Origin of the sequence: Occultella kanbiaonis, assembly GCF_009708215.1 — a bacterium.
In the GTDB taxonomy this organism is placed as follows: Bacteria; Actinomycetota; Actinomycetes; order Actinomycetales; family Beutenbergiaceae; genus Occultella; species Occultella kanbiaonis.
Genome location: NZ_CP046175.1, coordinates 3,366,791 through 3,424,461 on the forward strand (window position 1 = coordinate 3,366,791; position 57,671 = coordinate 3,424,461).

General features: G+C 71.0%; 43 protein-coding genes and 4 pseudogenes (1 of these 47 cut by a window edge). 15 read left to right on the forward strand and 32 right to left on the reverse strand.

Going from position 1 to position 57,671, the window contains the following annotated elements; genetic code table 11:
• Positions 1-137: 137 nt before the first annotated feature.
• The 5 genes from GKS42_RS15550 to GKS42_RS15570 are packed head-to-tail and all read left to right on the forward strand — an operon-like array spanning position 138 to position 3,867.
• Positions 138-1,133: a metal ABC transporter substrate-binding protein gene (locus tag GKS42_RS15550; protein ID WP_154794653.1), complete on the forward strand. Its 996-nt coding sequence runs from the start codon at positions 138-140 to the stop codon at positions 1,131-1,133.
• A complete protein-coding gene (locus GKS42_RS15555; protein WP_154794654.1) occupies positions 1,130-1,915 on the forward strand; it encodes a metal ABC transporter ATP-binding protein in 786 nt (261 codons plus the stop codon). The genes GKS42_RS15550 and GKS42_RS15555 overlap by 4 nt, the downstream gene beginning before the upstream one ends.
• Positions 1,912-2,838 (forward strand): metal ABC transporter permease, encoded by a 927-nt coding sequence (locus GKS42_RS15560; protein WP_154794655.1) that lies wholly within the window; start codon positions 1,912-1,914, stop codon positions 2,836-2,838. The genes GKS42_RS15555 and GKS42_RS15560 overlap by 4 nt, the downstream gene beginning before the upstream one ends.
• A 2-nt stretch (positions 2,839-2,840) precedes the next feature.
• A complete protein-coding gene (locus GKS42_RS15565; RefSeq protein ID WP_154794656.1) occupies positions 2,841-3,251 on the forward strand; it encodes a Fur family transcriptional regulator in 411 nt (136 codons plus the stop codon).
• Positions 3,244-3,867 (forward strand): DedA family protein, encoded by a 624-nt coding sequence (locus GKS42_RS15570; RefSeq protein ID WP_154794657.1) that lies wholly within the window; start codon positions 3,244-3,246, stop codon positions 3,865-3,867. Before GKS42_RS15565 ends, GKS42_RS15570 begins: the two co-directional genes overlap by 8 nt.
• A 104-nt stretch (positions 3,868-3,971) precedes the next feature.
• Here GKS42_RS15570 and GKS42_RS15575 read toward each other — a convergent pair whose 3' ends face one another.
• The 3 genes and pseudogenes from GKS42_RS15575 to GKS42_RS15585 form a co-directional block, all read right to left on the reverse strand.
• The gene (locus GKS42_RS15575) at positions 3,972-4,829 is read right to left on the reverse strand and encodes an isoprenyl transferase (RefSeq protein WP_154794658.1); all 858 of its coding nucleotides are present in this window, start codon (positions 4,827-4,829) and stop codon (positions 3,972-3,974) included.
• Positions 4,778-5,509, reverse strand: coding sequence for a DNA repair protein RecO (gene recO, locus GKS42_RS15580; protein WP_223402963.1), 732 nt, complete (start codon positions 5,507-5,509; stop codon positions 4,778-4,780). The genes GKS42_RS15575 and recO overlap by 52 nt, the downstream gene beginning before the upstream one ends.
• A 168-nt stretch (positions 5,510-5,677) precedes the next feature.
• Positions 5,678-5,821: pseudogene (locus GKS42_RS15585) on the reverse strand (integrase core domain-containing protein); the annotation flags it as partial.
• A gap of 106 nt (positions 5,822-5,927) precedes the next feature.
• Between GKS42_RS15585 and GKS42_RS26030 the strand changes: the two are divergent.
• Positions 5,928-6,257 carry a hypothetical protein gene (locus tag GKS42_RS26030; protein ID WP_168217677.1) on the forward strand — a complete coding sequence of 110 codons (330 nt, stop codon included), beginning with the start codon at positions 5,928-5,930 and terminating at the stop codon, positions 6,255-6,257.
• 96 nt (positions 6,258-6,353) lie between these two features.
• Here the strand turns inward: GKS42_RS26030 and GKS42_RS15595 are convergent, their stop codons facing one another.
• Positions 6,354-7,193: an NAD-dependent epimerase/dehydratase family protein gene (locus tag GKS42_RS15595; protein WP_154794661.1), complete on the reverse strand. Its 840-nt coding sequence runs from the start codon at positions 7,191-7,193 to the stop codon at positions 6,354-6,356.
• Positions 7,194-7,344: 151 nt separating this feature from the next.
• Here GKS42_RS15595 and sigJ point away from each other — a divergent pair, with 151 nt between their 5' ends.
• Positions 7,345-8,280, forward strand: a complete 936-nt coding sequence (gene sigJ / locus GKS42_RS15600) for an RNA polymerase sigma factor SigJ (protein ID WP_223402957.1) — start codon at positions 7,345-7,347, stop codon at positions 8,278-8,280.
• A 311-nt stretch (positions 8,281-8,591) separates the two neighbouring features.
• Here sigJ and GKS42_RS15605 read toward each other — a convergent pair whose 3' ends face one another.
• A complete protein-coding gene (locus GKS42_RS15605; protein WP_154794662.1) occupies positions 8,592-9,998 on the reverse strand; it encodes an NAD(P)/FAD-dependent oxidoreductase in 1,407 nt (468 codons plus the stop codon).
• A 971-nt stretch (positions 9,999-10,969) separates the two neighbouring features.
• Here GKS42_RS15605 and GKS42_RS15610 point away from each other — a divergent pair.
• The 3 genes and pseudogenes from GKS42_RS15610 to GKS42_RS26565 form a co-directional block, all read left to right on the forward strand.
• Positions 10,970-11,188 carry a hypothetical protein gene (locus GKS42_RS15610; RefSeq protein WP_154794663.1) on the forward strand — a complete coding sequence of 73 codons (219 nt, stop codon included), beginning with the start codon at positions 10,970-10,972 and terminating at the stop codon, positions 11,186-11,188.
• A gap of 220 nt (positions 11,189-11,408) precedes the next feature.
• Positions 11,409-12,302, forward strand: a pseudogene (locus GKS42_RS27020) (DUF2515 family protein); the annotation flags it as partial.
• A gap of 200 nt (positions 12,303-12,502) precedes the next feature.
• A pseudogene (locus GKS42_RS26565) lies at positions 12,503-12,705 on the forward strand (transposase); the annotation flags it as partial.
• A gap of 89 nt (positions 12,706-12,794) precedes the next feature.
• On the opposite strand, the pseudogene GKS42_RS26940 reads toward GKS42_RS26565, so the two are convergent.
• The 17 genes and pseudogenes from GKS42_RS26940 to GKS42_RS15700 all read right to left on the reverse strand — a co-directional run.
• Positions 12,795-12,845, reverse strand: a pseudogene (locus GKS42_RS26940) (hypothetical protein); the annotation flags it as partial.
• Between the two features lie 537 nt (positions 12,846-13,382).
• A complete protein-coding gene (gene leuA / locus GKS42_RS15625) occupies positions 13,383-15,122 on the reverse strand; it encodes a 2-isopropylmalate synthase (RefSeq protein ID WP_232847688.1) in 1,740 nt (579 codons plus the stop codon).
• 159 nt (positions 15,123-15,281) lie between these two features.
• Positions 15,282-17,003, reverse strand: a complete 1,722-nt coding sequence (locus GKS42_RS15630) for an FHA domain-containing protein (RefSeq protein WP_154794665.1) — start codon at positions 17,001-17,003, stop codon at positions 15,282-15,284.
• Positions 16,949-18,265, reverse strand: a complete 1,317-nt coding sequence (locus tag GKS42_RS15635) for a nickel-dependent putative hexonate epimerase (protein ID WP_154794666.1) — start codon at positions 18,263-18,265, stop codon at positions 16,949-16,951. The genes GKS42_RS15630 and GKS42_RS15635 overlap by 55 nt, the downstream gene beginning before the upstream one ends.
• A 47-nt stretch (positions 18,266-18,312) precedes the next feature.
• Positions 18,313-20,580: a transglutaminase TgpA family protein gene (locus GKS42_RS15640; RefSeq protein WP_154794667.1), complete on the reverse strand. Its 2,268-nt coding sequence runs from the start codon at positions 20,578-20,580 to the stop codon at positions 18,313-18,315.
• Positions 20,577-21,833, reverse strand: a complete 1,257-nt coding sequence (locus GKS42_RS15645; protein WP_154794668.1) for a DUF58 domain-containing protein — start codon at positions 21,831-21,833, stop codon at positions 20,577-20,579. The genes GKS42_RS15640 and GKS42_RS15645 overlap by 4 nt, the downstream gene beginning before the upstream one ends.
• 1 nt (position 21,834) lies before the next feature.
• Complete coding sequence (locus GKS42_RS15650) at positions 21,835-22,833, reverse strand: AAA family ATPase (RefSeq protein ID WP_154794669.1); 999 nt, start codon at positions 22,831-22,833, stop codon at positions 21,835-21,837.
• Between the two features lie 50 nt (positions 22,834-22,883).
• Positions 22,884-28,976: an Ig-like domain-containing protein gene (locus GKS42_RS15655; RefSeq protein WP_154794670.1), complete on the reverse strand. Its 6,093-nt coding sequence runs from the start codon at positions 28,974-28,976 to the stop codon at positions 22,884-22,886.
• A gap of 170 nt (positions 28,977-29,146) precedes the next feature.
• Complete coding sequence (locus GKS42_RS15660; RefSeq protein WP_231955696.1) at positions 29,147-29,911, reverse strand: FHA domain-containing protein; 765 nt, start codon at positions 29,909-29,911, stop codon at positions 29,147-29,149.
• Between the two features lie 31 nt (positions 29,912-29,942).
• The gene (locus GKS42_RS15665) at positions 29,943-31,583 is read right to left on the reverse strand and encodes a serine/threonine-protein kinase (RefSeq protein ID WP_154794671.1); all 1,641 of its coding nucleotides are present in this window, start codon (positions 31,581-31,583) and stop codon (positions 29,943-29,945) included.
• The gene (locus tag GKS42_RS15670; RefSeq protein WP_154794672.1) at positions 31,584-33,995 is read right to left on the reverse strand and encodes an FHA domain-containing protein; all 2,412 of its coding nucleotides are present in this window, start codon (positions 33,993-33,995) and stop codon (positions 31,584-31,586) included. It abuts the gene before it with no gap.
• Positions 33,992-34,855, reverse strand: a complete 864-nt coding sequence (locus tag GKS42_RS15675) for a PP2C family protein-serine/threonine phosphatase (protein ID WP_232847689.1) — start codon at positions 34,853-34,855, stop codon at positions 33,992-33,994. The genes GKS42_RS15670 and GKS42_RS15675 overlap by 4 nt, the downstream gene beginning before the upstream one ends.
• Positions 34,856-34,991: 136 nt before the next feature.
• The gene (locus tag GKS42_RS15680; RefSeq protein WP_232847690.1) at positions 34,992-36,479 is read right to left on the reverse strand and encodes an alpha/beta hydrolase family protein; all 1,488 of its coding nucleotides are present in this window, start codon (positions 36,477-36,479) and stop codon (positions 34,992-34,994) included.
• 73 nt (positions 36,480-36,552) lie between these two features.
• On the reverse strand, positions 36,553-37,464 hold the full coding sequence (gene era, locus GKS42_RS15685; protein ID WP_154794674.1) for a GTPase Era: 912 nt from the start codon (positions 37,462-37,464) through the stop codon (positions 36,553-36,555).
• On the reverse strand, positions 37,461-38,807 hold the full coding sequence (locus GKS42_RS15690) for a hemolysin family protein (protein WP_154794675.1): 1,347 nt from the start codon (positions 38,805-38,807) through the stop codon (positions 37,461-37,463). The genes era and GKS42_RS15690 overlap by 4 nt, the downstream gene beginning before the upstream one ends.
• Entirely contained in the window at positions 38,804-39,256 is a 453-nt protein-coding gene (ybeY, locus tag GKS42_RS15695) for an rRNA maturation RNase YbeY (RefSeq protein WP_154794676.1), read from the reverse strand. The genes GKS42_RS15690 and ybeY overlap by 4 nt, the downstream gene beginning before the upstream one ends.
• Entirely contained in the window at positions 39,253-40,314 is a 1,062-nt protein-coding gene (locus GKS42_RS15700; RefSeq protein WP_154794677.1) for a PhoH family protein, read from the reverse strand. The genes ybeY and GKS42_RS15700 overlap by 4 nt, the downstream gene beginning before the upstream one ends.
• Positions 40,315-40,507: 193 nt before the next feature.
• Here GKS42_RS15700 and GKS42_RS15705 point away from each other — a divergent pair, with 193 nt between their 5' ends.
• The gene (locus GKS42_RS15705) at positions 40,508-41,317 is read left to right on the forward strand and encodes a GNAT family N-acetyltransferase (RefSeq protein ID WP_154794678.1); all 810 of its coding nucleotides are present in this window, start codon (positions 40,508-40,510) and stop codon (positions 41,315-41,317) included.
• 61 nt (positions 41,318-41,378) lie between these two features.
• Positions 41,379-42,932: a phytoene desaturase family protein gene (locus GKS42_RS15710; RefSeq protein WP_154794679.1), complete on the forward strand. Its 1,554-nt coding sequence runs from the start codon at positions 41,379-41,381 to the stop codon at positions 42,930-42,932.
• A gap of 1 nt (position 42,933) precedes the next feature.
• On the opposite strand, the gene GKS42_RS15715 is transcribed toward GKS42_RS15710, so the two are convergent.
• Positions 42,934-44,214, reverse strand: a complete 1,281-nt coding sequence (locus GKS42_RS15715; protein WP_154794680.1) for a hypothetical protein — start codon at positions 44,212-44,214, stop codon at positions 42,934-42,936.
• 195 nt (positions 44,215-44,409) lie between these two features.
• On the opposite strand from GKS42_RS15715, the gene GKS42_RS15720 reads away from it, so the two are divergent.
• Complete coding sequence (locus GKS42_RS15720; RefSeq protein WP_154794681.1) at positions 44,410-44,847, forward strand: DUF2809 domain-containing protein; 438 nt, start codon at positions 44,410-44,412, stop codon at positions 44,845-44,847.
• A gap of 158 nt (positions 44,848-45,005) precedes the next feature.
• On the opposite strand, the gene GKS42_RS15725 is transcribed toward GKS42_RS15720, so the two are convergent.
• Genes GKS42_RS15725 through hrcA form a run of 3 tightly spaced genes read right to left on the reverse strand, consistent with a single transcriptional unit; the run spans position 45,006 to position 48,003 of the window.
• Positions 45,006-45,776, reverse strand: a complete 771-nt coding sequence (locus GKS42_RS15725) for a 16S rRNA (uracil(1498)-N(3))-methyltransferase (protein WP_232847691.1) — start codon at positions 45,774-45,776, stop codon at positions 45,006-45,008.
• 13 nt (positions 45,777-45,789) lie between these two features.
• On the reverse strand, positions 45,790-46,914 hold the full coding sequence (dnaJ, locus tag GKS42_RS15730; protein ID WP_154794683.1) for a molecular chaperone DnaJ: 1,125 nt from the start codon (positions 46,912-46,914) through the stop codon (positions 45,790-45,792).
• A gap of 60 nt (positions 46,915-46,974) precedes the next feature.
• Positions 46,975-48,003 carry a heat-inducible transcriptional repressor HrcA gene (gene hrcA / locus GKS42_RS15735; protein WP_154794684.1) on the reverse strand — a complete coding sequence of 343 codons (1,029 nt, stop codon included), beginning with the start codon at positions 48,001-48,003 and terminating at the stop codon, positions 46,975-46,977.
• A 145-nt stretch (positions 48,004-48,148) separates the two neighbouring features.
• Between hrcA and GKS42_RS15740 the strand changes: the two genes are divergently transcribed.
• Positions 48,149-49,012 carry a DUF3097 domain-containing protein gene (locus GKS42_RS15740; protein ID WP_154794685.1) on the forward strand — a complete coding sequence of 288 codons (864 nt, stop codon included), beginning with the start codon at positions 48,149-48,151 and terminating at the stop codon, positions 49,010-49,012.
• Positions 49,013-49,244: 232 nt separating this feature from the next.
• Here GKS42_RS15740 and GKS42_RS15745 read toward each other — a convergent pair whose 3' ends face one another.
• The 3 genes from GKS42_RS15745 to lepA form a co-directional block, all read right to left on the reverse strand.
• On the reverse strand, positions 49,245-50,306 hold the full coding sequence (locus tag GKS42_RS15745) for a hypothetical protein (RefSeq protein WP_154794686.1): 1,062 nt from the start codon (positions 50,304-50,306) through the stop codon (positions 49,245-49,247).
• A 117-nt stretch (positions 50,307-50,423) separates the two neighbouring features.
• Positions 50,424-51,608, reverse strand: a complete 1,185-nt coding sequence (gene hemW, locus GKS42_RS15750) for a radical SAM family heme chaperone HemW (RefSeq protein ID WP_154794687.1) — start codon at positions 51,606-51,608, stop codon at positions 50,424-50,426.
• Positions 51,605-53,461 (reverse strand): translation elongation factor 4, encoded by a 1,857-nt coding sequence (gene lepA / locus GKS42_RS15755; protein ID WP_290368022.1) that lies wholly within the window; start codon positions 53,459-53,461, stop codon positions 51,605-51,607. Before lepA ends, hemW begins: the two co-directional genes overlap by 4 nt.
• A gap of 124 nt (positions 53,462-53,585) precedes the next feature.
• On the opposite strand from lepA, the gene GKS42_RS15760 reads away from it, so the two are divergent.
• Positions 53,586-54,251 (forward strand): hypothetical protein, encoded by a 666-nt coding sequence (locus tag GKS42_RS15760; protein WP_154794689.1) that lies wholly within the window; start codon positions 53,586-53,588, stop codon positions 54,249-54,251.
• A gap of 86 nt (positions 54,252-54,337) precedes the next feature.
• On the opposite strand, the gene GKS42_RS15765 is transcribed toward GKS42_RS15760, so the two are convergent.
• The 3 genes in view from GKS42_RS15765 to GKS42_RS15775 are tightly spaced (each overlapping or abutting the next) and all read right to left on the reverse strand, a layout consistent with a single transcriptional unit that may run on beyond the window.
• Positions 54,338-55,180: a transglutaminase family protein gene (locus GKS42_RS15765; protein ID WP_154794690.1), complete on the reverse strand. Its 843-nt coding sequence runs from the start codon at positions 55,178-55,180 to the stop codon at positions 54,338-54,340.
• Positions 55,177-56,109, reverse strand: coding sequence for an alpha-E domain-containing protein (locus tag GKS42_RS15770; protein WP_154794691.1), 933 nt, complete (start codon positions 56,107-56,109; stop codon positions 55,177-55,179). The genes GKS42_RS15765 and GKS42_RS15770 overlap by 4 nt, the downstream gene beginning before the upstream one ends.
• A protein-coding gene (locus GKS42_RS15775) for a circularly permuted type 2 ATP-grasp protein (RefSeq protein WP_154794692.1) crosses the window boundary here: on the reverse strand, positions 56,103-57,671 show its 3' portion. Its footprint extends 60 nt past the window's final position; the window shows 1,569 of its 1,629 coding nt (coding positions 61-1,629); its start codon lies off the right edge, out of view — the gene reads right to left on this strand; the stop codon is at positions 56,103-56,105. The genes GKS42_RS15770 and GKS42_RS15775 overlap by 7 nt, the downstream gene beginning before the upstream one ends.

Here is a 57,671-nt window from a genome sequence, read left to right on the forward strand (position 1 = left end):
GGGACTGCGTGAACTCGCGGGTTGCTGCGTGAGCTCGCGGGGACTGCGTGACCGAGCGAGTGCCGGCGTGAGCCGCGTGCGGCAGATCACGTGGTGCCTCTTTGACACCATCGCACCCGCAAGTGAGAATGGTTCCCATGCACAGACTCCGCCGCGGATACGTCCTGCCTGCTCTGACCGCCGTGACCGCCCTCGCACTGGCCGGGTGTGCCGGTTCGTCGGACGCGAACGAGGGCTCGGCGGGCGGTGGCCTGACGGTGCTGACCACGTTCTACCCGCTGCAGTTCGTGGCGGAGCAGGTCGGTGGCGACCTGGTCGAGGTGTCCAACCTGACACCGGCGGGCGCCGAACCGCATGACCTGGAGCTCTCCCCCGTCGACGTGCTGACCCTCGAGGACGCGGACGTCGTGGTGTACCTGTCCGGCTTCCAACCCGCCGTCGACGATGCGTTGGCCAGCACCTCCGGGCCGCTGATCCTGGACACCGCCGACGCCGCCGACCTCGTGATCCATGGGGGCGCCGAGTCGGAGGCCGCCGGCGATGAGCACGACGAGGCCGACCACGACGAGGCCGAGGACGGTCACGCCGAGGACGACGGTCACGACCACGGCCTCGAGGGTGAGGACCCGCACTTCTGGCTCGACCCGACCCGCGTCGCGGCCGTCGCCGCCGTCGTCGCGGACACCTTCACCGAGGCCGACCCGGACAACGCCGACACCTACTCCGCGAACGCGCGGGCCCTGACCGCCGAACTGACCGGCCTGGACGAGGAGTACACCGCGGCGCTCGGCACCTGCGAGCGCGACGTGATCGTGGTCTCCCACGCCGCGTTCGGCTACCTCACCGACCGGTACGGCCTGACCCAGGTGGGCATCTCCGGCCTGGACCCCGAGAGTGAGCCCGCCCCCGCCCGGCTGACCGAGATCGGCCACATCGTCGAGGAGTCCGGCGTCACCACCATCTTCACCGAGACCCTGGTCAGCCCGAAGGTCGCGGAGGTCCTGGCCGAGGACCTCGGCATCGACGTCGGCGTCCTGGACCCGATCGAGGGCCTGACCGACCCCGAACAGGACTATCTTTCGGTGATGCGGACCAACCTGGACGAACTCACGGGGGCGCTCGGCTGCGCATGAGCGATCTCATCAGTGTGACCGATCTGCGGGTCGACCTGGGCTCGGCGACCATCCTGCGCGGCATCGACCTGACTGTCGGCGAGGGAGAGGTCGTCGCCCTCCTCGGTGCGAACGGGTCCGGCAAGTCCACGCTGATGCGCGCCATGCTCGGCCTGGTCCCGATCTCGGGCGGCGACGCCAGCCTGTTCGGGATCTCCGTGCGCAACCAGCGGCGGCAGGTCCCCTGGCCGCGGATCGGCTACGTGCCGCAACGCGCCTCGGTCGGTTCCGGCATCCCCGCCACCGCCCTCGAGGTGGTCCTGACCGGGCTGCTCCACGACCGCCGCTGGCACGTCCCCCGCGGCGGGCGCACCCGGGCCCTCGACGCCCTGGCGTCGGTGGACCTGGCCGACCGCGCGCACAGCCCGTTGCACCAGCTCTCCGGCGGGCAGCAGCAACGGGTCGCGATCGCCCGCGCGCTCGTGCGAGCGCCGGAGCTACTCCTGCTCGACGAGCCGATGGCGGGCGTGGACCGCCCCACCCAGGCCACGTTCGCCAGGCTGCTGACCACGCTCCAGTCCGAGGGCACCACCGTAGGCATCGTGCTCCACGAGCTCGGCCCGATCCGCCCGCTGATCCAGCGGTGCGTAGTGCTCCGCCACGGCGTCGTCGCCCACGACGGTGGCGCCCCGGCCCCCGCACCCGGCCACGGCGCCGCGGATCATGAGCACGTCCACCTCGACCACGGCCGCCACGAGCCGACCGACGTGCGCGAGGCCGTCACCCCGAGGTCCCTACCATGAGCCTCCTCGACAGCCTGATCTCCGTCGTCTCCAGCCCGATGCTGCAGCGGTCCCTGATCGCCGCCCTGGTGGTCGGTCTCGCCGCACCCGTGATCGGTACGTACCTGGTGCAGCGGCGGCTCTCCCTGCTGGGCGACGGCGTGGGTCACGTCGCGCTCACGGGCGTCGCCATGGGTTGGCTCGTCGGCTCGTGGACCGGCGCCGAACCGAACGACGCCTACGCGGTCCTGGGTGCCGTCATCGCCGCCGTGATCGGCGCCATCCTCATCGAGGTGGTCCGCTCGCGCGGACGCACCAGCGGTGACGTGGCGCTCGCGCTGCTCTTCTACGGCGGCATCGCCGGCGGTGTCGTGATCATCAGCCTCGCCGGGGGCACGAACGCGAACCTGACCGCCTACCTGTTCGGGTCCCTCGCCACCATCACCACCGGCGACCTGGTCATGACGGTCATCATGGCCGCCGTCATCATGGCCGTCGGTATCGGGCTCCGGACCGCCCTGTTCGCGGTCTCCCAGGACGAGGAGTTCGCCCGCTCCACCGGTCTGCCGGTGCAGGTGCTGAACATCCTGATCGCGGTGGTCGCCGCGCTGACCGTGACGGTCTCGATGCGCGTGGTCGGGCTGCTGCTGGTGAGCGCGCTGATGATCGTGCCGGTCGCCATCGCGCAACTGGTCACGTCCTCGTTCCGGCGCACCATGTTCACGGCGATGGGAGTCGGCGCCGCCGTCTGCGTCATCGGCCTCGTCATCACCTTCTTCCACCGCCTCGCGCCGGGCGCCACGATCGTTGTCCTGGCGATCTGCGTCTACGCTGTGATAGCGGCCGTCCGCCCCCTGCTGGGCGCCGGGCGGGGGCGCGCCGCCGATCCTCATCCGGACATGGATGACGACGTCAACGTCAGCAAGGCCGGTGCTCAGGAGTGACGATGCAACGCATGACCCGCCAGCGCGCGGCCGTGAGCGAGGTCCTCGCCGACACCGAGGACTTCCGCAGCGCGCAGCAGCTGCACGACATGCTGCGCGAGGCCGGCCACTCGGTCGGCCTGGCGACCGTCTACCGCACCATGCAGACCCTCGCCGAGAACGGCGACGTGGACGTCCTGCGCAACGCCGAGGGCGAGTCGCTGTTCCGCCGTTGCCGCAAGCAGGTGCACCACCACCACCTGGTCTGCCGGATCTGCGGCCGGACCGTCGAGCTGGACGCCGGCGTCGTGGAGCACTGGGCCGCCGACGTCGGGCAGTCGCACGGCTTCGTCGACGTCGAGCACACCGCCGAACTGTTCGGCACCTGCGCCGAGTGCATGGCTGCGGGGGCGGTGGACACCCGGGATGCCTGACTTCCTGGCTGAGCTGCCGTTCTGGCTCACCATGCTGCTGCTCAGTTGCGGCGCGATGTTGCGTGGGCAGGGCATGTACTGGGCCGGCCGGATCGTCACGGAACAGGCGTTGCGGCGCACCCACCCGACGCAGGGCTGGACCCTCAGGGCGCATGCCTGGCTGCAGGGTGGCGGCGCGGACGCCGGCATCCGCGCGATCCGCCGCTGGGGCCTGTTCGCGGTACCCGTGTGCTACCTGACCGTCGGGTTCCAGTCGATGGTGCAGGCCGGCGCCGGCGTGCTGCGGATCACGTGGTGGAAGTACACGCTGGCGCAGATCCCCGGCGCGATCGCGTGGGGGGCCATCTACGCGACGATCGGCTTCGCGGTCTGGGAGGCGGCGCTCGCCGCCGCCGCGGGTAGCCCGCTCGGGCTCGCCGTGATCGCGGCGCTGGTGGTCGCCGTCGTGGTGGCCGTGGTTCTGCGGCGCCGGCACCGGTCGCAGCGCGGCACCGGTCCGGTGGCGCACGTCGAAGCTCCCGACGGCGGAACCGGCGACGGCGTCATCGATACCTTCGCCGAGGTGGTCGAGTCCGAGACGCAGGCGCCGGCTGCGCCGGCAGGACCCGCTGGGTAGGTCGCGGAGAAGAGCGCCGCGGACCGCGCCTGACGGCCGGCGGCGCGACCGGAACGTCGGTCGGCGGCATCCGTGCGGTGATGCACGCAACCTTCCGCCCGCCGTCAGCCCCTGCGCTCGTCCGATCCGCCCTCTGCACCCGGCTTGTCGACGGCCCCGCCGTAGCGCCGGTCCCGGCGGGCGTAGGTCACCACGGCGTCCCAGAGATCACGGCGGTCACAGTCCGGCCAGGGCTTGTCGATGAACACCATCTCGGCGTAGGCGGACTGCCAGATCAGGAAGTTCGAGGCCCGCTGCTCCCCCGAGGTGCGCAGGAACAGGTCCACGTCCGGCATGTCCGGTTCGTCCAGGTGACGGGCCACGGTGCGCTCGGTGATCCGCTCGGGGTCGAGCCGGCCGGCGGCCACCTCGCGGCCGATGGCCCGCACTGCGTCGGTGATCTCGGCCCGGCCGCCGTAGTTCACGCACATGGTCAGTGTGCAGGTGGAGTTCCCGTCTGTGAGCCGCTCGGCCTCCTCGAGCTCGTTGATGACGGACCGCCACAGCCGCGGCCGGCGGCCCGCCCAGCGCACCCGCACGCCCCAGGAGTTCATCAGGTCCCGGCGCCGGCGCAGCACGTCCCGGTTGAAGCCCATCAGGAAGCGGACCTCGGACGGTGACCGCTTCCAGTTCTCGGTGGAGAACGCGTACGCGCTGATGTGGGTGACGCCCATCTCGATCGCTCCGGCGACGACGTCCAGCAGGACCGCCTCCCCCGCGGCGTGGCCCTCGTTGCGGGTCAGCCCGCGGGCGTTGGCCCACCGGCCGTTGCCGTCCATCACGATGGCCACGTGCTTGGGGACGAGAGCGGCGGGCACCTCCGGCGGACGAGCACCGGTGAGGTGCGCCGGTGGAGCGACGGGCTCGGCCCTCACGCGCGCTCCACGTGCCGCAACGACTTCAGCTGACGCTCCAGGTGCCATTGGGTGTACACCGCGACCAGCCCGGAAGCCTCCTTGCGGTGCCGCTCGTGGCTGACGTCGGCGTGGCCCCAGTCCCCCGCGAGCAGTGCACCGAGCAGCCCCACCGTCTCCGGGGCGGGCGCCGCGGCACCGGGCGGGCGGCAGTTCGTGCAGATGATGCCGCCCAGCGGCGCGGAGAAGGACCGGTGCGGGCCGGCGGCGTCGCAGCGGGCGCACTCGGTGAACGTGGGTGCCCACCCGGCGATCGCGAGGGCGCGCAGCAGGTAGGAGTCGAGCACCAGGCTGGAGGGGTGCACCTTCTCGGCCAGGGAGCGCAACGCCCCGACGAGCAGCAGGTACTGCTGGGTGGCCGGCTCCCGCTCGATCTCGGTGAGCCGTTCCGCGGTCTCGACCATCGCCGTCGCCGTGGTGAACAGGCCGTAGTCCCCGCTGATCGCGCGCCCGTGCGGGGCGAGCGTATCCACCTGCGTCACGACATCCAGGTTGCGCCCGTTGTACAACTGCAGGTCGATCACGCTGAACGGCTCGAGGCGGGCACCGAACTTCGAGGAGGTGCGGCGCACCCCCTTCGCGACGGCGTGGACCTGCCCGTGCGTGCGGGTGAGCAGCGTGAGGATCCGGTCCGCTTCCCCGAGCTTGCGGGTACGCAGCACCACGGCCTCGTCCCGGTAGAGCTTCACCCGAACATTGTCCCTCATCTGACCGACAACGAACGGTCCCGACGCGCAGCCGCGGTCCCCCGCGGCGCCGGACCGGCCCACCGGGCCCGGCCGCACCACCCGCTCTGGTGCGGTGAGAGTGCACTGGTGGCAACCACAAGAGCACTCTCACGGCCGCACCACCCCGCACTAGTTGTACCCGGCCATCAGGGCGCAAGGGCTGGGGGCTCGCTCGTCGTTGTTGGTGAAGGCCTGTCGGTAGGCCCACTCTGTGGTCAGGGTGCGGTTCAGCCGCTCGACTTTGCCGTTCTGCCAGGGCCAGTGGGGCTTGATCCGCCTTGTACGCCAGAACGCATCGTGGGGCGCAGCACCGGTCGCCTCACAAGTCTGGGTACTGCTCGGTCGGAGAGGTACATCCGGACCAGTGGAGGAGGTAGTCGTGATCGAGTTACCGATGACTTGCCCACGGTGCGATGCCGAGATCAGCGTGGACATGGCGTCGGCCGTCGTGCGGATGGATGTCAGACCGCGTGCCGAGGCTGAGTTGCTGTGCTCGTGCCCGTCGTGCGAGCTGCCCATTTCGTGGCGGATCGTCGGAGACATCGTCGTCATGCTGCTGTTCGCCGGGATCGAGCCGCTGTTTCTCAGCGAGCCGTCTTTGCCTGCCGCCGACGTTGCCCCGGCTTTGCCGCCTCTCACCAGCGACGACCTGCTCGACTGGCACCTGGACCTGGCGCCGATCTGGACTGTCATCCCCTGGGAGCGCTGATCTGGCCGTCTGCCGGGCCTTCGCGAACGGCTCAGGGAGACGTCGCGGCGGACCGGGCATCTGTCGCATTCCCATAGGGCGCGGCAGCAGGACGTTTCACTCGTCTCCCAGCGCTGCCGCAGCGAACCCCGACCGCCACGTGGGGTGGCTGGGCTTCCAGCCTGCAGCTCTTGCCTTGGCGTTCGACGCGCCCCGGCCACCCGGGGACCGGTTGGTCCAAATCGGTGACGTCGGTGCGGGCGCACCGATTGCATTCGCGTACACGGGCAACCACTGCGTGCCCGGCGCGGGCTCGTCGTCGGCGATGTTGTAGACGCCCGCGGGCCAGTCGATCGCCTGGACGGTCGCCGAGACGGCGTCATCGACGTGCACGAGGGAGTTGACGGTGCGAGTCGCGGGAAGGAGGCCTTCTGCCACCGCGTCGGCAACCCGACCGCCCTCGGCGTACCAGGTGCCTGGGCCGTACCACCAGCCGTAGCGGAGGATGGTCGCAGTGGCCAGGCGTCCCACGAGCTCCTCCATCGCTGCCACGGCGGACCCCTCCTCGATCGGTTCGTCCTCGCTGGCCAGCCCGTAGCCGTCTTCGTAGGCCCAAGCGATGCTCTGCACCACGATTCGCCCGACGCCGGCTTGCTGGGCGGCCGCCACGAGATTCCTCGTACCCACTCTCCTGATCCGCGCGGTGGCCTCGGTGTCGAAATGGCGGAGGTCGGACAACTGGTGCATGACCAGGTCCGGTGCCGCAGTCCAGATCAGCTCGGTGAGGCGCGCGGCGTCGTAGACGTCGACGACGACGCCCTTCCCACCCGAACGGTTGATCTGATCGACGTTCTCGAGCCGGCGAGTCGTGGCAACGACCTCGTGCCCCGCGGCGATCAGTGCGGGAACAAGTCTCCTGCCGATGACCCCAGTGCCGCCAGCGAGGAAGATGCGCATGGGTCTCCGTTCTCGGCGCCGTCGATGACGACGGCGACCGCAGCGTGTTTCGGTGGGTCACAGGTATGACCTGCCAAGATCTGAGAATGTGAGGGGGCCGCCTCACATATCAGTCCCTCACCCGGTCGAGAAGGTCAGAGGAGGTACACAGGTGGACGACACAGCAGGCGGAGTGGGCCCTGAGGCGCAGACAGCGGACAAGGCGGAGCCGGGGGCCGAGGTCCTCGCCGAGCGACGGCACCTCATCTCGTTGGCGTTCAGGATGCTCGGGACCATGGCCGAAGCAGAGGACGCGGTCCAGGAGACCTACGTCCGCTGGTACCGGTTGAGCCAGGAGGAGCGGGACGTGATCGAGGTCCCTGCGGCATGGCTGACGCGCGTGGCCAGCCGTGTCTGCCTCAACGTCCTCAAGTCTGCGCGGTGGAGGCGAGAGACCTACGTCGGACCGTGGCTGCCGGAGCCCATACCGGCTCACGCAGCCAACGGCTTGCCGGTAGCGGCCACCAACCCGCTCGAGCAGGTCACGCTGGACGACACAGTGAGCACGGCCCTGCTCCTCGTCCTCGAATCCATGACCCCCGCAGAACGAGTCTCGTTCGTGCTGCACGACATCTTCGCGATGCCCTTCAACGAGATCGCAGATATCGTCGGACGGACGCCAGCGGCCTGCCGACAGCTCGCCACCTCCGCCCGACGGCGGGTGCAGAACGGGCGCGGACGTCAGGTGACTCGTGCAGAGCACGACGAGGTCGTGACCGCCTTCGCGGCGGCCGTCCGAAGCGGGGACATCGCCGGCCTGGTCGCCGTGCTGGATCCGGAGGTCACCTGGAGGTCCGACGGAGGCGGTGTCGTCACGGCCGCACGCAAGCCCGTGATCGGAGCACGTCAGGTGGCAACCTTCATCATGAACGTGCTGGCGACCAACCGGTACGGGACGGTTCAGCCGCAGGAGACACCGGACGGACTCGGCTTCGTGATGTGGGACGAAGGACGTGTCATCGGTGTGGTCACCCTCGAAGTCGTGGACGGCCTCATCTCCGAGATCCGCACGGTCATGAACCCGCACAAGCTCACGCTGTGGAACTGAGCCCCCTGCGCTGCGCTGCCCCATCAACCAGCCTCACAGCCCGCGCTCTCGCGCGGCCGTAGGTGATGAGGGATCCGCCCCCACTTCACCGGAGGAGGCACGCGTGACGCGTACACGCGCAGCGAGGGTCCGGGTAGTTCGGGAAAGCCTGCAATGACGGGCATCAGCTCGCCGGAGCAACGAGTGTCGGGTGGCAAGGACACAGGCGCCCCCCTCACCAGGAGGACCACCATCGCCGCATGGAGATGACGCCGAACGTGTGCGACCAGCGGTGGGGAACGACTCGTCGGCGTCACTGCGTTGCCCACCGCTCAAGCAGCATCCGCTAGACCCTCCTCCGACGTGGTGCGAAGCTCGAGACGGCCGCCGCTGACAAACTCATGTCGGGGTCGTTGGACCGAGGCCAGCGACACGACGTCGCGTCCCAGGAAGAGTGCGGTGACCCAGACGGAGGCGACTCGAATCTTGCGTTCCCAGGTAGGGATGGCCAGGACTTGGTAACCGCGATGGATCAGCCACCCGAGAAATCCCTTGATGACCACGGGCCCGGCCTCGAACACTCCGGTCCCAAGTCCCAGCGTCGCGACGGTTCCGAGGCTGCGGTGTCGGTACGGCCGGGTCACCCCGCCGCGCAGCGTCTTCGTGATGTTGCGGGCAAGTCGTTTGCCCTGACGAACAGCGTGCTGTGCGTTGGGCACGGTGTAGGCGTATGGCGGGGACGCGGTGCGTGTCAGGTCCGGCACTGCGGCGTTGTCGCCCGCCGCCCACGCGTCGCCCGTCGTGCACGCGGGGCCCGTCGCCCACGCGTCGACCACCGGGTGGTCGTCCGTGCCGATGCGGAGGTCGGGGCGCACGATGAGCAGGCCGCGCTGATTGATGGGCAGGTCGGTGTGCTTGGAGATTGTCGGGTTGGCGGCAATCCCGGCTGTCCACACGATCAGATCGGACTCGAAGCGCTCGCCCGAGGACAGGATGACCTCGCCTCCTAAAGCCGAGGTGACGGTTGTCCTCAGGTGCACACGGGCACCTCTATGCTCAAATGACCGCACCACCCACGCGCCGGTCTTGGCGGAAACCTCGGGCAGGATGCGCTCGCTCGCCTCCACCAGGTGGAAGTTGAGCTCGTCCGGGGAGATTTCCGGATACCTTTTCAGGGCGGCGCGCGACAGGCTCAACAGTTCCCCGAACCCTTCGACACCGGCGAAGCCACCCCCGATGAACGTGACGGTCAGTGCTCTGGTGCGCGCCGGTCCCTTCGGCATGTCCGCGGCTCGGTCGAGCGCTGTGAGGAACGCATCACGGATCGCGACGGCTTCCTCGACGTGCTTGAGGCCGAAGGCTGACTCCGCGATGCCCGGCACGGGCAGCGTCCGAGTGACGGCCCCAGCCGTGACCACGATGGTGTCGTACGCGAGCTCTACCTCCCGCCCGTCGTTCATCCGCGCGTGCACGGACTTGCTCACATGGTCGATAGACGTGGCGCGTCCGCTCAGCACGGTGGTTCGCCGCAGGTGCCTGCGCAGCGACACGGCCACATGCCGTGCCTCGATCGAACCCGCAACTACCTCCGGCAAGAACGGCTGGTAGGTCATGTACGGACGGGGATCGAGGATGGCCACGGATGCCTCGGACTGCTTGAGGCGCCTCTCGAGGTGCCACGCGGCGTAGAAGCCGGCATAGCCGCCACCGACGATGAGGATGTGTGGAGTACGGAACATGAATGCTTCTCCTGACTGATTTCGATCCCGAACGGGGTCTCACTGCCTAGACACCTCTGCGCGGCCGGATGTGATGTGTGGGCGGGGAGATGTCCACCCCGTCCGCGCGCCTCGGTGCCCGAGAGGCAGTGAGATCAGCCGCATCACGCCGCGTGACCGGTACTGGTCGAAGGAGGGAAGCGCGACCGTCGAGAAAAGGAATCGCATCATGAAGACAGCTAAGCTCCACGGCAGAGAAGACCTCCGAACCGAGGACGTCCCTCGAGCCAAAGCCGGGTCGCGGAGAAGTCAAGTTCCGGAACGCATACGCAGGAGTCTGCGATGCACGGGTGGGGGCTCGGGGTCGGGGTCGCGTTCCCCAGGTGCGACCCGAGAGTGCCTGCGCGACCGGCCAAGGCGGTCGAGGTGCTGCACGACCCCGATCTCGACATCTCGCGAGCAAGCCCAAGGTGTGCGGCGTCGAGCCATCGTGATGTCGAGCCGTTCGCGCCACTCGAACCGGCGTGCCGGCACGGGTCACGGCCTCTCGTCACTTCAGAGCCAGTACGGGCAGCGGCTGTCGCTTTGTTGCTCATGATCGTCCTGACCTTTGCTGCGGTGGTCTACTGGCCCATAGCCGACCACCGGTTCGACCCGCTCCGGCTCGTCCCTTGGATCGTCTCGGTAGCCATCGGGGCCGCCCATCTCCCGAAGCGCGAGGCACCCCGGCGCTAGAGCGCCTTGCTCCGCCGTGCTCGGTCGGCCCGCTTCACGCGTCGAGACACTCACGCGACCACCGCTGCACCTCTGATCACCGTTCGGGCACGTCCGCCAGAGCGACGCGGTCGCCTCACGGTGCTGGTGCGTGGCGACTAGGCGTTCTACTCCCCCACCCTCGTCTCGGCGGTCCTGGGCGCCGGCGCGAACGTCTCGATCACCGCCCGGATGGGCCCAGCCGTCAAGCTGGCCATCACGAGCATCGGCGCCGATGCGTGGACCACGATCAGGAAACGTCGGATGGCCTCGGATTCGTGATGTGGGACGAAGGACGTGTCATCGGTGTGGTCACCCTCGAAGTGGCGGACGGCCTCATCTCGGAGATCCGCACGGTCATGAATCCGCACAAGCTCACGCTGTGGAAACACTCTCACCACGGCCGCGATGCGGCTGACAGCCTCACGATCCATGTCCGACAACGGTCATATGCATGAGGGGGTTCACCCTCACATCATCCAGGAGGCACACATGACGAGTTTGGGTAGAGCGCGGTTCGACGCCGTGCGACCGCCGCAGCATGGTCCGAGGAACCCGGCAATGACCGGGACCAACGCCGCTCAATCGGTGGGGGTACGCCCCTCGTCCCGCCTGCCCCGGCGCGAGCACCGCCAAGGGTCGCTGAGCAGGGCGCGCAGCCTCAACCCGGCGCGGGCCATGCCTGTGCGGGCTCCTAGAGTGTTGGCCGAGGGAGACTTCGGCGGCGAACGGCTTCTTCTTGCACTTGATCAAATCCAGCAGCAGGGCCCTCCTCGCACGATCGCCGGCTGGAAAGCCCTGGCCGAAGAGATCTTGGTGGACGAACGCTGCGCCGTCCACCGCAACCGGGAGATCTCGTCGTCCTATGCCTGGGCCTACATGGCTCTGCCCACGTACTTCAAGTGGGCCGGGATGGCGGCGATCGCGTCGCACCACGTCCGCGTTGCCCTCCTTCCACTCCACATCGAGACCGCTTTCAGGGGTTCCTCTGGTCAAATTCACAGACCGAGGAGGTGGCGGGTGCTCACGGAGGACGCGAACACGATCCGGGCGACGAACAACGACATCTTCGACGATCTGTTCTGGGTCCACCTCGCTTACGTCACCTCAGAAGACGGGATCAAACTGCTCCGCGCCCTCCTGCGAAACGAGCGTCGCTATGCACCCGTGCTGGCCGGATTCGAAGCACTCGACCAGGGCCGCCGGGTACTGGAGGACGCGAACACGTCGCCAGCGGCCCGAGAAAGAGCACGGGATCTTGTCTGGAAAGGCAATCTCCTCCTTCTCGAGCACGAGCAGCGCGTCGTAGTGCAACCCAACTTCGATCGCCTCTCCGACGGGTACGCCCGGGTCGTCTCGATCGGGTCGGCAACGACGTTCGAGACACGTGGACCGTGCCAGGCGATCGAGTCCTTCACATCGTTCTACTTCCACACCCTCGGCCGTACGAACCCGCGTGGCCTCGGCGGACGGGTGTGGCCGCGCATTACCAACTACGACGACCGGTGGCGTTGGCTGGTGTCGAGCGTCGTGCCCCGGTTCCAACGCCTCGATGCAGATCCGCACGTGGTCCGAGCCATCCTGCGACGCATCCTCGACCAGGATCGCAACCACGCTTCTTCCCCGTGTGGCACCCCGATCAGGAGAGACCGAGCGTCCTGGGGGCGCGTGGCGCCGTTGTGCCCCGGAGCGCGGGGACTGACCCCGGTTCATGGACACGCCGAATCCCGCACCCGTAATGGGCAGGGAGTGAGGGAGATGATCCAAGGATCATGGCCAGGAAGAACTACTCCGAGGAGTTCCGGCGTCAGGCCGTCGACTCGTATGAGTCCACGCCGGGACCACGGTCTGCGGCATCGCTGAGGACCTGGGCATCGTGCGAGGCACGCTGCGCCATTGGCTCGAGGCGTACGGGACGGGCAAGAAGACCGCGGCCGACGGGACACTGACCTCCAGCCCACTGCAGGCGCCGCCGCGCTCTGTGCAGCCGGACCTTGAAGGTGCCGGTCGAGCATCCAGCGACCTGGCAGCGTCGGTGACCGACAGCCCATCCCAGCTCACCAGCAGCAGAGCCTCACGCTGCTGACGCGGCAGTGCAGCTAACTCACGCAGCAAGAGATCCCGCTCACCGACGACTGCCCCGGCATTTGCCCGCTCGTCGGTCAGCTCTATGAGTCGGCCGAGCTCTGCCGTGAGAAGGTGATCCCGGTACCGAGACCGATCGCTGTGTCGGATGGTGTTTCGAGCAACGACGAGCAGCCCCGGCAGGCCGTGACCGGGAGCATGTGCGAGCCGCTGCCACGCAACGAGAAACGTCTCAGCAACGATCTCCTGTGCTCGATCTGGTCCGGGTTGGCGCAGCGCGTACGCGTGAACTCGTGCTGCGTGCCGCTCCCACAGCGCCCACCCCGAGCCATGGCGAGAGCGCCGCCCCGTGGCCGGATGGGCCGGGACGGCGCTCTCACGCGGGTTGATCGCGCGCGGTCCTGGGGTCGTGGACCGCCGCGCGCCGAACCCGCACCGGTCACCCGCCTCGGTGCGGCGGGTGCCGGTGGTTGGTGACGCCGGCCTGAAGGTGGAGGTCGGCGCGTGGTCACGATGACCGACGTGAGCCGGTCACCACGCGTGCCCCGCGTGCGCGCTCAGGCGCGCTCAGCGCACGGCGCGGTTGACCGCCGAGATGATCGCCTTGAAAGACGCCGTCGTGATCGAGGGGTCGATGCCGACGCCCCAGATCACCTGTCCGTCGACCTCGCACTCGACGTACGCGGCTGCGGCGGCGTCACCGCCCTCGGAGAGCGCGTGCTCGGCGTAGTCCAGCACGGAGAGCTCCACGGAGCGCTGCGCGAGGGCCGCGACGAACGCGGCGACCGGACCGTTGCCGCGGGCCTGGACGGTGACCTCGTCCTCGCCGTCGCGCAGGGTGGCGGTGAGCACGTCGTCGCTGCCGTCGCCGGCGGAGGAGACCTGAGTCGCGTGCAGCGCGAACCGGCCCCACGCCGTCAGGCCGTTCTCCTCGGTGGCCGGCAGGTACTCGTCGGAGAAGATCTCCCAGAGCCGCTCGGCGCTCATCTCGCCGCCGTAGGCGTCGGTGTGCCGCTGCACGGTCCGGGAGAACTCGATCTGGAGCCGGCGCGGCAGGTCGAGGTTCCGCGAGCTCTGCAGCAGGTACGCGACGCCACCCTTGCCGGACTGGGAGTTCACCCGGATCACGGCCTCGTAGCTGCGGCCGACGTCCTGGGGGTCCACGGGCAGGTACGGCACGGTCCAGACGACGTCCGCGTCGTCCCCGCCGGCCTTCTCGATCACCTGCTCCCGGACCGCGAAGCCCTTCTTGATCGCGTCCTGGTGGGAGCCGGAGAACGCCGTGTAGACGAGGTCGCCGCCGTAGGGGTGGCGCGGGTGGACGTCCATCCGGGTGCAGTACTCGACGGTGCGGCGGATCTCGTCGATGTCGGAGAAGTCGATGAGCGGGTCCACGCCCTGGGAGTACAGGTTCAGGCCGAGGGTGACCAGGTCCACGTTCCCGGTGCGCTCGCCCTGGCCGAACAGGCAGCCCTCGATCCGGTCCGCGCCCGCCATGACGGCCAGTTCGGCGGCGGCCACAGCGGTGCCCCGGTCGTTGTGCGGGTGCACGGACAGGGACACGTTCTCGCGGCGGCTCAGCTGCCGGCTCATCCACTCGATCTGGTCGGCGTACACGTTCGGCGTGGCGCGCTCCACCGTGGCCGGCAGGTTCAGGATGATCTCCCGCCCGTCCTCCGGTCCCCACACGTCCATGACGGCCTCGCACACCTCGAGCGCGTACTCGATCTCGGTGTCGATGAAGATCTCCGGGGAGTACTCGTACCCGAACTCGGTGCCCGGGTCGAGCAGCTTCTCCGCGTAGTCCATGACGTGCTGGGTACCCGCCGTGGCGAGCTCCTTCGTGGCGTCCTTGTCGTTGCGGAACACGATCTCCCGGAACACCGGCGCGGTGGCGTTGTACAGGTGCACGGTGGCATGGTGGGCGCCGATCACGGACTGCACGGTCCGCTCGATCAGCTCCTGCCGGGCCTGGGTCAGGACGGAGATCGTCACGTCCTCGGGGATCGCGTCGTCGTCGATGATCGACCGGACGAAGTCGAAGTCCGTCTGTGAGGCCGACGGGAACCCGACCTCGATCTCCTTGTAGCCCATCCGGACCAGGAGGTCGAACATCTTCCGCTTGCGCTCGGGGTCCATCGGCTCGATGAGTGCCTGGTTGCCGTCCCGCAGGTCGGTGGACAGCCACCGCGGGGCCACCTGGATCCGCTTGCCGGGCCAGGTGCGGTCCGGCAGGTCCACAGCGTTCGTGTCGTGGAACGGGATGTACTTCGCTACGGGCATTCCGTAGGTGGTGCGCTTGCTCATGATGGTCCTTGTCGCTCGTTCGGCTGTGGGGGCCGGGCACCACAACTCCGCGACGAGGATCGGCCTAGAGGGCCTCGCCGCGGCAGGGAAGGAGCAAGCGGACAACTGCGCGCATGTTCGGCAGTGTAACCCACCCGGTGCGCGGGCCGTCCGGACGTCTCAACCCGCCGTCTCATCCAGCAGCACCGAGAGCACCACGTGGCCGAACTGCACCTCGCCGCCGACGGGCACGAGCGTCTCCTCCCACGGCTCCAGATCGGACTCCTCGCCCCCCGGCCCCTTGACGGAGGTCCCGTTCGTGGATGCCCGGTCGGTGACCCAGACCTTGTTGCCCTCGACCCGCACAGCCAGGTGGGTCTTGGAGACGGCGGGATCGTCGACCTCGAGGAGCCCTTCCACCTCCTCGCTCGAGCGTGCCTGCGGTGCGCGGCCGAGCAGCGTGGTCGCGTTCAGCGGCAGGTGCCGCCCGTCGGACAGGAGCACCTGGATCTGCGCGGCGCGCACGGCCCGGGTCGCGTCCTCCCGGACCGGGGCGGGCACGTTGCGGTGCACCAGGCGGGTGTGCTCGACGTCGTCGAAGTCGTCCTCCGTGGTCGGTCCGGCGGGCGGAACGGCCGCTGACGGCGGGGGCACCGGTGCGCCCGGACCGTCGCCGTCCGCAGCGGGTTGCGCGGGCGCCGCCGCGGGCGGGGCCGCGGCCCCGGCGGGCGGCTGCGCCCAGGCTGCGACGCCTGGTTGCTCGGGATGGGTAGCGGGCTGGGCCCACGGCTGCGGGTCGGTCTGACCCGGCTGGGGCACCTGCCCTGGTTGCGGCTGCTGCGCCCACTGCTGATCGGCCGTCCCCTGCTGTGCCGGTGGTGCTGCCCACACGCCCGGCTCAGGTGGTCCGGGCTGCGGCTGCTGCGCCCACGGCTGCGCGTCCGGCTGCCCCGCGTGCGGCTGCTGCGCCCACGGCTGCGCGTCCGGCTGCCCCGCGTGCGGCTGCTGCGCCCACGGCTGCGGATCCGAAGGGCCCTGCTGCGGCGACTGACCCGGCTGCTGCGGCCAGGCGCCGGCCCCGGGCGCGTCTGCCGTGCCCGGCTGACCTGCGGGCTGCCCCGGCTCGGGTTGCCACTGCTGTGGGTCGGCCACGGCAGGCGGGCCCGCCGGGGCGTACCCACCCGGCGCGAACTGGCCGGGCCCGGGCGCGGCCGCAACCGGAGCCGCCGGGGCGCGCTGGCCGAGCACGACCGCGAGCAGGGAGCCGAGCACACCGAGCCCGGCGATCAGCCCGGTCACGATCACGGCGACGGCGCCGACGGTCGGCAGGCTCGTGTCGGGATTGGTCTGCCGCACGATCAGGACGACCGCACCGGCGAGGGCGAGCACGGCACCGACCACCCGCACGGCGAACGCCGGAGTGAACAGGGTGCCGGGCGTGAGGACCCGGTCCTGGGGCCGGATCCTGCCCCACGCGGACATGGCCGCGACCAGCCGCAAGCCGGTGAACAGCACGTACCCGCCGGCGGCCATCGCCGCGACGACGAGCACGAACCCGATGATCCGTTCGGCCAACCCGCCCATGGTGATGGCGTCGTGTCCACGGATCAGGAAGAACCCGCCACCGGCCCCGAGCAGGACGGCCACCGCCGCGGCCACGGTGCGGGGCCAACCGCAGTACACACGCGCGAGCGCACCGAGCGCGTCCCGGCGGATCCGCTGCAGGGTCCAGGTGTCCGGCCAGAGGCTGCGGTCCGCGGGCGCGGCGAGGTACTCGGCCGCCCCAGCGGTCAGGCTGAGGCGAGCGCGCGGGGTTCCGGGTGCGGGTTGCAGGGTCGGCCCGCCGTTCAGGAGTGCTGCTCGTGTTCGGCGCGCTGGGACAGCTTCTCCCGCGTGGCCCACAGGCCCGCCGACGGCGTCGAGATGTAGAAGACCCGCTCGCCGTCCGGCATCGTGTTCCAGCCGTCCTGCATCACCGCCGGGTCGTAGCGGGCCAGCGCCTCGGACAGGTCGAGGTAGCCGTAGCCGACCGACTCGATGTCCTCCCGGGTCAGGTGCCCGGGTGCGTAGGTGATCGTGAACCGGCCCTCGGAGGAGCCGTGCACGAGGTGCGCGGTGCCGTGCGGGATGTCCTGCATGTCCGCCTCGGTCTTGTACAGCTCGAGCACCTCGCTCTTGCTGAGGTAGCCGTACTTGCGGATCAGCGCATCGACCTCGGGCTGTTCCCCGAACCGCTCGACACCGGGCGCGATCACCAGCAGCTCACCGCCGTCGGCCATCGCCATCCGGGTGCGGTACACGGCCTTGTTCGCGACCCAGGTGGCCCGGAACTCGTCCTCCTGCATGACGGCCACGATCTTGTCCACGGGCTCGTCGAACTGAGTGATGTTCTGGCCAAGGCTGGAGCGCGCGGCCGCGTAATAGGTCTCGACGTCGTCGCCGACGAACACGCCTGAGTGTGCGAGCGTGCCGTCCTCGGCGTAGTCCATGACGACCTGCAGGTACACGTCCGGCAGGTCCTGGAGGAAGTTCTCCTCCGCGTAGTTGAAGCACGCCCGCACCGGGGTGAGCAGGTTGCCGAGGTTGTTCTCGATCCCGTACACGGCCGAGGCCATGTGCGAGGCGCCAAGGGTGCGTTTGCCGCCGAGCCCGATGAAGTAGTTCTTGTTGTGGTTCGCGAAGCCGAGCACCTCGTGCGGCACCACGTGCCCGATGTTGATGATCAGGTCCCACTTCTCGGTGACCGTCATCGTGTTCAGGTCGACCGGGATCTCCCAGTCCACGGCACCGCCGGTGCGCTCGGCGACGAACTCCGCGGGTACGGTGCCGACGTTGGTGACGCCGTTCTTCCAGTCGTGGGCGTGGATGCGCTCCTCGGGGATCGACCCGAACATCCAGGTGTTGTCCTGTGGCGTGTGCGGCACGTGCTGGCCGAGCGTGGGGATCACATGGACCTCGGCACCGGCCTCGTCGAGGCGGTGATAGAGGTACTCGGTCATCCAGCCGACGCCCGCGTGCGCGCGGGTGATGTCCGGCGGCAGCAGCAGGACCCGCTGGTAGGAATCGATGCCGAGCCGCGGCTTCGCCTCCGCCAGGAGCTTGTCGCAGAGGGACTCGATCTCGGGACGGGAGATCCACCGCTTCTGAAGTTCGAACCACACCATGGCAGCACCTTAGTCGGACGGGCGGGGCCAGTCCCGACGGAGACCTTTCAGGTTCGACGGCGCAGCGAACGTACCGAGAAACGTGCCCGCAGGCGCTGGCGGCGGTTCACTCCGTGCCGGAGCCGGTCGGTGGCCGTGCCGACGTCCTGCCAGTACGCCACGGCGTCGGAGTCCTCGGCGGTTTCCGGCGCGAACACGCTCGCGTCCGCGCGCCGCGCGAGCGCCACCGTCGCCGCGGCCGGGAAGGCCTCGTCGAAGCTCGCCGCGGCCTCGCGCCGGGTCGACCCGGGCCCGTGCGTGACGCCGAGGTCGACCGCCTGGTCCTCGACCTCGGACCAGCCTCCGGCGATGCGCTGCACGGGTGCGCCGCGCACCCGACGGCGCTTACGCCGTCGGGCCTTGAGAGCGGCGATCACGATGAACGGGCTGAGCAGCACCAGGATCGGAACGCCCACGGCGGCGCCGATGAGCAGCCAGCGCACGAAGGACTGCTCATCCTTCATCTGCTGGTCCTCGACGTCGGCGTCGTCCCGGTCCTGCGGGGGCACGTCCGGCGGCTCCTGCGGGGGCGGCGGCGGCTGGAGCACCTGCGGCTGCGGCCGGTCCACCGGATCCGGGTCCTCGCTCTGCGGGATCTGGTCCTCGTCCGGTGTCGGGAAGAACGGCAGCCAGCCGGCGCCGTCGAACGGCACCTCAACCCAGGCCGCCACGTCGTCACCGGTGATCGCCACGGAACCCGAGTCGGACCCGGTGGGGACCTCGAAGCCCATGACCACCCGAGCCGGGTAGCCGAGCTCGCGGATCATCAGGGCCATCACGGCGGCGTACTGCTCGTCGTCGCCGACCATCTGCTCACCCTCGAACATGCTGAGCAGCCGGGCGGCACCGTGCCCGGGACGGGACGGCACCTCCCCGACGAGCCCGTGCGAGAAGAAGCCCTGCGTGCTCAGCGCACTGGCGATCGCCTCGACCTTGGCGTAGTCGGAGTTCGCGTCCGCGGCCCACTGACCGGCGAGGGACCCGATGATGTCCGGCACGTTGCGCGGCGCGGGCTGGGCGATCCGGGACGCCACGAGCTGGGTGACGTCCTCGGGCTCGGCGCCCGCGGGGGTGGAGAGCAGGTCGTAGGCGTCGCCCTCGGTCAGCCCGGCGGTGACCAGGCCGGTGTCCGTGGCGGAGTTGTAGTAGAAGGAGTCGGTGAGCGCGTCGGTGTCGCCGGCGGTGAAGTCGACGTCCAGGGTGTTGCCCACGTTCGGCAGCCACACGCCCCGGTAGTCGCCGACGGCCACCGAGGTGCTCGCCGCGTTCTCCGGCACGTCGACGGCGATCCGCTCGCCGGTGCGCATGAACGCGCCGGTGCCCGCGCTGTCCCCGCCTGCGACGTTCCAGACGGTGCCGTTGTAGGCGTCCAGGGTGGCCAGCCGGATCCGCTCGGTGCCGCCGGGCAGGCCGTCCACCGTGAACACGGTGTCCTCGGCCTGGTCGTCGACGAAGTTGCGGAACCCGGCCAACGGGCTGGAGTAGTCCTGCGGGTCCGGCGGCGGGTCCACGAAGTCACGCAGCACCACGCGGGGGGTGCTCGGGGCCGCGAACACCGACGCGCTGGTGCCACCGAGGGCAGCCAGGCCGAGCACGATGGAGGCCGCGAGGACCCGGTTCGGCTCGAGGCGGTCCGCCCGCCAGGCGACCCAGGTCAACGAGATCAGCACCCCGGCCACGCCGAGCACCCCGGCCAGCACGGAGAGGCGGGTGCCGAACAGGATCGAGGCGATCAGCACCAGGGCCGGCGGGATCAGCGAGAGGCTGTAGTGCTTGGCGCGCAGCGAGATGGTGACCGAGATCAGGGCCCCGAAGAAGGCGAGCACGTAGGGCAGCAGGAGCAGCCCTCCCCCGGTACCCAGCGGCGGGTCCAGCGTGAGCACGGACTTCCAGACGGTGACCATGCCCAGGCCCATCACCCGCCAGGTGGTGGGCGTCGGCAGGATTCCGGCGATCGCCGTGGTCGGGGCGGCGAGCGCGCCGCACAGGAAGAACACGACCAGGGCCACGGCCAGCACGGTCAGCGTGCTGAGCCGGCGCATCGCACCGAGGACCGCGATGCCACCACCGAGCACCAGTGCGCCGATGACGGTGATGAAGAGGTGGCCGGTCAGGTAGACCTGCTGCAGCGGCGCCAGCGCCATCGCGAGCAGCACCACCGGGACGACGGCGTTGATCACCCGGGCTCGGGTGAACCAGGAAAATGGTCCGGGTGCGCTGCTCGGCTCGGGCTCGGCCACCTGGACCGGGTCCATGTCCATCACGGGGGCGCTCATCGTTCGAGCTTCCGGAAGCCGCGGGGCAGGTCCTCCAGGGCGCCCAGCTCGAGCACGGTGACCGAGCCGAGCCGGTGCACGGACGGCTCGGCGCCGAGGCGGGCCTGGATCGCCAGCGCGCGCACCCCGACGGGCAGCACGGCGCCGGCGGCGCGGATGTCCCGGGCGGACACGCTGGAGCCGCAGATCAGCACGGCGACCGTGGCGCGGAGCACGTCGCGGGTGATGGTCCGGGCCATCTCCACGACGGTTGTCGGCGACTTCACGGTCTCGAGCCGGGTCAGCTCGTCGAGGAACAGCCGCGGCGCGGACGTGCGGAGCACCTCGTGGGAGGTCATCGCGGTGAGCTGCTTCTCGCTGTTGAGGGCCTGCAGGCCGAGGGACCCGACGGCGGAGATCGCCAGCTCGAACTCGTCCGGGTCCGCGTAGTCACGCTCCTGGGCCGAGATCGCGAGGACCAGATGGGAGCGGCGGGTCTCCTCGAACTGGCGCACCATGAGCGTCCCGGTACGGGCCGAGGACCGCCAGTGCACGTAGCGGCGGTCGTCGCCGGGGACGTACTCGCGCAGCGCGTGGAAGGACAGGTCCGCGTTCGTGATCTCCCGGGTCTCACGGCCCTCGAGGTCGTGCAGGAACCCGGCCGCGGAGCCACCCATCCGGATCGTGCGCGGGTGGACGTAGAGCTCCTCCGGCTCGGTCCACAGCACCGAGCGGCGGATCAGCCCGAGCGGGTCGCCGCGTACCGAGGAGACCGGTCCCACGACGATGACGCCACGGCGGGTGGTCGGGATCGCGAACAGCTCGTCGTGCTCACCCCCTGGCGGCAGTCCGGGCAGGGCGAAGCTCGCGCGGGTGGTCCCGACCGGCAGCTCGATGCGCGCCGGCAGCACCGCCGAGGTGGACGTGTTGCGGATGTCGATGCCGCCCATGGCCCGTTCGCCGACCACCACGCGCCCCTCGCGCAGGCGCAGGCTGATCGCGTACGGGTGCCGACCGATCGCGAAGATCGCGGCTCCCACCAGTGCGAAGACGAACCCGGCGCCGAGGACGATCAGCTCGATCCAGTTCAGCGAGAACCCCGCCACCAATGCGACGACGCCGGCGCCGAGCACCACCCATGCGGCCCGGGTGATCCAGGTGAGGACACTCGAGGTCCGCCGGACCTGGGTCACCAGACCGGCCACCACGCGGGTGACTGAGCTGGTGGTGGAGTTGATCGAGCGCGGGGCGCCCTCGGTACCGAATCCGCTCACGTCAGGAGGTCACCGATGCCCGCTGCGCCGGCGGTGCCACCTCGGCGAGGATGCGGGTCAGCGAGGTCCCGGCCTGGGCACCCTCGAACTCGGCCTCGGCGTCCAGAACGAGCCGGTGCGCGAGCACGGGCTCCGCGAGGGTCTTGACGTCGTCCGGGATCACGTAGTGCCGGCCCTGCGAGGCGGCCCAGGTCTTGGCGGCGCGGACCAGGGAGAGCGCCCCACGAACGGACACCCCGAGCGCGATCTCCGGGGCGCGGCGGGTGGCCTCGGCGATCTGCGTGACGTAGGAGAGCACGGCCGGGTCGACGTACACGGACGCGGCGAGGTCGGACATGTCCACCACGGCCGAACCGGTGATCACCGGGCTCAGGGTGGCCGAACGGTCCCGGATCGCGCTCCCGGCCAGGATCGCGATCGTGGCGTCGGAGTCCGGGTAGCCGATCGAGGAGCGCATCAGGAAGCGGTCCAGCTGGGCCTCGGGCAGCCGGTAGGTACCGGCCTGCTCGATCGGGTTCTGGGTGGCCAGGACAATGAACGGGCGGCCCACCTCGTGCGGGATGCCGTCGACCGTGACCCGGCCCTCCTCCATGACCTCCAGGAGCGCGGACTGCGTCTTCGGGGAGGCCCGGTTGATCTCGTCCGCGAGGACCACGGAGGCGAAGATCGGCCCCTTGTGGAACTGGAACTGGTGGGACTCCTGGTCGAAGATCGTCACGCCGGTGACGTCGGAGGGCAGCAGGTCCGGGGTGAACTGGATCCGGCTGTGCGAGGCCTGCACGGTCGCCGCGAGGGCGCGGGCCAGGGACGTCTTGCCGGTGCCCGGGTAGTCCTCCAGCAGCAGGTGCCCACCGCTGAGCAGGCACGTGAACGCCAGGCGCACCACGTGCGGCTTGCCGAGCACCGCCTGGGAGACGTTGCCGACCAGCCGTTCGAAGGTCTCCGCGAACCACCCCGCCTGTTCGGCGGTCAGGGCGGCGCGGGTATCAGTTGCGGTCATGGGTCCTTCTGAGTGATCGGTTGGTCGGAGCGGGGTCGGGCCTGACCCAGCTACCAGTTGCTCGTGCCGTTGTAGTCGTGGCTGTTCCCGTTCAGGGTCCAGTGGATCTGCCCACCACAACCCTGCCCGTAATGCGCACCCGGCACCACGTTGCCGGTGCCGCTCAGTGACCGCCCCGCGTAGTTGCGATCGATGGAGCACCCGGAAGCACCGCTGGAGTAGAACGAGATCGCATAGTTGTCGGAGGGCAGGTTCTGGTAATTGATGCGGATCTCGTAGCAGCTGCCGCCACCTTGTTCACAGGTGATCGGATTGCCATGCACGACGTTGATCGACACCGGCGGCGTCGGGTCCGCACCGGCCCGTTGGGTCTTCTGGGCCGTGTTCGTGCTCCACTGCTGGTGTTCGTTCTGGACCTCAACCTGCAGGATGTGTTCCTGCTCCCAGTTGCCCGTCCTGGTGGCGGAACCGGTGCGGCCGCTCACGGTGGTCCAGGCACCCGACGTTCCCCACCGCCACCGAGTCGCGGTGATCTGTGCGCCGTTATCGGAGGCGGGTGCCGTCCAGGAGAAGTTGACCCGTTGCCCGTTCGCGGACGAGGTGATGTCCACGCCGCTGGCACTCGGCGGCCCGTACGTCGAGAACGATCCCGACGCCGCGCTCCACGGACCGCAGTAGGCGTTGCAGGCGCGCACCCGCACCGTGTACGACGTGCCGTCGGCCGGCACGGTGATGACGCCGCCGCCCGGCAGTGATTGAGCACCGCCACCCGAGAGGCTGTACTCGTACCGGCCGATCGCCTGCCCGTTGTCCGCCGGCACCCCATGGCTCACGGTGGCCCGCTGATCCTGACCCGTGGGCGCCGCGCTGACGCCGGTGACCTGACCGGGCTGCCCGAAGGAGGTCACCCGGTTCGACGGCGCGGACGCGGGTGACTGGCCGGACCGGTTCTCCGCGACCACGGTGAACGTGTAGTCATGGCCGTTGTCCACCTGCACCTCGCGGGAGGTGACGGAACCGGACAGGCTGATCGGGGCGCCGGGGTTCCCGTCCTGGATCACGGTCAGGTAGTACGCGCTGATCGCGTCACCGTTGTTGTTCGGCGGCGTCCAGCTCACGGTCAGTCGGCGCCCGTCGGGGTCGTCGACCCGGTTCGCCTGAGGCGCTGCCGCCTGCAGCGGCGGGCCGGAGGGGTACTCGCCCTGGGACCAGCCGGAGTAGTCGCCGGGATCGGGTGCGTCGTTGATGGCACGCACCCGGAACGTGTAGGTCTGGCCGTTCGTCAGCCCGGTCCAGGTCATCGAGGTGCCGGTCACGGACTGCTGGCTGGTGCCACCCGTGGCCGGGGAGATCTGCACGTCGTAGCTGGTGATCGGGGTGCCCTCGTTGACCGGCGGGGTCCAGTTCACGACGAGCTCGCCGTCGCCGTACACAAGGGCCGGCGGTGCCGGCTGCTCCGGCTTCACGTCGGGGATGGCCTCCCGCGAGGCGGCGCTCTCGTCGGAGTCCCCCACCTCGTTCGTCGCCACCACGGTGAACGAGTACACGTTGCCGTTCGTCAGGCCACCGATGGTGCAGGTGGTGGTCGCGCAGGTCTGGCTCACCCCGCCACCGGAGACGGTGTAGCCGGTGATCGGCGCACCGTTGTCGTTCGGTGCGGTCCAGGACAGCACCACCTCACGGTTGCCCTCGGACTCCACCAGGGGGACGTACGGCGGGTCCGGCCGGCCGAGCACCGCGGCGCTGATCTGAGCCTCGACGACCCGGTCGGGGTCGCCCGTCACGTCCACCACGGTGTAGCTGGCGAGCAGCCGCCCGTTGTACTCGGGGGCCGGCGTGATGATCACCTGGTTGCCCGAGACCGTAGCCGTCCCGTTGCCCTGGATGACCTGCGCGCTCTGGATGGTGCGCTCCTGATCCGGGAACGGGTTGGAGTCGTTCGCCAGGACGTCCACGCCGGTGGCTTCGCCCTGGTGGATCTGCCCGGCGTCGTCGTCGTTGGCGACGATCAGCTCGCGGGTGCTCCCGGTCGCCGTCAGGGTGACGGTGCCGGTCACCGGCTCACTCTCGCCGTCGGTGACGCTGATGATCAGGTCGACGACCGCGCCCTTGGCGGTGTCGTCGTGGGCGCTCACGGTGAGGATCACGTCGTCGGTGATCTCGGCGTCGAACCCGTCGACCTGATCGACGATCGTGTACTCGAGGAGCCCGGAGTCGCCGTCGGGGTCCTCCGCCAGCCGGGACAGGTCCAGCGAGACCTCCTCGCCGCCGACCTCGGCGGACAGGGAGCCGGCCCGCATCCGCGGCGGCTTGTTCTCGTCGGAGGTGACGGTGATGTCCAGGGTGAGCACCGAGGTCAGGATGCCGTCGGCGTTGATGTCCGCGGCGTCGGTGACCTCGAAGGTCAGGGACGCGGCGCCCACGTAGTTCGGGTCCGACGTGTACTGCAGGGTGGTCGCGTCCACGACCGGGTTGGACCCGTCGGAGTTCGTGGCCCGCGCGTTGGTGGTGTCCGCGAGCTGCACCGGGTCACCACTGAGCGCGACCACGTAGTCCTCGAGCGGCAGGTCGATGCGCTCGCCGGCCAGCACCTCGATCGGCGGCGCGTCCGGCCGCAGCACCGGGCCGGTGTCGAGCAGCCCGGGTACGTCGATGAACGCGTAGGAGCTCAGTCCGTCCTCGTCGGTCACCTGGTAGGTGACCACCTGACGGTTGTCCGCGAGCTGGATCCGGACGTTGTTCCCGACGGCCTGGGCGGAGTCGTTGCCGGCCGGGACCGAGACGTCCAGGCCCTCGACGGACCCGTCCGGGTCGGTGTCGTTCTCCAGCACGATCACGTCCACGACGGTCTCGCCGAGGATCGCGCTGGGCGGGACCACGTCGTCGACCGCCACCGGGGGCTGCGGGGCGTGGTCGGGGTCGACGATCACGGTGAGCGCGCCGGTGTCGGCACCGCCGTGCCGGTCGGTCACGTTGTAGGTGACGATGTAGGTTCCGGGCTCCGTGGGTGAGTCGAACGCGACACGGCCGTCCACGAGGGACAGTTCGAGCCCGCCCATGTCGGCGAACGCGGGGTCGTCGAAGTACAGCTGGTCGCCGTCGGGGTCGGTGTCGTTGGCGAGCGGGTCGGCCTGGATCGCACGCCCGGGTCGCACCGTGATCTCGTCCGGCACGGCCACCGGGTCCCGGTTGGAGTCCGGCGGCGGGATCACCCCGACCGTGATCGGCGCGGTCGCGACGAGGCCGAGCCGGTCCCGGACCGTGTAGCTGAAGGTGTCCGTGCCGGCGGAGTCCGTGTACGGCTGATAGTCGAGGTAGGTCGGTCCGGTCGCCACGATCCGGCCCAGCTGGGGTCCCTCGTTGACGCCGAGCAGCTGCACGGAGTCGCCGTCCGGGTCGATCCCGTAGGTGTTGATCGGGATCCGGATCCGCTCCCCGGAGAACGCCCGGGTCTCCACCGGCTCGGGCACCGGCGGGCCGTTCGCGTCGTCGGAACGTGCCTGCACGTAGATGGTGATCCGGGCCGAGCCGACCCGGCCGGCCTCGTCCACGATCGTGTAGACGGCGGTCACGGTGCCGGCCTCGGCGGGGGCCTGGAACCGGACCACGTCACCGGCCACGAACATCAGGCCCTGGCCCTCGGCCGGGGCCTCCTCGAGCTCGGGGACGAGTTCGAAGGTGAGTCCGTTCGGGTGGGTGTCGTTGGCCAGCACCGGGATGGTCACGTGGTCCCCGGCGCGGACCCGGGCGACGTCCTCCTCGGCCACCGGCGGCTGGGAGACGTCGGTACCCGTCATCGGGAGCACCTGCACCTGGCCGGGCGAGCTCGCGAGACCGTTCGAGACCGTGTAGCCGATGGTGAACGGCGCGCTCACGGTCCGGGTCGCGGTGACCCGCAGGATCCGGTGCTCGAGCACGGCGACCTGCAGGCCCGGGATGTTCGGGACGTCGATCTGCTGGACGGCGAGCACCCCGCCGTTGGGGTCGGAGTCGTTCTGCAGGACGTCCACGAGCACGGAACCCAGTGGCGGCAGCAGGGCGGTGTCCGCCACCGCGATCGGCGGTGTCTCCTCCGGTGCCCGCACCTTCACACGGATCAGGCCGGTGGACTGTTGGCCGTCGTCGTCGGCGAGGATGTAGGTCAGGTAGTAGTCCCCCGCTGCCTCCGCGGTGAACGTGAACGTCCCGCCGTCCATGTCCGGGACGATGACGGGGCCGCCGTTGTCCGCGGTCACGTTCGACATCCGCAGCGGCCGGTTGTTCGGGTCGAGGTCGTTCACCAGCGGCTTGACCGTGATGGTCTCGCCGACGAACGCCGTGGCGAAGTCGAAGACCGCCTGCGGTGGCGCCGGCGCGTCCGGAAGCACCTCGACGTCGATGGTCACCTCGGCGGTGTCCCGGCCATCGCTGACCAGCACGACGACCTGCTTGATCCCGGTGGCCAGACCCGGATCGGTGATCGTGACCGAACCGTTCGGGTTGGCCAGCACCACGAGTCCGGCGGCCTCCCGCGTGCCCTCGACGAACATCGAGTCGCCCTCGGGATCGCGCACGTCGTTCATGACGTTCACGGTGACGCTCTGACCGGCGGCCACCCTGGCCGTGATCTCCTTCTGCTGCTCGGGCGCGCTGTTCACCGAGTTCGGCTGCACGGTCAGCTCGACCGTGGCGGTGTCGGTCCCTCCGGTGCGGCCGTCGTCGGCCGTGTACTGGAAGCTCGCGGAGCCGCTGGCATCGTCGGCCACCCGGATCTGCAGGGCCCGCCCACCGAGGATCGCCTCGACGGTGCCGAACGTCTCCGGGACGGCGTCGAACGCCGCCGCGATCAGCAGGTCACCGTCGGGGTCGGAGTCGTTCTCCAGGACCGGCAGCACGACCGTCGCGCCGGCGCGCACCCCGAACGAGTCCGGCTCGGCCGACGGCGGCCGGTTCTCGGCCTCCCGGTCCAGTGGCACCTCCTGCTGCTCGAGGTCCTGGGACTCCTCCTCTTCCTCCTCCTGGTCCTGCGGAGGGGTGACGTCCTCCCAGTTGTCCACGAGGATGAGGGCGTCCTCGATCATCCAGGAGTTGCCGGTGCTGAGCTCGTTGAGGACCACGTGGCCGCGGTTGGTGCGGAACTTCAGCTCGCCGCCCGTCGCACCCTCGATGGGGAGTTCGACGGGTGCCGCGTCGCCACAGGTGCGCAGGTAGGTGCCCGCGCCTCCGGCCCAGGCGCCGTGCGTGCAGCCGGCGATCTGCATCGGCGCGGCGGGCTCTCCCGGGGTCTCGACCGGCAGCACCACGGGGTCGCCGCCGCGCAACGGAACCCGCACGAGTGCGTTCGAGGTGGCCAGGGCCACCGAGTCCCCGCTCGGGCTGACGCTCTGCAGCGTCGCGGAGGCCGCGTCGATGTCCAGGCCGGACAGGTCGACGGCGTCCCGTCCGGGCTGCAGGAGGGTCAGGCTGTCGTCGTCCTCGGCGTAGGCGAGGATCACCGGGTCGGTGCCGACCGCGGTCATCTGCACGTCCGCGCCGCTGAGGAGTTCGGGGTCGATCTCGGCGACCTCGGGTTCGTCACCGGCGGCCCGGCCCTGCGGCGTGAACGTGTGCAGGGTGCCGTCGAGGACGTCCAGGCCGAACGCGGTGCCGTCGTCGGCCACGGCCTGCACGGCGCCCTCACCGAGCACGGCGGTCGGATCCTCGGTCGACTCCTCGAGCACCCCGAGCTGGTCCAGGCCGAGGACCCGGTACTCCCCGGTCTCCTCGATGAGCACGCCGAGCGTGTCGTCACCAAGGCCGATGGTCGAGCCGGACGGCAGCTGGACCACGCCACCGCCGACCGCCACGTTCGCGGTCGACACCCGCTGCAGGGTGTTCGAGTTCAGGTCGCGCAGGAACACGACGTCCTCGCGCTGCAGCACGTCGATGTTGGAACCCGGTGCCGCGAGGCTCGCGTCGATCGCCTCGATCGGGTAGTTCAGCCGGCCGACGAGGATGCTGTTGTTGTTCGAGACCCAGACCCCGCCGTCGTTGAGCTCGACGTCGGCCGTGGCGACACCCTCGTAGTTGAGGCTGAGTGCGACGACGGTGCCCACCACGAGGGAGATCACGGTGGCGCTCGCGATCTGGCGCTTGTTGCGCGCCAGACGTGACGTCAGTCTCAAGGTTGTCCCCCCACAGGTACCGGATTCGTCGGAGACTGGCCGAGTCTCCGGGGCATAGGGTACCTGCCGCTGCTGAGTGCGCCCAGGGGTGGGACTCCCCATCGGACGCGATCTCGGTCACACCGGGTCGAACCGGTCCCGCATCGACCCGTCCCGGCGGTCGCGAAGGCTCAGGTGGCGCTCGTGGCGCTGGCCGCGCTCGCGGCCTTCTCCTTCTCGGCCTGTTCCGCCTTCTCGGCCTGCTCGGCGGCGTGCGCCTCGGCGTTCGCCTCGAGGAGGTCCAGGTCCGCGGCCACCACGATCCGGGACGCGACGGCGTGCTCGACGAGCCGGGCCCGGCGGTTCACGGCCAGCTGCTGCTGCCCGCCGCGCAGCCCGCGCACGCCGTGCCTGGACAGTTTCTCGCAGACGTTGTCGAGCTTGCGGTTGAACCGGGTGATGACCCAGCCGAGCCGGGCTGCCGCCTGCGCGGAGGTGGGGATGGACGCCGTCGAGCCGCGTCCGCGCAGCACCGGTTCGGCGAGCGCGATGATGAGGAGCTTCTGCGACTCGGTGAGCGTGACCGGCCCGATCGTGGTCTCGCCGACCTGCGTCCGCTCGGGCGTGGAGGACTCGAACGTGGGCGAGTCGCCGACGATGCCGAGCTCGTAGGTGGTCGGTCCGGCCGTGAACAGCACCGTCGTGTGCGCGAACACCAGCGGCAGGCGCGCACCTGGCGCGAGCCAGGCCTGCATGTTGCCGTCGGAGTCGGACACGGTCGCCGAGAGCCGGCTGCCGACGTTCTCCAGCCACCACAGGTCGTCGTGGTGGGAGATCGTCAGGAACCGGCGGTGCAGGTACGGGTTGTCGTCGATCTCGAGGTTGCCCTCGCGGCCGATCTGGAAGGTGTCATCCTCCTCGACGCCGAACCATTCGCCGCAGAATTCGACCTGCATGCTCATCTGGGGCCCCCATCGTTGCGCCGCACTACGCGCATCCCTCAACACTCTCGTTCGAAACGGTTCGGGTCTCGGTGTATATCGAGATCACACTGATACAAACATAGTCCGCGGTTCCGGGCACGCTCACCGACGTCGCGCCGAACGTGTCACGTGTCTCACCGCCGTCGTCCGCGGGGCCGCCACGGGTGAACATCCAGGCGTAGGTGATCTCCGCGTCGTCCTCGACGGGTGCCCAGCTGAACGTGACGGTCCCATCCGCTTCGCGGGTCCCCTCCACGTCCGCCGGCGCCGGCGGGTGAGCCGCGGCGCTCGGTTCGTCCGAAGACGGGGTCTGCGTCACCGTGGGGGTCGGCTCCGGCGCATCCGGGGCGTTGAGCGCGCCGATGATGACGCCTGTGGCCACGATGGCGATGACGCCGCCCACCGCCGCCCAGACCGGCCAACGACGGCGGGTGCTGGGTGGGTTCGCGGCGCCCGGTCCGCCCGGGGTAGCCGGGGCGCCGTCGCTTCGCGCGGACTGCTGCGGCCCGGTTCCGGGCTGACCGGGCCCAGCCGCCTGGCCCGCGCCCGGCAGGGCGTACCCACCGGGCCCCGCGCCCTGGTGCGGAGCCTGCGGGCGGCTCGTTCCGCCGTCGGGCGGGGTCTGCGGCACCACTTGCGGACGCAACACGGTGCGCTCCCCCGCGAGCGGGTCGCCGGTGGTGGCCGGGGCCTGCGGGTTCACCGTGACGACCGAGCGGGCCCGGGTGCGCAGGTCCTCGCCGACGTTGTCCGGGACGTGGATCCAGGACGTGTCCGGCACGTCCAGCGTGGTCTGCGACAGGCGCAGTTCCTGCTCGACGCGCTGGATCGCCCGGGCGAGGTCCGCCGCGGTGGCGAACCGGTCCCGAGCGGACTTGGCCATCCCGCGCGCGAGCACCTGGCCGAGGGACTCCGGCACGTCGTCGCGGCCGATCGCCGGCACCGGGTCCCGCTCGATCCGGGTGATCAGGTCCAGGGCACCGTTGGGACCGCCCTCACGCTCGAACGGCGACCGCCCGGCGAGCAGGGTGTAGATGGTGGCGGTGAGCGAGTAGATGTCGCCCGCGGGGCCGCGCTCGGCCCCCTCGGAGAAGAACTCGGGCGCCGCCCACGGGATCGACAGGCCGATGGTGTCCGTCTCCTCGACCGCGTCCGTGGCGACGGAGATGCCGAAGTCGGTGAGGGCGGGCCAGCCGTAGTCGGTGGTGAGGACGTTCGCGGGCTTGATGTCCCGGTGCAGGATCCCGGCGCGGTGCGCGGTCTCGATCGCACCGGCGAGCCGGACCCCGATCCGCAGCGCCTCGGCGACCCCGATCCGCTCGGTGCGGTACCGCACGGACAGGTTCGGGCGCGGGCAGTACTCCATCACCAGGAACGGGCGCGCATCCGAGGCGGTGTCGGCGTGGTAGATCGTCACGATCGACGGGTGCGTGGACAGTTGCGCCATCACGTTCGCCTCGGCCACGAATTGCTCGCGTGCCTGCGGGCTGGTGGCGTGCGAGAGCATCACCTTCACCGCGACGGACCGGCGCGGCAGCTGCTGGGTGTAGAGGAAGACGTCGGCGAAGCCACCCGAGCCGAGCAGGCGTTCGTGGGTGTAGCCGGCGATCTCGGGGGGTGGCGACGGCGGCCGGCGGCCCGCCACCTAGTGGCCCTGCCCGTGCGGCGGCCCGGAGCTCTCCACACCGATGGTGATGCCGTCGCCGAGGTCGATCAGGGAGCCCACCGGGACCGGAACCCCCTCGCCCGGGTGGAGGCGGCGCGGGTCGTTGCCGGGCACGGCGACCATCGTGCCGTTCGTGGAACGCAGGTCCGTGACCACCACGTGGTCACCCTCGAGGCGGACCTCGACGTGCGTGCGGGAGATGTCCTGCTGCGGGCTCGGCACGGTGACCAGGCGCGGCATCAGGGCGCCCGCGAACCGGGACGACTCGGGCGCGCGGCCGATCAGCACGACGCGGTCCAGCGGCACCCGGGGGCCGCTGGAGACGGCAAGCATGATCACCGGGCCGGGCTCGTCGTACAGGGCGTCGTCGGCGACGCCGGGAACGATCGTGGCCGACGGCGGCTGGTTGGGTACGGCGTCGGCGGCGTCCTGCGCGTAGGCGGAGCGCAGGTGGGAGACGAGGATCGTCTCGCCGTCGTGATCGCCCTCGATCTCCGCGTCGCCACCGCCGGCCGCCGGTGGGACGGACGTGTGCAGGGTCGGCGGGTCGAAGGCCGGCACCGGGCTGGGCGCCGCGGGCCGCGCGTCCGCCGCGCGTGCGTTCGGCATGTTCCACGGGAGGGAGTCGATCAGGCCGCTGCTGACCGGGCCGACCTGCTCGTACTCGGCGGTCGAGGTGCCCTCGGGCGGGCGCGGCGGGACCGGGGACTCGCCCTCGCCCTGGTCGCCGGCCGCGTAGGCGTCGGCCCTGTTGGCGTCGGCGGCATCGGCGTCGGCGTCGGCCCCGCTGGCGTCGGCGGCATCGGCCTCGGCGTCGACACCGCGGGCGTCGGAATCGGCGTGCGCAGCGTCGACCCCTGGATCCTCGGCCGGGTCGTACCTCCCGGACGTCGTGGGGATGACGGTCCCGGACTCCGGTGCCTCGGAGGCGGCCGGCTCGTCCGGAGGCTCCTGCACGTCCCCGGGCTCGCCCCCTTCAGGCAGCTCGGGCTCGACGGCGCCGCCAGGAGCGATGTCAGGCAGCGGACCGACGTAGGTCTCGTGATGAGCCTGGTCGTCGGCGTCACCGTCGGAGAGCGATGGCGCTTCCGCGGAAGCGCCTGCGTCGTCGGCGGCGTCGTCGTCGGGAGCAGCTTCGTTCGGTTCACCCGCGGCATGCTTACGGACGCCGGACCCCGGCACCGGTTCCTCCGCCGAGGCAGCCACGCCGAACGCGGGCACCGGCGCTTCCGCGGAAGCGTCCTCGGCCTCGGCTTCGGCCGGCGGCTCCAGCGCTCCGGCGGAAACGTCCACACCGAACGCCGACTCCCGCTCTTCCGCGGAAGCGCCTTCGGCCCCGAGTCCTCTTTCGAGCGCTTCCGCGGAAGCGTCCTCGTCCTCGGCCTCGGCCGGCGGCTCCAGCGCTCCGGCGGAAACGTCCACACCGAACGCCGACTCCCGCTCTTCCGCGGAAGCGCCTTCGGCCCCGAGTCCTGTTTCGAGCGCTTCCGCGGAAGCGTCTTCGGCCTCGGGTCCCGCTTCAGGCGCTTCCGCGGAAGCGGTCTCGCCCTCAGCATGCGGCTCCGCCGATACAGCGGAGGCGGCGTCACGATCGGGCTCCACGTCCACGTGCTCGTCCACGCCGTCGTCGGCCCCGTCGGCCGCCGGGCCGAAGCCGGCCTCCTCGAAGACGTCGACCGGCTCGGCCAGGGACACCGACTCGTCATCACGGTGTTCCGGAACGTCGGCCACCGGCTTGTCAAAGGTCTCAGCCGCGGGCGGGGACAGTTCGACGTCAGCCACCACCGTGGGCAGGTCGGTGGGCAGCGCTGGCGCCGTCCCCGCTGCCACGGGCGCAGCCACCGGAGGCGCGGACTCCTCGATGACTGCCACGGGCGCTTCCGCGGAAGCGCCCGCCCCGGCGACCGCCACGACAGCCGCAACCGGCGCCGCGTCGGCGAGGTCAACGCGGATCCGTGCGGCCCGCACCACGCCGCCGAGCAAGGGCCAGGACTCGCCGACCGAGCCCACCGGGCCGCCCGTGCTGCTGGTGCCGCTCGCGCCGCTCGTGCCAGGGGTGCGCACCACGATGTCCGTGGCCGCATCGACCAGCACCTCGCGCCACGTACTCATGCCACGGGCGGCCACCTCGGTGCCATCCACGTCGACGACCACGTCGCCGCGCAGAAGCACCCGGACGCCGTCGGGCGTGCGTTCGACGAGCCCGAACGCGGGAAGCGACGAGATCCCGCCACCGGCGATGATCTCCAACCAGTGCGTGATCGGCCGTCCGGCCGCGAGCGCCTCCCAGACCGCACGCACCGTCGCCGGCGGCACCGTCGGGGCCAGGAGCACCACGCCGGTCCCGGTGGCGAGACCGGTCCACTCCCCCGGCACGTACTCGAGGCTCACGCCCACCACCAGTTCCGGTCCGCGCCCGCGCCCTGCTCGCGGGGCACGGTGTCCTCGGCGCCGCCTGGCTCACCGACACCCTCGCGTGGCGCCGTGGTCGCCAGTGCCTCGTGATCGGGCATGAGATCGATGACGATCACCGAGACGTTGTCCCGGGCGCCGTCGGCGATGGCCTCCGCGAGCAGTGCCGACGCCGCGTCCTGCGGGCCGAGGCCCGCGCCGAGCACGCCGGCGATCCGGTCCTCGGTGAGCTCGTTGATGAGGCCGTCGGAGCAGAGCAGGAGCCGCTCGGTGGCGCCCGCGTAGAGCATCCAGAAGTCGGGCTCCACGTCGATCCCGCTGCCGACGGCCCGTGTGATCACGTTCCGCTGCGGGTGGCTGCGGGCCTGCTCGTCGGTGATGGCGCCGGAGTCCACCAGTTCCTGGACCACGGAATGGTCCACGCTGATCCGGGTCAGCGCCCCTTCGGCGAACCGGTACACCCGGGAGTCGCCGACGTTGAAGACCAGCCAGTACGGGGAGTCCTCGTGCCGGGTGAGGATGACGCCCGCGGCGGTGCTCCCGGCGGTGACCGGATGATCACCGACGGAGTCCTGGACGTCGGCAAGGGAGGACCGGATCCGCTGCTGGGCGGCGCGCACCACGGCCTGGATGTCCGTGGGCTGCACCTCGACGTCCGGCCGGACGGTATCGGCGTAGCGGGAGAACTCCGCCACCACCGCCCCCGAGGCCATGGCGCCGTGCACGTGCCCGCCCATGCCGTCGGCGACGAGGAACACCGACGGCGTCGCCAGCACGGAATCCTCGTTCGCCTTGCGACGTCCACCGGCATCGGTGGCCACGCCCCATACAGCTTGCACCCGCAACTCCTCGATCCGTCCTGGGAGGGAAATCTGAGCATGATCCTATGCAGCCCACCGGGGCCCGTCACACCTACGGCCGTTCAGCCACCCGCCCGGGCCGCCGAGATCGGCCCGTCGCGGCGGTCCGGCGCCGTCACAGCACGCTCGGGAATACGCCCCAGTACGCCGCGATCAGCAACAGCACTCCTGCGCCCACGTGCACCCCCCACCAGGTGATCCGCCCGACGGCGCCGGTCACGTCCGCACCGAGCGTGCGGTGCGCGTTGATGCCCGCCGAGACCGAGCGGACCCCGACGGCGACGGCGAAGATCCCGACCGCCTGCAACAGCACCCAGCCGCCCTGGACGGCCAGGTCGTCGGTGCGGTAGTTCAGCGCCAGGTTCGCCACCTGCACGATGTAGGCGGCGAACACCACCAGTACCGCGGTCGCGGCCAGCGCGGTGGCCGCGCTGTACCGGGCCAGCGGCGGCGGCAGGCGGCGGCTCGGCCGGCGCACCAGGCGGCTGCCCACCCAGGCCACGGGGCCGATCAGCAGCAGCGCGAAGGCGCCGGCGATGGACCAGACCAGCATGTCGCCGTCGGCGTACCAGCGCGGGTGACTGACCGGCGCGGCGCGGAACAGCTGGACCGGTTGGGCACCGGCGATCCGGGGTTCCGCCGTCGCCGTGTCCGGCAGCCCGAGCGTCCACCGGGCCAGGGCGTCGTTGAAGCCGGGCGCGAGCGCGTCGTCGATCCGGATGCCGTGGTTCGCGCCCTCGAAGTAGCGCAGCGTGTATTGGGTGTTCCCGGTCTGGGCGATGTCGTCGATGAGCTGCAGCGGGCCCTGCACCGTCGGCATCGAGGAGTCCGCGGTGCCGTACATGAGCAGCACCGGCTGCTCCATCTGCTGCTGGTACGGGCTCGCGTCGAAGTCGGCGTACTCGAAGCCACCGCCGGGCATGTTCGCACCGAGGCCGCGCGGGATGGCGCGCAGCAGCGCGGCCGGCACCCCGACCGAGCGCAGGTAGGAGTCTGCGGCGAACGCGAACTGCTCCCGGGGCGGCACCACCGGCGCCGAGACGAACACGACGAACGCCACGTCCGGTTCCTGCGCGGCGGCGACCGGCGCGATCCAGGCGCCCTCGCTCTCGCCGTAGAGGCCGACGGCCGCCGGGTCCACGCCCGGCCACTCGGTCAGGATGCGCCACGAGACCAGGTAGTCCTGGGCCATCTGGACATAGTCCCGGTCGGTGGTGGTGTAGGTGTCCATCCGCTTCTCGGGGACCATCGCGTACACCCCGGCGCTCGCGAGGGCCTCGGCCTGATCGGCGAAGTTCAGGTTGGTGGCGGTGCCCGCGCCGTGCATGAACAGCATGCCGGGACGCCCGTCCGGCGCGCCCACCGGGTAGGTGATCGTGGCGAGCACCTGTGCGCCGTCGAGCTCGACCTCGATCGTCTCCTGGGCGGTCTCGTACGTGCCGACCGGGTCCGTGACGGCATCCGAGCCGATGGCCACGTCCGCCGTCTCCGGCACCACGACCTCGGTCATCGGCTGGGGGCTCCAGCCCGGCCCGGAGAGGGATCCGATCAGACCGAAGATGAGGACCAGCCCGAGGACGGCAGCCAGTTTCCGGTAGATCACCGAACCAGGGTAGTTCGTCCCACCGACTGCCCCGTCGCCCACGCGCGCCCCAGCCGTGCCGTTCGAGTGCCGCTCAGAAGCCGAGCCGGTGCAGGTACTTCGGGTCCCGCTGCCAGTCCTTGGCGACCCGGACGTGAAGATCCAGGTACACGGCCGCGCCGAGCAGTGCCTCGATGCCCCGGCGTGCCTTCGTGCCGACGTCCCGCAACCGCGCGCCCTTCGCCCCGATCACGATGGCCTTCTGGGAGTCGCGCTCCACGTACAGCTCGACGCGGACGTCGAGCATGCGCCGACCGTCCCGGTGCGGGGTGTCCCGCTCCACGATCTCCTCGACCACCACCGCCAGCGAGTGCGGCAGCTCGTCCCGGACCCCCTCCAGGGCGGCCTCGCGCACCAGTTCGGCGACCATCACGGCGTCGGGCTCGTCGGTCAGTTCGCCGTCCGGGTAGAGCGGCGGGGACTCGGGCAGGTGACCGAGCAGCACCTGGACGAGCACGTCCAGCTGGTAGTCCTTCGTGGCCGAGACCGGGACGATGTCGGCCCACTCGCCGAGCTCGGAGATGTCCAGCAGGTGCTGGGCGAGCCGCTCCGGGGCGACCTTGTCCGCCTTCGTCGCGATGGCGACCACCGGGGTCCGGGCCTCGGCGAGCTGCCGGGCGATGAACCGGTCCCCCGGGCCGACCTCCTGATCGGCCGGCATGCAGAACGCGATCACGTCCACCTCGGCGAGGGTGCCGATGACCAGTTCGTTGAGGCGTTCGCCGAGCAGGGTGCGGGGCCGGTGCAGCCCGGGGGTGTCGACGAGGACGAGCTGACCGTCGGGACGGTGCACGATGCCACGGACGGTGTGCCGGGTGGTCTGCGGGCGGCCGGAGGTGATCGCCACCTTCTGGCCGACGAGGGCGTTGGTGAGCGTGGACTTGCCGGCGTTGGGACGGCCGACGATGCAGACGAAGCCCGCTCGGTACTCGGGGGTGGCGGTCATGGTCGGTGTCCTTCGTCTGGAAGCTGGTGGGTCCGGCCGTTGCGGCCGGGTACGTCGGTGGCTGAGGGTTCGGAGGGGTCGGGTTCCGCGGCTCGGACCCGGAGGGTGGTGATCTGCTTGCGCCGGCCGGTGGCGTCCAGCGCCCGGATCTGGACGCCGTGGGTCACCGCGCGGGCACCTGCGATCGGGACCTTGCCGAGTGCCTTGGCGAGCAGACCACCGACGGTGTCCACCTCATCATCGGTCACATCGAGGTCGAACAGGTCACCGAGCTCGTCCAGAGGCAGCCGCGCGGGCACCACGAACACCCCGTTCCCCTCGTCCACGACCTCCATCTCGCTGGCGTCGTGCTCGTCCACGAGCTCGCCGACGAGTTCCTCGAGGATGTCCTCGATCGTGATCAGGCCGGCGATGCCGCCGTACTCGTCGAACACGATCGCAATATGGACGACGGCGTCCCGCATCTCGTCGAGGAGGTCGTCCACGGGCTTCGTCTCGGGCACGAAGACGGCCTCGCGCATGATCCGGTCGACGGGCGCCGTCGCCCGTTCGGGCTTCTTCGTGAGGTACCGCAGCGCGTCCTTGAGGTAGAGCACGCCGAGCAGGTCGTCGACGGACTCCCCCACCACGGGCACCCGGGAGTATCCGGACCGCACGAACAGCGTGATGGCCTTCTGCAGCGGGGTACCGGAGGCGACCGTGACCATGTCGGTGCGTGGCACCATGACCTCCCGGACCATGGTGCGGCCGAGCTCGAACACCGAGTGCAGCATCTCGCGTTCGTCGTCGTCGATCTGGTGGCTCTCGCTGACCCGGTCGACCATGTCACGCAGATCGTCCTCGTCGGCCTCGCGTTCCTCCAGCGTGGTTCGTCCGGCTCGCGTACTGAGCGAGTCGGTCAGCCGCACCAGCGGGGCGTAGATGGTCTCCAGGCCGAGCAGCAGCGGACCCACCCAGGCCAGGACCCGGACCGGGTCGCGCCTGCCGATGGTGCGCGGGCTGATCCCCACCACGATCACCATGAGCACCGCGGAGGCCACCACGGAGCACAGCAGCACCAGCCACCACTGGCGCAGCACTCCGGCGAGGATCAGGGTCAGGCACACGGCCGCCGTCATCTCGGCGAGCACCCGGGTGAAGGTCGCCGCCCGGATCACGCCGCCGTGGTTCTCGGCGATCCGGACCACCCGGGCAGCGCCGCGGGCGCCGGACTGCTCGGCCTCGTGCGCGGCCGCGCGGGTGATCCGCCCGGCGGCGGCCTCCCCGGCGGACAGCAGCGCTGCGAGGCCGATGCCGGCCAGCGTCAGCAGGATCAGGAGCGGCAACGGCCCCGCGTCGCTCACCTGCGCGCCAGGAACGTCAGCAGCAGCCGGCGCTGCAGGTCGAACATCTCCTTCTCCTCCTCGGGCTCGGCGTGGTCGTACCCGAGCAGGTGCAGGATGCCGTGGGTGGTGAGCAGGAGCATCTCCTCCTCGGCCGAGTGCCCAGCGACGCGGGCCTGCTCGACGGCGACGTCCGGGCACACCACGATCGAACCGAGCATGCCCTCCTCGCTGAGCTCCGTGTCGGTCCCGGGGCGCAGTTCGTCCATCGGGAACGAGAGCACGTCGGTGGGGCCCTCCTCCTCCATCCAGCGCACGTGCAGCTCGGCCATGACGTCGGTCGGCACGAACCGGATCTCGAGCTCCGCCTGCGGGTGCACGTGCATCTCGTCGATGACGAACCGGGACAGCGCCGCGAACTCCGCCTCGTCCAGGTCGTACCCGGACTCGTTGGTGACCTCCGTGCTCATCGGCTCCACCCCTCCCGCGGCGCGGGCGAGCGGGTCTCGAACCGCGAGTACGCGTCGACGATCTCCGCGACGAGGCGGTGGCGCACCACGTCCGCGCTGGTGAGCTCGCAGAAGACCACGTCGTCGATCTCGTCGAGGATCTCCTGCACCACCTTCAGGCCGGACCGGGTGCCGCCGGGCAGGTCGATCTGCGTGACGTCACCGGTGACCACCACCTTGGAGCCGAAACCGAGGCGGGTCAGGAACATCTTCATCTGCTCGGCGGAGGTGTTCTGGGCCTCGTCGAGGATGATGAACGCGTCGTTGAGCGTCCTTCCCCGCATGTACGCCAGCGGGGCCACCTCGATGGTGCCGGCAGCCAGCAGCCGCGGGATCGACTCCGGATCGACCATGTCGTGCAGTGCGTCGTAGAGCGGGCGCACGTACGGGTCGATCTTGTCGTTCAGGGTGCCGGGCAGGAACCCGAGCCGCTCCCCGGCCTCCACGGCCGGCCGGGTCAGCACGATCCGGTTCACCTGCTTGGACTGCAGGGCCTGCACCGCCTTGGCCATCGCCAGGTAGGTCTTCCCGGTACCGGCAGGCCCGATCCCGAACACCACAGTGTTCCGGTCGATCGCCTCGACGTACTCCTTCTGCCCCACCGTCTTGGGCCGGATGGTCTTGCCCCGGTTGGACAGGATGTTCATCGTGAGCACCTGGGCGGGCCGCGCGTTCGTGGACGCGGTCAGGATCGCGATGGCACGCTCGACGGCGTCCGCGGACAGCGGCTGCGCGGACGCGGCGATCTCGCTGAGCTCGTCCACGAGTCGCTCCGCGAGCGCCACCTCGCCGGGCCTTCCGGTGAGGGTCACCAGGTTGCCGCGCACGTGCACGTCCACGGTCGGGAAGCCGGACTCGATCGCACGCAGCACCTCGTCGCGTTGACCGAGCAGCGCCACCATGGGGATCGAGTCGGGGATCGTGATCTGGTGCTGGACCTGGGCCCCTGCTCCCTGCGCTCCGGCCGCGCCCGGGCCGTCGGCGGCTTCGGAGGGTTCTGCTGCGCTGGTCTGATCCATGAGCGGGGCTCGGAGCCCGTGCTTCCTTCCGGTCGCGGTGCGCGGCGCGCACACGTCGATCCCGATCCTAGCCGGGCCGGGTCGGCCACGGACGTGGAGAACGGGACCCGCGCGAGGCCGGTTCCCCTGCCGATGGGGCTCACCTCGGGCGATCCGGTATTCACGTCGCCAGCCGACCCCGTGCCACGGCAGGATGTCCAGGGTGACACCCACCGAACTCCTCACCGCCTACGACGACCAGCTGCGCACCGAGGCCGAGACCCCCAGTGCGGTCACGGTCGAGCGGCGCGGCCCACTGCGACTTGCCACCTTCGTCGGCGGTCGGGGCTTCGTGTCCTACCGCGACCTCGACGGCATCGGCCCCGCTGCGATCGGTGACGTCGTCGGCGAGGTCCTCGACCACTACCGGGCGGATCCGGCGATCACCCGGGTCGAGTGGAAGACCCGGGGCCACGACCACGCGCCCGGACTGCACGAGGCGCTGGTCGGGCACGGGTTCGTTCCCGGCGACCCGGAGTCGATCATGCTCGGCGAACTGCGCGACCTGGTCGCCGACGTGCCGCTTCCGGCCGGGGTCACGCTGCGCCGGGTGAGCGCCGAGGCGGACGTCCGCGCCATGTGCGCCATGCAGAACGAGGTCTTCGGCGACCCGCCGTCGGACAAGAACGCCGTCGCCATTCTGCGCCGCCTCGCCCTCGACGACGGCATGGAGCTCTGGGTGGCCGAGGTCGACGGCGTGATCGTCAGCGCCGGACGGCTCGAGCCCGTGGCGGACACCGAGTTCGCGGGTATCTGGGGTGGCGCGACCCGGCCCCGGTGGCGGGGCCGTGGGATCTACCGAGCCCTCACGGCCGCACGGGCGCGCTCGGCGCTCAGCCGCGGCAAGCGGCTGGCCCACAGCGACTCCACGGAGTTCTCGCGGCCGATCCTGGAACGGGCCGGCCTCGTGAAGGTGTCCACGACGACGCCGTACGAGTGGCGCAGGAACGGCCGGCCCGAGTAGCCCGGAACAGCCGTCGCTCGCTTCGGATCCGTGCCGTCCGGCGCCGCACTAGGCTGCCGTCATGGCAACCCGGGTGGCGATCGTCGGCGGCGGCCACAACGCCCTGGTGGCGGCCGCATACCTGGCCCGCGAGGGTGTCGAGGTCACCATCCTCGAGCGCAGCGACCACGTCGGCGGGGCCGCGGTCAGTGCCCGCCCGTTCCCGGGCGTGGACGCCCGGCTGTCCCGGTTCTCCTACCTGGTCAGCCTGCTGCCGCCGGCCCTGGCAGGTGACCTCGGACTGGACCTCGACCTGCGGTCGCGCCCGACGGCGTCGTACACCCCGTACGCGACCGCGGACGGCTCCGGTGGACTGCTCGTCGAGACGCACCCCGGCGTGGCCACCGCCGCCTCGTTCCGGGCCCGGACAGGCTCCGACGCCGAGTACGACGCATGGCGGGCGTTCTACGCCGGCGCCGACGATCTGGCCGCGGCGCTGGCGCCGACGCTCCTGCAACCGCTGCCGACGGCGGACCACGTCCGGGCGTCGATCGGGCCGCAGTGGTGGTCGGACCTGACCCAGGCGCCGATCGGGTCAACCCTGGAGCGACGGTTCACCGACGATCTGGTCCGCGGCGTGGTCGCGACCGACGCGCTGATCGGGACGTTCGCCTCGCTGCACTCGCCCTCGCTGCCGCAGAACCGGTGCTGGCTCTATCACGTGATCGGCGGTGAGTGGCGGGTGCCGGTGGGCGGCATGGGCGCCGTCACCGGCGAGCTGGAGCGCGTCGCACGGGCCGCCGGGGCAACGATCGTCACCGGGGCGTCGGTCCGGTCCGTCGAGGCCGACGACGGCGGAGCCCGGGTGACGTCGGACGCGGGGGTTCTCGAGGTGGACTGGGTGCTCGGCGGGGTCGCCCCGTACACGCTCGCCGGTCTGCTCGGCGACGAGCCCGGACCGCGCCCGCAGGGGGCGCAGGTGAAGATCAACCTGGTGCTCTCCCGGCTGCCGCGGCTGCGGTCGGGCATCGACCCGGAGGTCGCCTTCGCCGGCACGCTGCACCTGGCCGAGTCGATGACCGAGCTGGAGTCCGCCCACGCGGCGATGGCCGCGGACGCACGCGCCGCCGTCGGCGATGACGGCACCCCGTGCCCGGGCGAGATCTACTGCCACACCCTGACCGACCCCTCGATCCTCGGTGCCGAGCTGGCCGCATCCGGCGCGCACACGCTCACCTACTTCGGGCTGCATCAGCTCGAGGAGGGACTCGCGGACGAGGAGCTGCGCGAACGAGCCTGGCGCCGGTTCCTCGGCAGCATCACCCCGCACCTTGCCGAACCCCTGGAGCCGCTGCTGCTGCGCGACTCCGCCGGCCGTGAGTGCGTGGAGCTCCGTGGCCCCGGGCAGATCGAGGCGGAACTGGGCATGCCCGGCGGGAACATCTTCCACGGGGATCTGAGCTGGCCCTGGCTCGAACCGGGCCGAGCGGGCGAGCCGGGCTCGCCGGCGCACCGGTGGGGCGTGGCGACGGACCACACGAGGGTCCTGATCGCGGGCAGCGGCGCCGTGCGGGGCGGCGCGGTCAGCGGGATCGGCGGGCACAACGCTGCGCACGCGCTGCTCGAGCTGCTCTGACTCAGGTGGCGCTGGAGTAGGTCGTCGGGCCGGGGCGCCCGTCTCCGTCGAAGTCGGGCACGGCCGCGCCGAGGTCCTGCCAGACGAACTCGGGGATCCGCGAGAGGAACCCGTACATGAACGCGACGGTCTGGTCGATCACGGCCAGGTCGTGTTGCGGGACCGCTACGCGGATCCGCCCGCCCCCCATCGAGAACGGGACCGGCTGGACCTGCATGAGGTACTCGATCTGACGGGGGTGGATCACGTCGGAGGCGAACTTCGGCACGTCCGAGCGCACGTCGAAGCGCTCGTTGAACGCGGCCAGTTCGGACTCCACCCGGTCCCCGCGCCCGAACCACTTGCCCAGGGCACGGTTGCCGGTCACCTCCAGGTACGGAGTGGGGACACCGAGGCTCATGTCGAAGATGGATTCCTCGTGGTTGTCGGTCTCGGTGCGCGTGGTCGTGTTGCCGTTGGAGTCCGTGCTGGTCACGGTCCGGGTGGTCTGCCAGTGGTGCTTGAAGGCGACGAACGGCAGCGGGCCGACCTCGCAGCTCACCACGTTGACGATCCGGTGGTTCTGACCGCCGCGGGTCACGTCGACGACGTTCATCAAGCGGTCGTCCCTGTCGCGGAACTGCCAGTGCGGCCGCCGGTAGAAGCCGACCCACTGCTCCGGTGCCGGGCGGCGGAACGCGTCGAGTGCGCGGGGGTCGAGAGAGCGTGCGATGGCCACCATGGCGTCGAGGAACCGGTCGAGCTCCGCGGCCTCCTTCGGCGCACCGAGCACCACGAGCTGATCACCGTCGATGGAGAGGTCGATGCCGGCGTTGGCCTGCGCGAACGCGGTCACCGCCGCCCCGGCGCCGGCCTGGACCGCCCGGGCGAACTCGGCGTCGTCGCTGAGCACGTGCCACTGTCCGGTCGACGGCTGCTGGGCAGCCTGGGTGCCGGGGCGGGCTCCGACGGTGGTCAGGAACAGTTCCGGCAGCGGCAGTTGCAGGCGCATCGCCGCGACGCGGAACCTGCCGACCCGGCACTTGTACTCGAACACCTGGAACGGGACCCCTTCGCGCGCCCCGGAGATGTGCTCGTCGGTGCTCCGGTCGAACCCGAGCCCGAACGGGGGCACCGTCAGCCCGGCGGCGATCGCGAGCGCCGGCGTGGAGTCGAACACCCAGCCGCGGTCGGTGAGCGACTTGATGTAGCCCACCCGGCGGCGCCAGAAGAAGATGCCGATGCCGCCCCCGACGACGAGCACGGCGAGGACGATGATCAGGACAACGGGTGGGTTGCTCACCGAAGCGATGATGCCGCAATCGGGCCGACCCGGCCGACACTCGGCAGGTGAGTTCTGCCCACGTCCGTCCCACCGCCGAGGCAGCGGGCCGGAAGGTGCACGGCCGACGCGGGTGATGGTCCGGTGCTGGGCGGATCTGGTGAAGTTCGCCCGGCGGCCGCACCAGGGCGGGGCACCTGGGGTTCGATCGTGCCCATGGAACACCCACCCGAGTCCCCCGTGCGAGCGCCGCGGCGGCGGGCGGCCGTAGCGGTGGGGCTCGTCGCCGTGATCGCCGCGGGGCTCGCCCTGCAGCTCGTGCGACACCTGCCGGGCGCGGACGTCGCGGGCACGGCGGCCTACGCCGTCGCCGCCGTGCTCGCCGTCACCCTCGTGCGGCCACGCTGCCCGGCCTGGGCCGTCGCGGCCGCTGGCACCGGCGCGGTGTGCGCGGTGGAGGTCGCGCAGCTGACGCCGCTGCCGGGCGCGATCTCCGAAGCGTTCCCGGCGGCCCGGCTGCTCCTCGGTGCGAACTTCGACCCGGTGGACCTGGCCGTGCTCGCCGTCGCCGGCGGACTCACGGGACTGCTGCTCGCCGGTGCACGGCGGGCGACTCTGAATCGTGACCTGCGCGGCACCGGCTTCCCGAACTGAGTCCGAGGGTGCGTTCGTGCGGCGAATCGGCACCGTGCGTCGCAGAAACGCACACCCGCAGCAGGCAGGGCTCAGCCAAAGGTGCGGTCGTGCGGCGAATCGGCCCCTATCGCCCGCAGAACCGCACTCTCGCAGCAGGCACGGTCGAGGCGGCGGGATCAGTCCGCGGCCGCGTCCCAGCGACCGAGCCGCTGCGCCAGGACCGCGACCGCGATGGGCCCGGCCGTGGAGGTGCGCAGCACGTGCGGGCCGAGCCGGACCGGCTGCGCACCGGCCCCCTCGAGGGCCGCGATCTCGGCGTCCGAGAGGCCGCCCTCCGGGCCCACCACGAGGAGCACCTCGAGCGCATCCGCACCGACGGCCGCGCCGGCCACAGGAACGGTGGCCCCCTCGTGCAGGACGAGCACCGCGCCGCCGTCGGCGACCGCCTGCTCGACCCGCCGCACAAGCGCCGCGCCGACGACGAGCTCCACCACCACGGGCACCCGCGCCCGCCGGGACTGCTTCGCGGCGGCGAGCACGATCTGCTGCCAGCGTGCGCGGCCCTTGGCCGCCTTGTCCCCACGCCACTGCGAGACGGATCGCTCCGACTGCCAGGGGATCACGCCGTCGAGCCCCACCTCGGTGCCCGCCTCGATGGCGAGCTCGTCCCGGGAGCCCTTGGCCAGCGCCTGCACCAGCACGATCGCCGGGACCGGCTCGTCCTCGCGGACCACGGCGCTCACGTCGAGCACGACCGCGGCGTCCGACCCGCCGCGGAGGTCGGTGACGGTGCCGCGGGCGCGCACGCCCAGGCCGTCGACCAGGTCGATCTCCTCCCCAGCGCGCAGCCGGCGGACCGTGGCGGCGTGGCGTGCCTCGGGGCCGACGAGCGTGTACCTGGCGCCCGGGGTGAGCGCGTCGAGTTCACCGGCCGGGGCCAGGAACACCGCCGCGGACACCTCAGCGGCCGCCGAACTTCTCGCGCAGTCGGTGCAGCATGCCCGGGTTCGCGGCGGCGAGCCGGGCCTCGGGGCGCTCCTCGCCCCGGGCCGTCGCGAGCTGGCGCAGCAACTGCTCCTGCGCCTCGTCGAGCTTCGTGGGGACCTCCACGTCCACGTGCACGTGCAGATCGCCGCGGCCGTTGCCGTTCAGGTGCCCGACGCCGAGGCCGCGCAGGGTGACGACCTCCTCCGGCTGGGTGCCGGGACGGATGTCCACCTCCTGCGGGCCGTCGAGCGTGTCCAGGTTGAGCATGGTGCCCAGCGCGGCCGCCGTCATGGGCAGCGCGGTGGAGCAGTGGATGTCATCGCCGCGGCGGGTGAAGACGGGATGTGGCTTCTCCCGGATCTCCACGTACAGGTCCCCGGGGGGACCACCGGCCGGGCCGACCTCGCTCTGCCCGCTCAGCTTGATCCGGGTGCCCTCGTCCACACCGGCCGGGATGTTCACGCGCACGGTGCGGCGGGTCCGGACGCGGCCCTCGCCGGAGCACTCGGTGCACGGGTCGGTGATGATCGTGCCGTAACCCCCGCAGACGGCGCAGGCGGCCGTGGTCATCACCTGGCCGAGGAAGGAACGCGCCACCCGCTGCACGGAGCCGCGGCCCTGGCAGGTGTCGCAGGTCTTCGGGTGGGTGCCCGGCTGGCAGCAGGTGCCCTGGCAGGTGGTGCAGACGACCGCGGTCTCCACCTCGAGGTCCCGGGCCACGCCGAACGCCGCCTCGGACAGGTCGATGCTCACCCGCAGCAGGGCGTCCTGGCCGCGGCGCGAGCGGGGCGCCGGACCGCGCTGACCGGTGCCGCCGGCCGCCGCCTGGAAGAACGTCTCGAAGATGTCGGAGAAGCCGCCGAACCCGGCCCCGCCGGCGCCGCCCATCCCGGGCATGCCGCCACCCATGTCATACGCGCGGCGCTTCTCCGGGTTGGAGAGCGTGTCGTGGGCAGCAGTGATGTTCTTGAACTTCTCCTCGCTCGCCACGCCGGCCACATCGGGGTGATGCTGGCGGGCGAGCTTGCGGTACGCGCGCTTGATCTCCTCCGTGCTCGCGTCGCGGGACACGCCGAGGATCTCGTAGTAGTCGCTCACAGGTCACTTTCGTCGCTTGGGGATCGGAGACGTGCAGGGCGGCACGGGGCCACCGGAAGATCAGCCGGACAGCAGCCGGGTGAGGTAACGGGCCACGGCTCGCACCGAGGCCATCGTGGTGGGGTAGTCCATCCGGGTGGGGCCGACGATCCCGATCTGCGCGATCGCGTCGGGACCCTCCCCACCGTAACCGCTGGTGATGACGGAGGTCTCGGCCAGGTTGGCGTGATGTGTCTCATGCCCGATCCGGACCGAGAGCGGGCGCTCGCCGTCCTCCTCGGCCATCTCGGACAGCAGCCGGAGCAGCACCACCTGCTCCTCGAGGGCCTCCAGGACGGGGCCGATGGTGCGGGTGAAGTCCAGGTCGGCCCGGGCCAGGTTCGCGGTCCCGGCCATCACGATGCGCTCCTCGGTCTCCTGGGAGACCTCCTCGACCACCGCGTTCGTGACGGCGTCCACGAGCGGACGGTCCTCGGGACCGAACACCTCGGCCAGGTCGCCGAGCACCCTCGGCAGCCTGGCCGCCTGGCGCCCTGCGCCCGCGGCGTTGAGGCGGGCGCGCAGCTCCGCGATGAACGTCGGGTCCAGGTCGGTGAGCGACTCGACCGTGCGCTGCTCGACGCGGCCGTTGTCCGTGATGATCACGACCATCAGGCGACGCTGCCCGGTCGGCACGAGCTCCACGTGCCGCAGCGTGGAGCGCCGCAGCGACGGGTACTGCACCACGGCCACCTGCTGGGTGAGCTGGGCGAGCAGGCGCACGGTGCGCTCGAGGGCGTCGTCGAGGTCCACCGCGCCCTCGAGGAGCTCGGTGATCGCGCGCCGTTCCGCGGCAGAGAGCGGCTTCATCACCGAGATCTGGTCGACGAACAGCCGGTAGCCCTTGTCCGTGGGGATCCGCCCCGCCGACGTGTGCGGCTGCGCGATGTACCCGCTGTCCTCCAGCGCGGCCATATCGTTGCGGATCGTTGCCGGGGACACGCCGAGGTTGTGGCGCTCCACGAGGTTGCGCGATCCGACCGGCTCCCGGCTGCGCACGAAGTCCTGCACGATCGCACGCAGCACATCCAGCTGCCGCTCCGAGCTCATCCGGGTCCTCCTCCCGATCACGCGATTGTCCGCGACCCTACGTCAGCGCGCCGTTGGGCCCCGACGTCAGCACTCGCGTGCCACGAGTGCCAATTCTACGCGTCGGTCCGACAACTCCCGGCGGCGCGTGCGTAACCTCACTCGGGTGAGTTCCGATCGGTATGGCAGATATGGCCAAGACGTCCTGACCAACGACCCGCACGCCGGCCGCACCCCCCGCACCGTCGACACCCCCGCCGAGCCCGGCCTCGTGGTCGAGGACGTCGAGACCGGCTGGGTCGGGGCCGTGACGCGGGTCGAGAAGAGCGGCGGCACCCACGTGGTGGTGCTCGAGGACAACCGGGGCCGCACCCGCACGTTCAGCCTCGGGGCCGGGTTCTGGGTGGACGGCAAGCCGATCCGTCTGGTCCCCTACCGCAAGCCGCAGGCGCCGCCGACGGCGCAGCGCACCGCGAGTGGGTCCCTCGCCGTTCCCGGTGCCCGGGCCCGCGTGGCCCGGGCGTCCCGGATCTGGGTGGAGGGCCGCCACGACGCCGAGCTGGTCGAGAAGGTGTGGGGCGAGGACCTGCGACTGGAGGGCGTGGTCGTCGAACTGCTCGACGGCGTCGATCACCTCGTCGAGATGCTCGCCGAGTTCGGGCCCGGGCCGGGACGACGCGTCGGCGTCCTCGTGGACCACCTGGTCCGCGGCAGCAAGGAGTCCCGGATCGCGGCGGAGGCGGTGCGCCCGCACGGCGCCGAGCACGTGCTCGTGGTGGGCCACCCGTACGTCGACGTGTGGCAGGCGGTGCGTCCGGCCCGCGTCGGGCTGGACGAGTGGCCGCACATTCCCCGGGGCACCGACATCAAGTACGGGACCCTCGCCGCGCTCGGCTGGCCGGCGCAGGACCAGGCGGACGTCGCCCGCGGCTGGAAGCGGATCCTCGGCACGGTGCGCGACTACCGCGACCTCGAGCCGAGCCTGCTCGGCCGGGTCGAGGAGCTCGTGGACTTCGTGACCGCCCCCTGAGCAACCGAGGGGGCCACCCGCCCGAGGTAGTCCCTCACGCCCGCGGGCAGTGCCTGGCGCCCGAGCAAGGACGAGGTACCGGACTTCCTCGGGCGCGGGGTGCTGGGTCACCGGCGGCGCGGCGACCCGCCGGGGTATGCGTGAGGGCCCGCGCACCACGTGGGTGATGCGCGGGCCCTCGGTGTCCTGGGAGCGTTCCGGCTCTGTCGTGGCGACGCTCGTCAGGGCAGGGTCACTTGGGGGCGACCGGCTGGCCGCTCTGCGTCTTGTAGGCGTAGGTGATCGCCACATACGTCATCGGGACCGTGATGAACCAGCCGAGCAAGCACGGGATCGCGCCGAGGATGTTGATGCCGATCATGGCCAGCGCCAGCAGCAGGTTGCTGCCGAGGTTCTGGGTGATCAGCTGCACCGAGCCCTTGATGCCCTCGATCCAGGCGATGCCGCGGTCGATGAGGATCACGTAGGTGAACGCCACCAGGAACGAGGCGATGGCGACCAGGATGCCCAGCGCCGGAAGCAGTGCCTGGATCACACCGGTGACGACCGCCCAGACCAAGGCGAAGATCGCGACGTTCGCGAAGTTGTTCACCGAGAAGAACTCACCGACGGCGGGCTTGCGGCCCGTGATCTCCTTCAACGCGCCCTGGAACAGCATCGCGCCGATGAACGCACCGAGGAGCGCGGTCAAGAGCCCGGAGATCAGTCCGAGCACGGTGAACTCACCGGTCATCGTCGAGTAGTCGAACCCGCCCTCGGTGACCACCCGGGTGGTCGGGTTGAGCAGACTCAGCAGGATCGAGCCGACGACCAGGATCAGCATGAGCAGCACCCAGCCACCGAGGTTGCCAGTCACCGTCTTCCACGCGTAGCCGACCGCGTCACCGACGGCGAACGGACGCTGCTGCAGCTGCTGGGCGTACGGGTCGCCGCCCCAGGCCTGACCCTGCGGCGGGCCGCCGTAGCCGGCGCCGGGAGCGCCGTACTGGCCGTACTGGTCCGGTCCGGGGGGCGGGGCCTGCGGGAAGCCACCCTGCTGCGGGCTCGGGTACGCACCCGGGGGCTGCGGTGCCTGGCCGTAGTTCGGCGGCTGCCCGCCGGGGGGCTGAGCCGGGTTCTGACCGGGCTGGCCCTGGCCGTAGTTCGGCGGCTGCTGGCCGGGCTGACCCTGGTTCGGTCCAGGCTGACCCTGGCCGTAGCCCGGGCCGGGCTGACCCTGACCGGGAGGAGGCGGAACGGGGGGCACGCCGCCCTGCCCGTTCGGGTTGTTCGGGTCGGGGGGAAGCTGACTCATGGTTCTCCCTGCCTGGGATGAGAAAAACGGATGACGGCGTAACCGTAGCGACTCCTGGCCTGCTCGTGCACAAGGCGTGCCCGGTTTCTCCCGAATTTCGTCACATGCGCGCAGAGCTCAGCCGGTCAGCGCACGCACCACGGTGTCCGCGAGCAGGCGCCCACGCAGCGTCAGCAGGGCCAGCCCTGCGGCGGCGGGTTCGGCCTCGATCAGGCCGTCCTCGACCAGGGTCGGCAGCCTGCCCCGGAGGTCTGTGCCGACGTCGAGCCCTTCGGCCAGGCGCACGCCGAGCAGGACCCGCTCGTCCTCACGCTGGCCCAGGGTGAGCGTCTCGCTCTCGGCGACGGGCAACTGGCCGGCGTCGACCCGCTCCGCGTACGGGCGGGGGTGCTTGACGTTCCACCACCGGTGCCCGCCGATGTGCGAGTGCGCCCCGGGTCCGACGCCCCACCAGTCGTGCGAGCGCCAGTAGGCGATGTTGTGGCGGCACCGGTCGGCGGGGGTGCGGGCGAAGTTCGAGATCTCGTACCAGTCGTAGCCGGCGCCGGCGAGGGCTGCGGCGGCGATCTCGTACTTGGTCGCCTCGTCGTCCGGATCCGGCATCGGCAGCAGCCCGCGGCGCACCTGGGCGCCCATCTTCGTGCCCGGCTCCACGGTCAGCGCGTACGCGGAGACGTGGTCCGGTTCGAGCGCCAGGACCGTGTCAAGGCTGGTGCGCCAGTGGTCGAGGGTCTCCCCCGGCGTGCCGTAGATCAGGTCGAGCGAGACGCGCAGCCCGGCGTCCCGCGCCCAGGTGACCACGTCCGGGATCCGCCGCGGGTCGTGGGTGCGCTCGAGGGTGCGCAGCACGGACGGCACCGCGGACTGCATCCCGAAGGACACCCGGGTGAACCCCGCCCCGGCCAGCTCCGCCAGGTCCGCGGCCGTGACCGAGTCCGGGTTGGCCTCGGTGGTCACCTCGGCGTCCTCGGCCAGACCCCAGGCCTGCCCGACGGCGTCCAGCAGCCTGGTCAGGTCGACCGCGGGCAGCAGGGTGGGCGTCCCGCCACCGAGGAAGACGGTCGCGACGTGCCGGTCCGGTAGGCCGACCTCCCGCATGGCCGACGCGGCCAGCTCGATCTCGCCGATCGCCGTCGTGGCGTAGTTCGCTTGGGACGCGCCACCACCGAGCTCGGTGGCCGTGTAGGTGTTGAAGTCGCAATACCCGCACCGCACCGAGCAGAACGGCACGTGCAGGTACACCCCGAAGTCACGCTCTCCCGAGCCGTCGACGACCGAGCCGGGCAGCGGCCCCGTGCTCACTTGCCCGAGGGGGGCTCCGAGGACAGCGCGGCCACGAACGCCTCCTGCGGGACCTCCACCCGGCCGATGTTCTTCATCCGCTTCTTGCCCTCCTTCTGCTTCTCCAGGAGCTTGCGCTTACGGGAGATGTCTCCGCCGTAGCACTTGGCGAGGACGTCCTTGCGCATCGCGCGGATGGTCTCGCGGGCGATGATCCGGGCGCCGATGGCCGCCTGGATCGGCACCTCGAACTGCTGCCGAGGGATCAGCTCCTTGAGCTTGCCGGTCATCATCACGCCGTAGGCGTAGGCCTTGTCCCGGTGCACGATCGCGGAGAACGCGTCCACCTGCTCGCCCTGGAGCAGGATGTCGACCTTGACCAGGTCCGCGTCCTGCTCGCCGCTGATCTCGTAGTTCAGGGACGCGTACCCGCGGGTGCGGGACTTCAGCTGGTCGAAGAAGTCGAAGATGATCTCCCCGAGCGGCAGGATGTAGCGCAACTCGACGCGCTCCTCGGAGAGGTAGTCCATGCCCTGGAGGGTGCCGCGACGGCCCTGGGCGAGCTCCATGATCGTGCCCACGAACTCGCTCGGCGCGAGCAGCGTGGCCTTGACGATCGGCTCGGTGACGGTCTTGACCTTGCCGGTCGGGAACTCGCTCGGGTTCCGGACGGTCACCTCGGTGCCGTCCTCCATGGTGACCTGGTAGATCACGTTCGGGGCGGTGGAGATCAGGTCGAGGTTGAACTCGCGCTCGAGTCGCTCGCGCACGATCTCCAGGTGCAGCAGCCCGAGGAAGCCGATCCGGAACCCGAACCCGAGCGCCACGGAGGTCTCCGGCTCGTACGCGAGGGCGGCATCGTTGAGCTTGAGCTTGTCGAGGGCGTCGCGCAGCACCGGGTAGTCGGAGCCGTCGATCGGGTACAGGCCGGAGTACACCATCGGCTGTGGGTCCCGGTAGCCACCGAGGGACTCGGTCGCCGGCTTGGCCGCGTTCGTGACCGTGTCACCGACCCGGGACTGGCGCACGTCCTTCACCCCGGTGATCAGGTAGCCCACCTCGCCGACGCCGAGGCCCTGGGTGGGCTGCGGCTCGGGCGAGCTCACGCCGATCTCGAGGAGCTCGTGGGTCGCGTTCGTGGACAGCATCCGGATCCGCTCGCGCGGGGACAGCTGACCGTCGACCACTCGCACGTAGGTGACCACGCCACGGTAGGTGTCGTAGACGGAGTCGAAGATCATTGCCCGGGCCGGTGCGTCCGGGTCCCCGACGGGCGGCGGGACCTGCGCGACGATCGCGTCCAGGAGCGTCTCGACGCCGACGCCGGTCTTCCCGGAGACCTGCAGGCAGTCCTCGGGCTCCCCGCCGATCAGCGTCGCGAGCTCCTCGGCGAACTTCTCCGGCTGGGCGGCGGGCAGGTCGATCTTGTTCAGGACCGGGATGATCGCGAGGTCGTTCTCCATGGCGAGGTAGAGGTTCGCGAGGGTCTGCGCCTCGATGCCCTGCGCGGCGTCCACGAGCAGCACGGCACCCTCGCACGCGGCCAGGGACCGGGACACCTCGTAGGTGAAGTCGACGTGCCCGGGGGTGTCGATCATGTTCAGCGCGAAGGCGGTCTCACCCACCTGCCACGGCATCCGCACGGCCTGCGACTTGATCGTGATGCCGCGCTCACGCTCGATGTCCATCCGGTCCAGGTACTGGGCGCGCATGGACCGTGCGTCCACGACACCGGTCAGCTGGAGCATCCGGTCCGCCAGCGTCGACTTGCCGTGGTCGATGTGCGCGATGATGCAGAAGTTGCGCAGCAACTCCGGTGGCGTCGACGCCGGCTGGATGCGGGCGTTTGCGGCCGGGGTGGCGATGGGTGGCACGGCAGGGAACCTCGACGTCTGATGGTTGGCGGAACTGCTGGACGGGACTGCTCCCATGGTCCCACGCCGGAGGTCTCGGCCCGCAATCGCCGAGAATCGCGGGACGTGCGGCACAATCATGGACATGAGTTCACTCGGCGACTCGATGGGGAACCTGGCCGCCTTCACGGGCCGGCTGCTCGGCGGCCCGAGCAAGTTCCTGATCATCGTGGCGACGGCGGTGCTCACCCTCGCGCTGATCCTGGACGTGGTGCTCCTCACCTCCCCGGGTGGCCCCGGCGTCGCCGGATCGGTGGCGCTGCTCGCGCTGCCCGCTCTGCTCGCCGTACCGGTGGTGGTCCTGGCGGTCCGGCGACGGCGGTGGTTGCGTGCCGTCTCCTCGCTCGGTGAGCACCGGGTCGTCTCGATCGAGCCCGGGGCACGGCTGAGCACCGGTGACGCCCTGGTGGAGCGGGTCGAGGAGGACATGCGCGGGCGCGCCGGCGAGGACGACGTCAACGCCGTGTTCGACGCGTTCTCCGAGGCCGCCGTGACCGGCTCCAGCAAGGGCGCCGGCGCCCGCCTGACCCGGATCCTCGGCGTCGGCAGGCTCGGCATCATCGGGCGCGCGCTCGCCCGGGTGGACCAGGCTCAGCGCGCCCTGCTCGCCGCGGCCGGCGGGCCGGTCGCGGCGCCGTACCTCAAGGACGACCTGCGGGTCACGCTCGCCGCGGCGCTCGGGGTGTTCGTGGCCATCCCGATCGCCTCGCTGATGGCGATCATCCTCGCGCTGGTGCTGCTCGCCCGCTGACGCCGGGTCGAGCGAGCCGGTCCCCGGCGAGCGAGCCGCCCGCCCCCGGGTCTCGGTCGGCTGAGATGCGCTCGCTCGGCCGGGGGTCACGTCTCCTGCGTGATGCGCACCTCGACCTGCTGGGTCGAGGCCCCGCCGCCGGCGTAGACGCCCCGGATCGGGGTGACGTCGGCGTACTCGCGGCCGCGGCCCACCACCACGTGGTGCCCCTCGGGCGTGATCAGGTTCGTCGGGTCGTAGCCGAACCAGTCCCCGCACCAGTACTCGATCCAGGCATGCGACTCCCCGGTCACGGCCACCCCGATCTCCGCGGAAGTGGTCCGTGGGTGCAGGTAGCCGGACACGTACCGGGTCGGGATGCCGACACTGCGCAGGGTGCCGGCCGCGAGGTGGGCGAGGTCCTGGCACACCCCCTTGCGCGCCTGCCAGGCCTCGACGGCGCGGGTGTGCACCCCGGTCACGCCGGGGACGTACTCCACCGCCTCGCGCAACGCCCCGCAGACGGCGAGGGCCGCGTCCTGCGGTGTCGCGCCGTCGGCGTGGGCGCGGGCCAGCTCACGCAGCTCCTCGTCCGGTTCCGTGGCCGTGGTGACGGCGAGGAACTCCGACATCCGGTCGACCAGGTCGGGGGCGTGCAGCGTGTCCCAGCCGGCTGTGGCCCCGCCGAGCAGCACCGGTGACACGTCCACCCGGGACTCGGACACGACGACCAGCTCGTCGTGCGCGGTCAGGGTCTCGAACGCCGTCACGGTCGCGCCCCAGTAGTCCCGGTACTCGGTGCTGAAGGTGCTCGGGGTGGCGGTCAGGCGGGCCTCGAGGACGGTCTGGCCGGGCAGGTTGGCCGGGCGCATCCTGGCCTCGTTGTAGGACGCCGAGACGGTCCGGGCGTAGGTGTAGTGCGTCGTGTGGACGATGTGCAGCCGGCTCACATCCGGCCTCCGATCCAGTCGTCGGTGGCGCCCGAGGGGAAGTACCGCAGCCGGATCGCGTCACTGGCCTCCGAGCAGCCCTGCTGGAGCCGGGTCATCTCCGGGGCCAGGTTGCCCAGCAGGGTCAGCAGGGGCTGGTACTCGATCCCGGACCGGATCCGGCCGATGATCATGCGCGCGTCGCCCGGGTAGTGTCCGCGCGGGTCCGCCGGCTCCAGGCGGGTCAGGCACGTCTCCGCCTCCTCGAGGGAGAACAGCACCGACCGCGGGAACAGCCGGTCCATGAGCAGGAACTCCGCGGCGAGGGTGTCCGAGTCGCGGCCCCGGTAGGTGCGCAGGAACGCCTCGTGGGCGCCGCACGAGCGCAGCATCGTGGTCCAGCCGGGGCCGTTCGCCCCGGACACGGCGCGGGACGCGATCAGCCGGGCGGTCATGTCCGCCCGCTCCAGCGCCCGCCCGAGGAGCAGGAAGTGCTGCGTGCCGTCCCTGCGGGTCGAGGACTGCACCAGGCCGGCCACGATCGCGGCCCGCTCCCGCACCCACGCGAAGAAGTCGTGCGGGGTCGAGGCGCTGATCTGGCCCGGCAGCGAGTTCCGGGTGGTGTTCAGGCACTCCCACATCTCCGAGGAGAGGGTCTCCCGGGCCCGGCGGGCGTTCTCCCGGGCAGCCGCGAGCGCCCCGGCGATCGCCCCGGGCGAGGTCCTGTCGTAGGCGAGGGTCTGCAGGACCGTCTGCCGGGTCACCTCCACCCCGGGCGGCGGCGCCGCGGCCCCCATCACCCCGAGCAGCGAGCGGCAGGCCTGGTCCTCCTCCATCCACGGGTCCTCCAGCTGGTGCTGCAGGTGCGCGTCGAGGATCCGGGCGGTGTCATCGGCCCGTTCCACGTACCGGCCGATCCAGAACAGGGACTCGGCGATCCGGCTCAGCATGCGAGCGCTCCGTCCGGGTCGGACGCGGTGGGCTCATCCGAATCGGCTTGTTGCTGCTGTTGTGTCTGTTCGCTCAGCGTGCCGTCGTCGCTGGGATTGAAGTCCAGACGGACCCCCTGGACCGGGTGCGGATGAGCGCCCGAGCCGGGCGCCGCCGTCGCCCCGTGGTGCGGATGCAGCTCGGGAGACCTGCGCTCCGCACCGAGCACCCAGGTGTCCTTGGACCCGCCACCCTGGGAGGAGTTCACGACCAGCTGGCCCTCGGCGAGCGCGACCCTGGTCAGCCCGCCGGGCAGCACCCAGACCTGTTCGCCGTCGTTGACGGCGAACGGCCGCAGGTCCACGTGCCGTGGCCGCAGGGAGTCGCCCGCGAGGGTCGGCACGGTGGACAGCTGCACCACCGGCTGCGCGATCCAGCCACGCGGGTCCGCCGCCAGTCGGACCCGGGCCTCGTCGAGCTCGTTCCGGCTCGCCGCGGGGCCGATGATGATGCCCTTGCCACCGGAGCCGTCCACGGGCTTGACCACGAGCTCGTCGAGCCGGTCCAGCACCTCCGCGAGTGCGTCCGGCTCCTCCAGCCGCCACGTGTCCACGTTCTTCAGGATCGGCTCCTCGCCGAGGTAGTAGCGGATCAGATCCGGGACGTAGGTGTAGACGAGCTTGTCGTCGGCGACGCCGTTGCCGACGGCGTTCGCGATCGTCACCGCCCCGGCGCGAGCCGCGCCGATCAGCCCCGGGCAGCCGAGCAGCGAGTCGGGGCGGAACACCACCGGGTCGACGAAGTCGTCGTCGACGCGCCGGTAGATCACGTCCACCCGGCGCCGGCCCTCGGTCGTCCGCATGTAGACCTTGCCGCCGGAGCAGATCAGGTCCCGGCCCTCGACCAGCTCCACGCCCATCAGGCGGGCCAGCAGCGAGTGCTCGAAGTAGGCGCTGTTGTAGACGCCCGGGGTCAGCACGACCACGACGGGCTCGTCGACGCCGGGCGGCGCGGCCGCGCTGAGGGCGGCCAGCAGCCGGCGTGGGTAGTCCGCGACCGGCCGGATCCGCATCGTGGAGAACAGTTCCGGGAACGACTGCGCCATCGCGCGCCGGTTCGAGAGCACGTAGCTCACGCCGCTGGGCACCCGCACGTTGTCCTCGAGGACGCGCCAGCCGCCGGCGCTGTCCCGGATCACGTCGATGCCGGCCACGTGCACCCGCACCCCGTTCGGTGGGTTGATCCCGCGGGCTGCGCGCACGAAGTTCGCCGAGGAGACGATCAGGGAGCGTGGCAGCACCCCGTCGGTGATCGCCCGCTGACCGCCGTAGACGTCCTCCAGCAGCGCCTCGAGGGCCCGCACCCGCTGCGCGACGCCCGGGGCGAGCAGATCCCACTCGGCGGCGTCGATGACCCGCGGCACCGAGTCCAGCGGGAACGGCCGCTCCTCCCCGCCGACGTCGAACGTGACGCCCTGCGCCAGGTAGGAGCGGGCCAGCGCGTCCGCGCGCAGCCGCAGCTCGTCGGCATTGAGGGTGCCCACCGTTCGGTGCACGTGCCGGTACGGCGCACGGACGGCGCC

What these genes read in the sequence shown, in the direction of transcription:
- GKS42_RS15550 (WP_154794653.1), top strand. Translation starts at nt 138, where the DNA reads ATGCACAGACTCCGCCGCGGATACGTCCTGCCTGCTCTGACCGCCGTG.
- GKS42_RS15555 (WP_154794654.1), top strand. Translation starts at nt 1,130, where the DNA reads ATGAGCGATCTCATCAGTGTGACCGATCTGCGGGTCGACCTGGGCTCG.
- GKS42_RS15560 (WP_154794655.1), top strand. Translation starts at nt 1,912, where the DNA reads ATGAGCCTCCTCGACAGCCTGATCTCCGTCGTCTCCAGCCCGATGCTG.
- GKS42_RS15565 (WP_154794656.1), top strand. Translation starts at nt 2,841, where the DNA reads ATGCAACGCATGACCCGCCAGCGCGCGGCCGTGAGCGAGGTCCTCGCC.
- GKS42_RS15570 (WP_154794657.1), top strand. Translation starts at nt 3,244, where the DNA reads ATGCCTGACTTCCTGGCTGAGCTGCCGTTCTGGCTCACCATGCTGCTG.
- GKS42_RS15575 (WP_154794658.1), bottom strand. Translation starts at nt 4,829, where the DNA reads ATGGCACCTGGAGCGTCAGCTGAAGTCGTTGCGGCACGTGGAGCGCGC.
- GKS42_RS15595 (WP_154794661.1), bottom strand. Translation starts at nt 7,193, where the DNA reads ATGCGCATCTTCCTCGCTGGCGGCACTGGGGTCATCGGCAGGAGACTT.
- GKS42_RS15605 (WP_154794662.1), bottom strand. Translation starts at nt 9,998, where the DNA reads ATGTTCCGTACTCCACACATCCTCATCGTCGGTGGCGGCTATGCCGGC.
- leuA (WP_232847688.1), bottom strand. Translation starts at nt 15,122, where the DNA reads ATGAGCAAGCGCACCACCTACGGAATGCCCGTAGCGAAGTACATCCCG.
- GKS42_RS15635 (WP_154794666.1), bottom strand. Translation starts at nt 18,265, where the DNA reads ATGGTGTGGTTCGAACTTCAGAAGCGGTGGATCTCCCGTCCCGAGATC.
- GKS42_RS15640 (WP_154794667.1), bottom strand. Translation starts at nt 20,580, where the DNA reads ATGAGCGCCCCCGTGATGGACATGGACCCGGTCCAGGTGGCCGAGCCC.
- GKS42_RS15650 (WP_154794669.1), bottom strand. Translation starts at nt 22,833, where the DNA reads ATGACCGCAACTGATACCCGCGCCGCCCTGACCGCCGAACAGGCGGGG.
- GKS42_RS15660 (WP_231955696.1), bottom strand. Translation starts at nt 29,911, where the DNA reads ATGCAGGTCGAATTCTGCGGCGAATGGTTCGGCGTCGAGGAGGATGAC.
- era (WP_154794674.1), bottom strand. Translation starts at nt 37,464, where the DNA reads ATGACCGCCACCCCCGAGTACCGAGCGGGCTTCGTCTGCATCGTCGGC.
- ybeY (WP_154794676.1), bottom strand. Translation starts at nt 39,256, where the DNA reads ATGAGCACGGAGGTCACCAACGAGTCCGGGTACGACCTGGACGAGGCG.
- GKS42_RS15700 (WP_154794677.1), bottom strand. Translation starts at nt 40,314, where the DNA reads ATGGATCAGACCAGCGCAGCAGAACCCTCCGAAGCCGCCGACGGCCCG.
- GKS42_RS15705 (WP_154794678.1), top strand. Translation starts at nt 40,508, where the DNA reads ATGTCCAGGGTGACACCCACCGAACTCCTCACCGCCTACGACGACCAG.
- GKS42_RS15710 (WP_154794679.1), top strand. Translation starts at nt 41,379, where the DNA reads ATGGCAACCCGGGTGGCGATCGTCGGCGGCGGCCACAACGCCCTGGTG.
- GKS42_RS15720 (WP_154794681.1), top strand. Translation starts at nt 44,410, where the DNA reads ATGGAACACCCACCCGAGTCCCCCGTGCGAGCGCCGCGGCGGCGGGCG.
- hrcA (WP_154794684.1), bottom strand. Translation starts at nt 48,003, where the DNA reads ATGAGCTCGGAGCGGCAGCTGGATGTGCTGCGTGCGATCGTGCAGGAC.
- GKS42_RS15745 (WP_154794686.1), bottom strand. Translation starts at nt 50,306, where the DNA reads ATGAGTCAGCTTCCCCCCGACCCGAACAACCCGAACGGGCAGGGCGGC.
- GKS42_RS15760 (WP_154794689.1), top strand. Translation starts at nt 53,586, where the DNA reads ATGAGTTCACTCGGCGACTCGATGGGGAACCTGGCCGCCTTCACGGGC.
- GKS42_RS15770 (WP_154794691.1), bottom strand. Translation starts at nt 56,109, where the DNA reads ATGCTGAGCCGGATCGCCGAGTCCCTGTTCTGGATCGGCCGGTACGTG.